Origin of the sequence: Kribbella steppae (genome assembly GCF_004342025.1) — a bacterium.
Lineage (GTDB): Bacteria > Actinomycetota > Actinomycetes > Propionibacteriales > Kribbellaceae > Kribbella > Kribbella steppae.
In genome coordinates this window covers 164,849-219,716 of sequence record NZ_SLWN01000014.1, presented here as the reverse complement: position 1 = coordinate 219,716, position 54,868 = coordinate 164,849, and the positions used below count along the sequence as shown (strand labels likewise).

61 protein-coding genes and 1 tRNA gene (2 of these 62 cut by a window edge) are annotated in these 54,868 nt (G+C 68.2%); 24 read left to right on the top strand and 38 right to left on the bottom strand.

The window, feature by feature from the left end; translation table 11 throughout:
• Together EV652_RS34635 and EV652_RS34630 are read right to left on the bottom strand one after the other, a co-directional pair.
• On the bottom strand, positions 1 to 224 hold the beginning of the coding sequence (locus tag EV652_RS34635; RefSeq protein ID WP_132213509.1) for a GNAT family N-acetyltransferase. The gene continues 763 nt to the left of window position 1, outside the view; 224 of the gene's 987 nt are visible here — the first part of the coding sequence; its start codon is at positions 222 to 224; its stop codon lies beyond the left edge, outside the window.
• The gene (locus EV652_RS34630; protein ID WP_199238575.1) at positions 221 to 811 is read right to left on the bottom strand and encodes a CatB-related O-acetyltransferase; all 591 of its coding nucleotides are present in this window, start codon (positions 809 to 811) and stop codon (positions 221 to 223) included. Before EV652_RS34630 ends, EV652_RS34635 begins: the two co-directional genes overlap by 4 nt.
• 150 nt (positions 812 to 961) lie before the next feature.
• Here EV652_RS34630 and EV652_RS34625 point away from each other — a divergent pair.
• Positions 962 to 1,049: transfer RNA gene (locus EV652_RS34625), tRNA-Ser, on the top strand.
• Positions 1,050 to 1,074: 25 nt separating this feature from the next.
• Here the strand turns inward: EV652_RS34625 and EV652_RS34620 are convergent.
• The 3 genes from EV652_RS34620 to EV652_RS34610 form a co-directional block, all read right to left on the bottom strand.
• A complete protein-coding gene (locus EV652_RS34620; RefSeq protein ID WP_132213507.1) occupies positions 1,075 to 1,317 on the bottom strand; it encodes a hypothetical protein in 243 nt (80 codons plus the stop codon).
• Positions 1,314 to 2,465, bottom strand: coding sequence for a serine hydrolase domain-containing protein (locus EV652_RS34615; protein WP_132213506.1), 1,152 nt, complete (start codon positions 2,463 to 2,465; stop codon positions 1,314 to 1,316). The genes EV652_RS34620 and EV652_RS34615 overlap by 4 nt, the downstream gene beginning before the upstream one ends.
• 232 nt (positions 2,466 to 2,697) lie before the next feature.
• Positions 2,698 to 3,657: an ArsR/SmtB family transcription factor gene (locus tag EV652_RS34610; RefSeq protein WP_132213505.1), complete on the bottom strand. Its 960-nt coding sequence runs from the start codon at positions 3,655 to 3,657 to the stop codon at positions 2,698 to 2,700.
• A gap of 56 nt (positions 3,658 to 3,713) precedes the next feature.
• On the opposite strand from EV652_RS34610, the gene EV652_RS34605 reads away from it, so the two are divergent.
• The 4 genes from EV652_RS34605 to EV652_RS34590 all read left to right on the top strand — a co-directional run bounded on the left by EV652_RS34605 (position 3,714) and on the right by EV652_RS34590 (position 6,506).
• Positions 3,714 to 4,970, top strand: coding sequence for an MFS transporter (locus tag EV652_RS34605; protein ID WP_132213504.1), 1,257 nt, complete (start codon positions 3,714 to 3,716; stop codon positions 4,968 to 4,970).
• Positions 4,971 to 5,060: 90 nt separating this feature from the next.
• On the top strand, positions 5,061 to 5,435 hold the full coding sequence (locus EV652_RS34600) for a VOC family protein (RefSeq protein ID WP_132213503.1): 375 nt from the start codon (positions 5,061 to 5,063) through the stop codon (positions 5,433 to 5,435).
• 124 nt (positions 5,436 to 5,559) lie between these two features.
• On the top strand, positions 5,560 to 6,189 hold the full coding sequence (locus EV652_RS34595; protein ID WP_132213502.1) for a 4a-hydroxytetrahydrobiopterin dehydratase family protein: 630 nt from the start codon (positions 5,560 to 5,562) through the stop codon (positions 6,187 to 6,189).
• Between the two features lie 11 nt (positions 6,190 to 6,200).
• On the top strand, positions 6,201 to 6,506 hold the full coding sequence (locus EV652_RS34590; protein WP_132213501.1) for a hypothetical protein: 306 nt from the start codon (positions 6,201 to 6,203) through the stop codon (positions 6,504 to 6,506).
• Here the strand turns inward: EV652_RS34590 and helR are convergent.
• From helR to EV652_RS34555, 7 genes are all read right to left on the bottom strand, one after another.
• The gene (gene helR, locus EV652_RS34585; RefSeq protein ID WP_132213500.1) at positions 6,493 to 8,658 is read right to left on the bottom strand and encodes an RNA polymerase recycling motor ATPase HelR; all 2,166 of its coding nucleotides are present in this window, start codon (positions 8,656 to 8,658) and stop codon (positions 6,493 to 6,495) included. The two genes, EV652_RS34590 and helR, sit on opposite strands and share 14 nt — an antisense overlap.
• Before the next feature lie 2 nt (positions 8,659 to 8,660).
• Positions 8,661 to 9,878, bottom strand: coding sequence for a glycosyltransferase (locus EV652_RS34580; protein ID WP_132213499.1), 1,218 nt, complete (start codon positions 9,876 to 9,878; stop codon positions 8,661 to 8,663).
• Between the two features lie 242 nt (positions 9,879 to 10,120).
• Positions 10,121 to 10,561 carry a hypothetical protein gene (locus tag EV652_RS34575; protein ID WP_132213498.1) on the bottom strand — a complete coding sequence of 147 codons (441 nt, stop codon included), beginning with the start codon at positions 10,559 to 10,561 and terminating at the stop codon, positions 10,121 to 10,123.
• 140 nt (positions 10,562 to 10,701) lie between these two features.
• Positions 10,702 to 12,093 (bottom strand): hypothetical protein, encoded by a 1,392-nt coding sequence (locus EV652_RS34570; protein WP_132213497.1) that lies wholly within the window; start codon positions 12,091 to 12,093, stop codon positions 10,702 to 10,704.
• Positions 12,094 to 12,119: 26 nt separating this feature from the next.
• Positions 12,120 to 12,992, bottom strand: a complete 873-nt coding sequence (locus EV652_RS34565; RefSeq protein WP_158441392.1) for a class I SAM-dependent methyltransferase — start codon at positions 12,990 to 12,992, stop codon at positions 12,120 to 12,122.
• A 71-nt stretch (positions 12,993 to 13,063) separates the two neighbouring features.
• Positions 13,064 to 13,744 (bottom strand): response regulator, encoded by a 681-nt coding sequence (locus tag EV652_RS34560; protein ID WP_132213495.1) that lies wholly within the window; start codon positions 13,742 to 13,744, stop codon positions 13,064 to 13,066.
• Positions 13,741 to 14,529 carry a sensor histidine kinase gene (locus EV652_RS34555; protein ID WP_242002172.1) on the bottom strand — a complete coding sequence of 263 codons (789 nt, stop codon included), beginning with the start codon at positions 14,527 to 14,529 and terminating at the stop codon, positions 13,741 to 13,743. Before EV652_RS34555 ends, EV652_RS34560 begins: the two co-directional genes overlap by 4 nt.
• A gap of 137 nt (positions 14,530 to 14,666) precedes the next feature.
• Here EV652_RS34555 and EV652_RS34550 point away from each other — a divergent pair, with 137 nt between their 5' ends.
• The 5 genes from EV652_RS34550 (at position 14,667) to EV652_RS34530 (ending at position 19,863) form a co-directional block, all read left to right on the top strand.
• The gene (locus EV652_RS34550; RefSeq protein ID WP_132213494.1) at positions 14,667 to 15,374 is read left to right on the top strand and encodes an ABC transporter ATP-binding protein; all 708 of its coding nucleotides are present in this window, start codon (positions 14,667 to 14,669) and stop codon (positions 15,372 to 15,374) included.
• Complete coding sequence (locus tag EV652_RS34545; protein ID WP_132213493.1) at positions 15,371 to 17,710, top strand: ABC transporter permease; 2,340 nt, start codon at positions 15,371 to 15,373, stop codon at positions 17,708 to 17,710. Before EV652_RS34550 ends, EV652_RS34545 begins: the two co-directional genes overlap by 4 nt.
• A 49-nt stretch (positions 17,711 to 17,759) precedes the next feature.
• Complete coding sequence (locus tag EV652_RS34540; RefSeq protein ID WP_242002171.1) at positions 17,760 to 18,488, top strand: RibD family protein; 729 nt, start codon at positions 17,760 to 17,762, stop codon at positions 18,486 to 18,488.
• A gap of 76 nt (positions 18,489 to 18,564) precedes the next feature.
• Entirely contained in the window at positions 18,565 to 19,056 is a 492-nt protein-coding gene (locus EV652_RS34535; protein WP_158441390.1) for a nucleotidyltransferase domain-containing protein, read from the top strand.
• A 54-nt stretch (positions 19,057 to 19,110) separates the two neighbouring features.
• Complete coding sequence (locus EV652_RS34530; protein WP_132213490.1) at positions 19,111 to 19,863, top strand: class I SAM-dependent methyltransferase; 753 nt, start codon at positions 19,111 to 19,113, stop codon at positions 19,861 to 19,863.
• Here the strand turns inward: EV652_RS34530 and EV652_RS34525 are convergent.
• The 4 genes from EV652_RS34525 to EV652_RS34510 all read right to left on the bottom strand — a co-directional run bounded on the left by EV652_RS34525 (position 19,836) and on the right by EV652_RS34510 (position 23,938).
• Entirely contained in the window at positions 19,836 to 20,630 is a 795-nt protein-coding gene (locus EV652_RS34525) for a class I SAM-dependent methyltransferase (protein ID WP_158441388.1), read from the bottom strand. The two genes, EV652_RS34530 and EV652_RS34525, sit on opposite strands and share 28 nt — an antisense overlap.
• A gap of 70 nt (positions 20,631 to 20,700) precedes the next feature.
• A complete protein-coding gene (locus tag EV652_RS34520) occupies positions 20,701 to 22,200 on the bottom strand; it encodes a LuxR C-terminal-related transcriptional regulator (RefSeq protein WP_132213488.1) in 1,500 nt (499 codons plus the stop codon).
• Positions 22,201 to 22,243: 43 nt separating this feature from the next.
• Positions 22,244 to 23,014, bottom strand: a complete 771-nt coding sequence (locus EV652_RS34515; protein ID WP_242002178.1) for a nitroreductase/quinone reductase family protein — start codon at positions 23,012 to 23,014, stop codon at positions 22,244 to 22,246.
• Between the two features lie 258 nt (positions 23,015 to 23,272).
• A complete protein-coding gene (locus EV652_RS34510; RefSeq protein ID WP_132213486.1) occupies positions 23,273 to 23,938 on the bottom strand; it encodes a lysophospholipid acyltransferase family protein in 666 nt (221 codons plus the stop codon).
• Between the two features lie 53 nt (positions 23,939 to 23,991).
• Between EV652_RS34510 and EV652_RS34505 the strand changes: the two genes are divergently transcribed.
• Positions 23,992 to 24,561 carry a TetR/AcrR family transcriptional regulator gene (locus EV652_RS34505; RefSeq protein ID WP_132213485.1) on the top strand — a complete coding sequence of 190 codons (570 nt, stop codon included), beginning with the start codon at positions 23,992 to 23,994 and terminating at the stop codon, positions 24,559 to 24,561.
• An 18-nt stretch (positions 24,562 to 24,579) separates the two neighbouring features.
• Here the strand turns inward: EV652_RS34505 and EV652_RS34500 are convergent, their stop codons facing one another.
• The 5 genes from EV652_RS34500 to EV652_RS34480 form a co-directional block, all read right to left on the bottom strand.
• The gene (locus EV652_RS34500; protein WP_132213484.1) at positions 24,580 to 25,401 is read right to left on the bottom strand and encodes an endonuclease/exonuclease/phosphatase family protein; all 822 of its coding nucleotides are present in this window, start codon (positions 25,399 to 25,401) and stop codon (positions 24,580 to 24,582) included.
• Positions 25,402 to 25,696: 295 nt separating this feature from the next.
• A complete protein-coding gene (locus tag EV652_RS34495; protein WP_132213483.1) occupies positions 25,697 to 26,602 on the bottom strand; it encodes a carbohydrate ABC transporter permease in 906 nt (301 codons plus the stop codon).
• Positions 26,595 to 27,533 carry a carbohydrate ABC transporter permease gene (locus tag EV652_RS34490; protein WP_132213482.1) on the bottom strand — a complete coding sequence of 313 codons (939 nt, stop codon included), beginning with the start codon at positions 27,531 to 27,533 and terminating at the stop codon, positions 26,595 to 26,597. Before EV652_RS34490 ends, EV652_RS34495 begins: the two co-directional genes overlap by 8 nt.
• Positions 27,530 to 28,804, bottom strand: a complete 1,275-nt coding sequence (locus tag EV652_RS34485; RefSeq protein WP_132213481.1) for an extracellular solute-binding protein — start codon at positions 28,802 to 28,804, stop codon at positions 27,530 to 27,532. Before EV652_RS34485 ends, EV652_RS34490 begins: the two co-directional genes overlap by 4 nt.
• A gap of 123 nt (positions 28,805 to 28,927) precedes the next feature.
• On the bottom strand, positions 28,928 to 30,016 hold the full coding sequence (locus EV652_RS34480; protein WP_132213480.1) for a LacI family DNA-binding transcriptional regulator: 1,089 nt from the start codon (positions 30,014 to 30,016) through the stop codon (positions 28,928 to 28,930).
• Positions 30,017 to 30,107: 91 nt separating this feature from the next.
• Here EV652_RS34480 and EV652_RS34475 point away from each other — a divergent pair, with 91 nt between their 5' ends.
• Together EV652_RS34475 and EV652_RS34470 are read left to right on the top strand one after the other, a co-directional pair.
• A complete protein-coding gene (locus EV652_RS34475) occupies positions 30,108 to 30,722 on the top strand; it encodes a DUF624 domain-containing protein (RefSeq protein WP_242002170.1) in 615 nt (204 codons plus the stop codon).
• 59 nt (positions 30,723 to 30,781) lie between these two features.
• On the top strand, positions 30,782 to 32,266 hold the full coding sequence (locus tag EV652_RS34470) for a DHA2 family efflux MFS transporter permease subunit (RefSeq protein ID WP_132213479.1): 1,485 nt from the start codon (positions 30,782 to 30,784) through the stop codon (positions 32,264 to 32,266).
• Positions 32,267 to 32,308: 42 nt separating this feature from the next.
• Here EV652_RS34470 and EV652_RS34465 read toward each other — a convergent pair whose 3' ends face one another.
• Complete coding sequence (locus tag EV652_RS34465) at positions 32,309 to 32,872, bottom strand: hypothetical protein (RefSeq protein ID WP_132213478.1); 564 nt, start codon at positions 32,870 to 32,872, stop codon at positions 32,309 to 32,311.
• Between the two features lie 265 nt (positions 32,873 to 33,137).
• On the opposite strand from EV652_RS34465, the gene EV652_RS34460 reads away from it, so the two are divergent.
• Entirely contained in the window at positions 33,138 to 35,663 is a 2,526-nt protein-coding gene (locus EV652_RS34460; protein WP_199238567.1) for a Tex family protein, read from the top strand.
• Between the two features lie 63 nt (positions 35,664 to 35,726).
• Positions 35,727 to 36,266 carry a dihydrofolate reductase family protein gene (locus tag EV652_RS34455; RefSeq protein WP_132213477.1) on the top strand — a complete coding sequence of 180 codons (540 nt, stop codon included), beginning with the start codon at positions 35,727 to 35,729 and terminating at the stop codon, positions 36,264 to 36,266.
• Here the strand turns inward: EV652_RS34455 and EV652_RS34450 are convergent.
• Positions 36,263 to 36,475, bottom strand: coding sequence for a heavy-metal-associated domain-containing protein (locus EV652_RS34450; protein WP_132213476.1), 213 nt, complete (start codon positions 36,473 to 36,475; stop codon positions 36,263 to 36,265). The genes EV652_RS34455 and EV652_RS34450 overlap by 4 nt on opposite strands.
• A complete protein-coding gene (locus EV652_RS34445) occupies positions 36,472 to 36,840 on the bottom strand; it encodes a nuclear transport factor 2 family protein (protein ID WP_132213475.1) in 369 nt (122 codons plus the stop codon). Before EV652_RS34445 ends, EV652_RS34450 begins: the two co-directional genes overlap by 4 nt.
• A 37-nt stretch (positions 36,841 to 36,877) precedes the next feature.
• On the opposite strand from EV652_RS34445, the gene EV652_RS34440 reads away from it, so the two are divergent.
• On the top strand, positions 36,878 to 37,465 hold the full coding sequence (locus tag EV652_RS34440; RefSeq protein ID WP_199238566.1) for a TetR/AcrR family transcriptional regulator: 588 nt from the start codon (positions 36,878 to 36,880) through the stop codon (positions 37,463 to 37,465).
• A gap of 23 nt (positions 37,466 to 37,488) precedes the next feature.
• On the opposite strand, the gene EV652_RS34435 is transcribed toward EV652_RS34440, so the two are convergent.
• Entirely contained in the window at positions 37,489 to 38,265 is a 777-nt protein-coding gene (locus EV652_RS34435; protein ID WP_132213473.1) for a GNAT family N-acetyltransferase, read from the bottom strand.
• Between the two features lie 9 nt (positions 38,266 to 38,274).
• Positions 38,275 to 38,718 carry a helix-turn-helix domain-containing protein gene (locus EV652_RS34430; protein WP_158441386.1) on the bottom strand — a complete coding sequence of 148 codons (444 nt, stop codon included), beginning with the start codon at positions 38,716 to 38,718 and terminating at the stop codon, positions 38,275 to 38,277.
• A gap of 67 nt (positions 38,719 to 38,785) precedes the next feature.
• Here EV652_RS34430 and EV652_RS34425 point away from each other — a divergent pair, with 67 nt between their 5' ends.
• On the top strand, positions 38,786 to 39,856 hold the full coding sequence (locus EV652_RS34425) for an MFS transporter (protein ID WP_158441384.1): 1,071 nt from the start codon (positions 38,786 to 38,788) through the stop codon (positions 39,854 to 39,856).
• Positions 39,857 to 39,958: 102 nt separating this feature from the next.
• Here the strand turns inward: EV652_RS34425 and EV652_RS34415 are convergent, their stop codons facing one another.
• Entirely contained in the window at positions 39,959 to 40,384 is a 426-nt protein-coding gene (locus EV652_RS34415) for a winged helix-turn-helix transcriptional regulator (RefSeq protein ID WP_132213469.1), read from the bottom strand.
• A 68-nt stretch (positions 40,385 to 40,452) separates the two neighbouring features.
• Here EV652_RS34415 and EV652_RS34410 point away from each other — a divergent pair, with 68 nt between their 5' ends.
• The 3 genes from EV652_RS34410 (at position 40,453) to EV652_RS34400 (ending at position 42,630) form a co-directional block, all read left to right on the top strand.
• Positions 40,453 to 41,844 (top strand): MFS transporter, encoded by a 1,392-nt coding sequence (locus EV652_RS34410; protein WP_132213468.1) that lies wholly within the window; start codon positions 40,453 to 40,455, stop codon positions 41,842 to 41,844.
• A gap of 280 nt (positions 41,845 to 42,124) precedes the next feature.
• A complete protein-coding gene (locus EV652_RS34405) occupies positions 42,125 to 42,319 on the top strand; it encodes a hypothetical protein (RefSeq protein ID WP_132213467.1) in 195 nt (64 codons plus the stop codon).
• Positions 42,316 to 42,630, top strand: a complete 315-nt coding sequence (locus EV652_RS34400; RefSeq protein WP_132213466.1) for a hypothetical protein — start codon at positions 42,316 to 42,318, stop codon at positions 42,628 to 42,630. Before EV652_RS34405 ends, EV652_RS34400 begins: the two co-directional genes overlap by 4 nt.
• 243 nt (positions 42,631 to 42,873) lie before the next feature.
• Here the strand turns inward: EV652_RS34400 and EV652_RS34395 are convergent, their stop codons facing one another.
• The 3 genes from EV652_RS34395 to EV652_RS34390 all read right to left on the bottom strand — a co-directional run bounded on the left by EV652_RS34395 (position 42,874) and on the right by EV652_RS34390 (position 45,028).
• Positions 42,874 to 43,626, bottom strand: coding sequence for a hypothetical protein (locus EV652_RS34395; protein ID WP_132213465.1), 753 nt, complete (start codon positions 43,624 to 43,626; stop codon positions 42,874 to 42,876).
• The gene (locus tag EV652_RS45900; protein ID WP_255512661.1) at positions 43,619 to 43,741 is read right to left on the bottom strand and encodes a hypothetical protein; all 123 of its coding nucleotides are present in this window, start codon (positions 43,739 to 43,741) and stop codon (positions 43,619 to 43,621) included. The genes EV652_RS34395 and EV652_RS45900 overlap by 8 nt, the downstream gene beginning before the upstream one ends.
• Before the next feature lie 498 nt (positions 43,742 to 44,239).
• Complete coding sequence (locus EV652_RS34390; protein ID WP_132213464.1) at positions 44,240 to 45,028, bottom strand: methyltransferase domain-containing protein; 789 nt, start codon at positions 45,026 to 45,028, stop codon at positions 44,240 to 44,242.
• Between the two features lie 83 nt (positions 45,029 to 45,111).
• Here EV652_RS34390 and EV652_RS34385 point away from each other — a divergent pair, with 83 nt between their 5' ends.
• Positions 45,112 to 45,960, top strand: a complete 849-nt coding sequence (locus tag EV652_RS34385; protein WP_132213463.1) for an aminoglycoside phosphotransferase family protein — start codon at positions 45,112 to 45,114, stop codon at positions 45,958 to 45,960.
• A gap of 27 nt (positions 45,961 to 45,987) precedes the next feature.
• On the opposite strand, the gene EV652_RS34380 is transcribed toward EV652_RS34385, so the two are convergent.
• Positions 45,988 to 46,350 carry a nuclear transport factor 2 family protein gene (locus EV652_RS34380; RefSeq protein ID WP_132213462.1) on the bottom strand — a complete coding sequence of 121 codons (363 nt, stop codon included), beginning with the start codon at positions 46,348 to 46,350 and terminating at the stop codon, positions 45,988 to 45,990.
• A 110-nt stretch (positions 46,351 to 46,460) separates the two neighbouring features.
• On the opposite strand from EV652_RS34380, the gene EV652_RS34375 reads away from it, so the two are divergent.
• Both EV652_RS34375 and EV652_RS34370 read left to right on the top strand, forming a co-directional pair.
• The gene (locus EV652_RS34375; RefSeq protein WP_132213461.1) at positions 46,461 to 47,255 is read left to right on the top strand and encodes a helix-turn-helix domain-containing protein; all 795 of its coding nucleotides are present in this window, start codon (positions 46,461 to 46,463) and stop codon (positions 47,253 to 47,255) included.
• A complete protein-coding gene (locus tag EV652_RS34370) occupies positions 47,252 to 47,758 on the top strand; it encodes a DinB family protein (RefSeq protein WP_132213460.1) in 507 nt (168 codons plus the stop codon). The genes EV652_RS34375 and EV652_RS34370 overlap by 4 nt, the downstream gene beginning before the upstream one ends.
• Positions 47,759 to 47,795: 37 nt before the next feature.
• Here EV652_RS34370 and EV652_RS34365 read toward each other — a convergent pair whose 3' ends face one another.
• Positions 47,796 to 48,794 (bottom strand): hypothetical protein, encoded by a 999-nt coding sequence (locus EV652_RS34365; protein WP_132213459.1) that lies wholly within the window; start codon positions 48,792 to 48,794, stop codon positions 47,796 to 47,798.
• Positions 48,794 to 49,309, bottom strand: coding sequence for a SigE family RNA polymerase sigma factor (locus EV652_RS34360; protein WP_132213458.1), 516 nt, complete (start codon positions 49,307 to 49,309; stop codon positions 48,794 to 48,796). Before EV652_RS34360 ends, EV652_RS34365 begins: the two co-directional genes overlap by 1 nt.
• A gap of 184 nt (positions 49,310 to 49,493) precedes the next feature.
• Between EV652_RS34360 and EV652_RS34355 the strand changes: the two genes are divergently transcribed.
• Entirely contained in the window at positions 49,494 to 50,693 is a 1,200-nt protein-coding gene (locus EV652_RS34355) for a DUF8814 domain-containing protein (RefSeq protein ID WP_132213457.1), read from the top strand.
• Positions 50,694 to 50,787: 94 nt separating this feature from the next.
• Here the strand turns inward: EV652_RS34355 and EV652_RS34350 are convergent, their stop codons facing one another.
• The 5 genes from EV652_RS34350 to EV652_RS34330 form a co-directional block, all read right to left on the bottom strand.
• Complete coding sequence (locus tag EV652_RS34350) at positions 50,788 to 51,702, bottom strand: hypothetical protein (RefSeq protein ID WP_132213456.1); 915 nt, start codon at positions 51,700 to 51,702, stop codon at positions 50,788 to 50,790.
• Between the two features lie 102 nt (positions 51,703 to 51,804).
• Entirely contained in the window at positions 51,805 to 52,686 is an 882-nt protein-coding gene (locus EV652_RS34345; protein WP_132213455.1) for a hypothetical protein, read from the bottom strand.
• A complete protein-coding gene (locus tag EV652_RS34340; RefSeq protein ID WP_132213454.1) occupies positions 52,683 to 53,216 on the bottom strand; it encodes a SigE family RNA polymerase sigma factor in 534 nt (177 codons plus the stop codon). Before EV652_RS34340 ends, EV652_RS34345 begins: the two co-directional genes overlap by 4 nt.
• A 71-nt stretch (positions 53,217 to 53,287) precedes the next feature.
• On the bottom strand, positions 53,288 to 54,679 hold the full coding sequence (locus tag EV652_RS34335; protein ID WP_132213453.1) for a GGDEF domain-containing protein: 1,392 nt from the start codon (positions 54,677 to 54,679) through the stop codon (positions 53,288 to 53,290).
• A gap of 177 nt (positions 54,680 to 54,856) precedes the next feature.
• A protein-coding gene (locus EV652_RS34330) for a helicase HerA-like domain-containing protein (RefSeq protein ID WP_132213452.1) crosses the window boundary here: on the bottom strand, positions 54,857 to 54,868 show its end. 1,530 nt of this gene lie beyond the right edge of the window; 12 of the gene's 1,542 nt are visible here — the last part of the coding sequence; the start codon falls outside the window, past its right edge; it ends in the stop codon at positions 54,857 to 54,859.

Below are 54,868 nucleotides of genomic sequence, written 5' to 3'. Positions count from 1 at the left end.
CGGAGGAGGTCGGCCACAGCGACCAGGCGGTCGTCCTGGAACGCGCCCAGCACGAGCTTCGCGTCCTCGGGTAGGTGCTCCGGTCGCATCATCAACAGGCTCTGCGCGTCCGACGATCCAGGCGGGTAGCCGGTGATCCGCTCGGTGTAGCCGGGGTCGGATTCGATCAGCTCCTGCAGCGCATCCACGTCGTCTGGTGCGATTGGCCGCAGTACCAAAGTCATCCTTCGAGCTCCTCGATGCGGCCGGCCATGATCGCGCGGACGTTCGCGGTGACCCGCTCGACCGGCCAGTCCCACCAGGCGATCTTCAACAGTCGCGCCACGTCCTCGGCCGGGAATCTGGTGCGGATCAGCTTCGCCGGGTTCCCACCGACGATCCCATACGGCGATACGTCGTCGACCACAACCGCACCGGACGCGATGATCGCGCCATCCCCGATCGTCACCCCGGGCATGATCAGGCTGCGGTACCCGAACCACACGTCGTTCCCGACCACGGTGTCGCCGCGGCCCGGCAGCCCGGTGATCAGGTCGAAGTGCTCCGCCCAGGCGCCGCCCATGATCGGGAACGGGAACGTCGACGGGCCGTCCATCCGGTGGTTGGCGCCGTTCATGATGAACGTGGTGCCCTCACCGAGAGCGCAGTACTTGCCGATGCGGAGCCGCTCGGGGCCGTAGTGGTACAGCACGTTCCTGGTCTCGAACGCGGTCGGGTCGTCCGGATCGTCGTAGTACGAGTAGTCCCCCACCTCGATCAGCGGCGACGACACCACCGCCTTCAACAACACCACCCGCTCAGCCGCAGGCATCGGATGCACAACGTTCGGATCCGGAGCTCCATCCACCCCACCGACCCTAAACGAGCACCCCACCCCCAGCAGCTCAATTGGCACCCTCCAGACTTCCAGGCCCAGCCCCGATTTCCGCTACCTCCGCCCCCTCGCGTATCCTCTCCGCTTGGAGGATTCGCCTAGAGGCCTAGGGCGCACGCTTGGAAAGCGTGTTGGGGGCAACCCCTCACGAGTTCGAATCTCGTATCCTCCGCCACTCCCCGGAGTCAAGAAACCGCAGGTCAGAGCGCGGTTTCGAGGTCCGGGAGGATGACACACAGCCGGGGCGGCTCCCTAGTCAGGGAGCCGCCCCGGAGTCGTTCCGTCCCCGGCCGCCGCCGGGGACATCGCATCTCGATCCGAAGAGCAGACACACGTCGGTCGTACGCCGAGATCGGCTTGTGCAGGTCGACCTTGCTGGCGTTGACGAGCAGCATCACCCCGGCCGCGACGAACCAGTGCCCGGGACGCCGCTGCCGGGTCACTTGAGCAAGGGCTCGAGGGCGATCGTCAGGTTGATCATGGCCTTGCCGATATCTCTGCCGCCATCGGCAAAGATCACCGCGGCCGCGAGCTTCTTCGCCGGGACCACGGCCAGCAGGCTGGTGTGGTCGGGATTGTCACCGAAATGACCGTACGCCGCACCGATCGCGAGCTCATCCGGGTACAACTCCGTGCCCAGCCCGTAGGGCGCGTCACCCTTGGTCGTCATCTCGCTGACCAGGTCAGGCGGTAGCACGCGGCCGCCGTACAGTTGGTACCCCCAGCGCGCGATCGTTGGCGCGTCGGCTGCGAGCCCACCCGCCGCCGCCCACGCGCTCGCGAACGCGCGGCACGGTAGGTAGCCGTCCGGCGCACCACAGGAGTCGTTGTCGTCCACAGCCACCGGGGGCTGCGGCTTCTCCCCGTCCTGGAACGCGGCGTGCTTCAGCCCAGCCGGTGTGGCCAGATCGCGACGGAGTACGCCGGCGAGCGGCTGACTGGTCACCTTCTCGATCAGCAGGCCCAGCAGCTCATAGCTGGCGTTGCTGTAACCGGAGTCTTTGCTCGGCGCTCCGATCTTCGCGGTGTGGTACGACAGCGCCTGTTCGCGCGTCCAATGCTTGCCCGGCGCCGCTGCGACCGCCTTTTCCAGCTCGCGGTAGTCGTCGTTCCCGAAGTCGGGAACACCGGACGTCATCGACAGATGCTGACGGACGGTCGCGTTGTTCGCGGTCAGCTTGTGCTGCACGTAGGTCGAGATCGGCTTGTCCAGGTCGACCTTGCCGGCCTTGACGAGCAGCATCACCTCGGCCGCGACGAACGTTTTCATGATGTTCGCGGCGGCCATACTCGTGTCCGGACGCAACGCCGTACCCTTGACGTCCGTTCCGGCCGCTCCTGACCACGTCCAGCGATCGGTGACCACCGCAGCGGTCGCACCCCGCGAACCTGTTGGGACGTCGGGGGACGCGGCCGCCAAGTCGACAACTGCCTGCAAAACCTTGGCCTTTTCCGGGTCGAGTGCCGCCGTCCCCGGCTCCGGGAATGCCTGCATCGTGGCAGGCGTGGTCGGCGCGGCTGCCGGTTTCTCTCCCCCGCCAGAACATCCCACCAGCGCAATCACCAGGAGGGCGGCTGCGCTCCACCTCATCCTTCGATGATGCCACCAAACCGCCCCAGGAGCGCAGCCACGACGGCACAGGTTCCGTCTCCTTCGCCATCGTTCGCGGCCGTTCAGGACCAGCGCAGTCGTCTGGCACGGTTTCAGGTTTCAGAGGGACGAACAGAACGAAGGATCGGTCGCTCGTGCGACCGGCCCTTCGTCTGTCAGGGTCTCGACAAGGGTTGACGTCGGAGAACCCCAGGTGTGCCGAAAACATGATTTACGCTCCGCGGAGGACGCGGTCGCCGAGGTCCGAGCGGCGGTAGAGGATTGAGCGGCCGTGCCGAGCCGAGATGAGCAGGCCGGCCGCGCGCAGTGCGCGCAGGTGCTGGTTGACCGCGGTCGGCGTGACGCCGAGGCGCACGGCGAGCTCGGTCGACGACGTCGGCGTCTCGAGCAGCCTCAGCAGCTGGGCACGGACACGGCCGATCAGGCCCACCAGGGCGGTCGGCGACGTAGTCGTCTCGGTCTCCCACAGCGTTCCGAGACCGCGTGCCGGGTACATGATGTGCGGCGGCTCCTCGGGAGAGATCGGCACCGATCCGCGCCGGCTGAAGAGCGAGGGAGTGAGCGTCAGGCCGCGACCGGCGGTCGAGGTGCGGTAGGAGTAGTCGCTGCGCAGACGTATCCGGAGGACGGTGTCGTCGAGGCGTACATGTGGGTCGATGCCTGCGAACATCGCCGCGAGACCGGCTTGCGCCATGACCCGGCCGCGGTAGACGACGTCGGCCTCGAGCACTGTCCGCATACGCGCCCAGTATGGCTCGAAACAGGCCTCCCAGTAGTCCCGCAGCGTTGCCAGCACGCGGTCGAGCACCTTGTCCGGCCGACCCAGAAGTACCGGCGGGAGCATGGCTGGATGGATCTCCGCCAGATCCGCGCGTACGACGCCGGCCGGTGTGCCCGTGAGCGCCGCCAACTCGTCGTCGATCCTGCCGAGTGGTGTGTAAGGCCGCGGAGTGAGGAAGTCCGGCGTCCACAGCGACTCGTTCGTCAACGCGCCGAGCAGTTCCAGGTCGAGCCCGGCACGCGCCGGCCCGGTGGCCCGCAGCCAGGGCAGTTGAAGCGGGAATCGGCCGGGATCGCGCAGGGTCCGCAGGGAGAGGACCAACTCGTTCAGCGGCGAGATCGCGAAACGCACTTCGCCGAGGTCGTTGCCGGCGAGCTCGTACTCGATCATGAAGCAATACCCTACATCTCTGGTACCGGAGGACCTCCGGATGTCACAACTGTCGGGTGCCTGAACTCATCCGCGATCCCCTCGAGCGCGCACTCGCCTCCGCCGTGGCCGCAATGTCGCTGTCCCGTGGAATGTTCTTCGCCGTCAGCGCCCTGTACTTCACCCGCGGAGTCGGCCTGTCTCCCGCCGCCGTTGGGATCGGTCTCACGCTCGCCGGAGGGGTCGGCGTCCTGGCGTCGTACGCCGGTGGGCGACTGAGCGACCGATGCGGTGCCGATCGGGTCCAGCAGTGGGCGCTGGCCGCGAACGGAGCCTCGCTGCTGGCGTACGCCTTCGCCGGCAACGTCGTCAGCTTCGTCCTGGTCGCGGCCTGCGTCTCCGCCACCCGCGGCCTGCTGAGCACCGCCCAGATGACGATGCTCGCCCGTTGGTACGTCGGCCCGGAGCGGGTCGCTGTCCGCGCCCGGCTGCGGGTGGTGATGAACGTCCTCATCGGCATCGGCACCCTGCTCGCGGGACTGGCTCTGGTGGCCGACACCACAACGGCATACCGCCTGACGGTGGTACTCGTCGGCGCGATCACGATCCTCGGCACGGTCCCACTGATTGGCCTGCGCCGCAGGGTCGCCGGGCTGGCTGCACGGATGGACGCCTCCGGTAGCGCCGAGGCGTCACGCGGACGCTCTCCCCTACGGGATCGCACGTACGTCGCCTCGACAGTCCTCAACGCCGTACTCGCGGTCCACTTCGCGCTGACAACGGTCGGGGTCCCGCTGTGGGTCGTCTACCACACCGACGCCCCGACGATCGTCGTATCCGTGCTCCTGCTCGTCAACACCGCCTACGTAGCGCTCTTCCAGGTCCGTGCCTCGCGCGGCACACAGAACCTGCGCACCGCTGGGCGGTCAGTACGCCGAGCGGGCCTGCTCCTACTCACCGCCTGCCTGCTCTTCGCCTTAGCAGGCCATCTCGGCGCCGCGGCCGCAACCGCCGTCCTGGTCCTCGCCGCCCTCGCCTCCTCCGCGGCCGAGACGCAGGGCGAAGCAGGAGGCTGGGGCATGGCCTTCGAACTCGCCGACCCCATTCGCGCCGGCGCCTACCAAGGCCTCAGCCAAACCGGAAACGCACTCGCCCTGATGCTCGGCCCCGCCGTCGTCACCACAACCGCGATCGACCACGGCACGCCAGGTTGGATCGCGCTCGGCACACTCTTCGCAGCCACCGGCACCGCAACCGCGGTCGTCGCGAACCACGCCGCCACACGCAGGGATCAGCACAACACACCCGTCGGCACCACTCCCGCCCGCATTTAATGCCAGTTGTTCCTAGGTTCTGTCTGACGGTCGAGCCCACAGCCGCGTCTCCGTCTACCGCTTGCCCTCCTGAGCGCGAGACTGTTCACCATGGCCACTGACCAACTGTTCACCCGCCTGGCACCTGTCCTGAACGTCTCCGATCTTTCCGCCGAGCGCGCCTTCTACGAGAAGCTCGGTTTGCCGGTGATCTACGAGGGTGAGGAGTATCCCGACTTCATAGCCTTCGGGACGGACACCATCCACTTCGGCATCCAGCAGGCGACCGCCGAGAACGACCCACCGAGCGTCCTCACCTGGCAAATCGCCGTCTCCGACGTCGACGCGGCGGCTGAAAGGTGCCAGGCGGTAGGCCTGGAGTTCGAACTCGAACACAACAACCCGGCCCCCGGCTGGACCTACCGCCGTCTCCTCCTCCGTACCCCCAGCGGCTACCGCCTGGCCCTGGAAGGCGAATCCGAGTAGGTGTGCGGGACCAGAGCGCCTGCCACACCGTCGTCTGGTGACCCATCACCCGGTGCCCAGAGCAGCCATCGCCGTGGGCGAGCAGCCCATCTGAGCCCGCGCCGCCGATGCTAGGTTCGCCGGCATGACCGAGCAGATCACGGCCGGGCAGTTCCACGCGGCCGACGATGTCGAGGACTGGCGCTCCCTCTACCACCTGGTCTCGGCCCACTTCCGGACCAGTTCGCTGGCCGAGGGCATCGCGTTCGTCGATGAGATCGGTCGGCTCACCGGCGCAGCCGAGCAGCAGTACCTCAACGTCGATCTGCGGTCTGCCGGCGTCACGGTGTCCCTGGGACTGCGCGACATCGCGCTGGCCCGGCGGATCTCGGCCGCCGCCAAGGAACTGGAGATCCCCGCCGACCCGACCGCCGTGCAGGTCGTCAACGTCACCCTCGACGCACTCGTCGGCGCGGACGTGCTGCCGTTCTGGCGGGCGCTGCTTGGTTACCGCCAGATCGGCGACGACTACCTGTTCGACCCGGTGCGCCGCGGCCCGGGCTTCGGGTTGCAGCAAATGGATGCGGCGCGCCCACAGCGCAACCGCATGCACCTCGATGTCGCCGTACCCCATGATCAGGCCGAGGCCCGCATCTCCGCCGCTCTGGCCGCAGGTGGTCACCTGGTCTCCGACGCGCACGCGCCGATGTGGTGGGTGCTGGCCGATGCCGAAGGCAACGAAGCATGCGTCGCCACCTGGGTCGGCCGCGAATAGGGTTCTTCCGGATGCTTCGCGCGGAGCTCGCGTTCTCCGTGGGATGCCTGAACCTGCACGACCGGGAGGGCTCGCGGCTCGCCCGGGACATCCTGCGCGCCCTGGTCGAGCACGGTGTCCGGATCGTCTTCGTGACGCACCTGTTCGACCTGGCCCACAGCCTGTACGACGAGGCCGCCGAAAGCACCCTCTTCCTGCGCGCCGAACGGCTCGCCGACGGGAGTCGCACGTTCCGACTCACCACCGGCGAGCCCCAACTGTCCAGCCACGGCGAGGACATCTACCACCGAGTCTTCGGCGGTGTCAGGAGCTTGTGAGGATGACCAACTGCTGGGTCGCCCTCGTCATGGCGACGTAGCGGTCGACAGCTCCTTCGATGTCCTTGCCGAACGACTCCGGGTCGATCAGGACGACCAGGTCGAACTCGAGGCCCTTCGACAACTCCGGCGTGATCGAGCGGACGCGGGACGTCCCCTGATACGCCGGATCGCCGATCACGCAAGCGATTCCGTCGGAGTGCTCCGCGAGCCAGCTGTCGACGATCGAGTCCAGCTCGGCGACCGATCCGTGCACGACCGGGATGCCGCTGCTGCGGATGGACGTCGGCACGTTCGCGTCCGGGAGCGCGGCGCGGATGACCGGCTCGGCTTCCGTCATGACCTCTTCCGGCGTCCGGTAGTTGATGCTCAGCGAGGTCAGGTTGATCCGGTCGAGGCCGACCCGCTCGAGCCGTTCCTGCCACGACTCCGTGAACCCGTGCCTCGCCTGGGCGCGGTCGCCGACGATCGTGAAGCTGCGGGACGGGCAGCGGAGCAGCAGCATCTGCCACTCTGCGTCGGTCAGCTCCTGCGCCTCGTCGACGACGATGTGCGCGAACGGGCCGGAGAGCTGGTCCGGATCGGCGGTGGGCACCGCGGTCTCGTCGACCAGGCTGTGCTCGAAGTCCTCGCCGCGCAGCATCGTCACCAGCCCATCGCCGTACTCGTCGCCGCCGGCCTGGATCAGGTTGTCGACGACCTGGTCCATCTGCTCGCGTTCGGCAGCGAGCGCGAGCTTGCGCCGGCGCTCACGCCGGGACGCCTCCGGGTCGCCGAGCCGCTGCCGGGCCGCGTCCAGGAGCGGCAGGTCGGACACCGTCCAGTCATAGCCGTCCGCGCGCTGCAGCAGCCGAACCTCGTCAGGGGTGAGCCAGGGAGCGCATCGGCGCAGGTAGGCGGGGACCGACCACAGATCCGCGACGAGGTCGGTCGGCTCGATCAGCGGCCACGCTCTGTTGAAGGTGTCGAGCAGCTGCTCGTTCTGCAGCAGTGACCTGCGCAACTGGTCGACCGAGACCTCCTCGTCGTCCTCGTCGAACTTGTCGATCAGGATCGTGAGCAGCTCCTCCCAGACCAGGTCGCGCCTCTCGTTGTGCGGCGTACCGGAGTCTGGTGTTTCGAACGCCTCGGCCCAATCGGCCACGCTGAGGTAGAGGTCGGTCCAGTCGGTCTCGACGATCATCGCCTTGGTGGGCGGTTCCTCGTAGAGCGCGACGGCAGGCTCGATCGCCTTCACCATGTCCGCGGTCGACTTCAGCCGGGCCACGTCCGGGTCTTTCTCGATCCCGGCCGTGGTTCCCTCGGGGAGGAGGTCGCGCAGGGTGCAGGTCTGCACGCCTTCCTCGCCGAGGCTGGGCAGGACGTCGGAGACGTAGGCCAGATACGGCTGGTGCGGACCGATGAACAGCACGCCACCCCGGCGGTGACCGAGCCGAGGGTCGGAGTAGAGGAGGTACGCCGACCGGTGCAGAGCGACAACGGTCTTCCCAGTACCCGGACCGCCGTCGACGACGAGCGCGCCGCGAGAACCCGCGCGGATGATGGCGTCCTGGTCGGCTTGGATGGTGCCGAGTACGTCGCGCATCCGGCTCGACCGGTTACTGCCCAGGCTGGCGATGAAGGCGGACTGGTCGTCGAGCGCGGCTGCGTGCCCCTCGAATCCGTCCGAGGTGAACACCTCGTCCCAGTAGTCGCTGATCCGACCGCGGGTCCAGCGGTACCTGCGGCGGCTTGCCAGCCCCATCGGGTTGGCGTGGGTCGCACCGAAGAACGGCTCGGCCGCGGGTGAGCGCCAGTCGATGAGCAGCCGGCGCCCGTCGCTGTCGGTGAGACCGAGGCGTCCGACGTACACGGGCTCGGAGTCGTCCGCGCCGACCATGTGCCCGAGGCACAGGTCCAGCCCGAAGCGCCGCAGGGTGCGCAGGCGGGCGGTCAGCCGGTGGACCTCCAGGTCCCGCTCCAGCGCCTCCTGGCCGATGCCGCCCGGCGCCTTGCGGGCGGCGTCGAGGCGGTCGGACAGGTCGGCGATCGACTGCTCGAGGCTCTGCGCGATGGCCGCGAAGTGCTCCTCGTCGGCAGTGATCAGCCTCGGGTCGGCCTTGGGCGCGAGGTGCTCGGGAAGCGCGAATGCGCTGGTAGTCCGGAGATTCATGTTCAGCGGCTCCGATCTGAGGCGGTCTCGAGAAGGAGTTTCGCGGCCACTTCCGCCCCGTCGGTTCGGATCGTGCCGGCTACGGCAGTCGCTCGTACGGCGACCTCGGGGGCCAGGACCGTCTTGAGCGCGACTGACAGCGACTCGGTCGTCGGAATCGCGCCGTCGTGTGCCACGCCGATGCCCAGGTCGGCCACGCGACCGGCCCAATACGGCTGGTCCGCCAACTGAGGCACCACCACCTGAGGCGCACCGGCCCGCGCTGCGGTGGTCGTCGTACCCGCGCCGCCGTGGTGTACGACAGCGGCCACCTTGCGGAACAGCGCCTGCTGGTTCACCTCATCGACGACGAAGTAGTCCGCCCCGTCGTCGATCAAGGACAGGTCGGCCCAGCCCCGCTTCACGATTGCGCGACGGCCCTGAGCGCGGACGGCCTCGATGGCCACCTGGGCGACGTCCTTCGCCGCATGCATGGGCATGCTGCCGAAGCCGACGTACACCGGTGGTTCGCCCGCGTCCAGGAACTCCACCAGCTCGGCCGCGAGCGGGCGAGTATCGGGCGAGATCCACGCGCCGGTCTGTACGACGTCAAGGTCCGAAGCGCCAAGCCACGGATCCAGGATCGGGTCCGTCGCCAGCCACGGCCGGTCGCTGAGGTAGTAGCGGCGTACGTCGTCCACCGGGGGCAGACCGATCGACGCTCGATTGATGTTGAGCGCCTGACCGAACAGCGCCTCGATGTTCTCGGCGTCAAGTTCCCACAGCACCTTGTTGTCGGTGACATCCGGTGGGAACGCCCGGCCCGCGTACGCCAGCGGCCGGCGGTCCGGCGACGGCAGGACGATCTGCTGGAACGTCACGTGCACGTAGCGGATACCCAGTTTCTCGGCCACCGACCGCGCGCCGACCACGGCCGGCAGCATGCCGGTCCCCACCACGACGTCACGTCCCTCGGCCGCCGCGGTGACCGCGTCGACCTGACTGGCCATCAACTCGGCCGCCCGCTGCGGCAGACCCGACGGCGGAGGCGCCGACTGCGTCAGCGCCCGCGCGGACGGTCCGACCGGCACCATCGGTACGCCGACACTCTCGACCAACTCCGCGAAGTCCGGCGGCGCGCAGACCACCACGTCCGCCCCGAGCCCCCGCAACTGCGCCGCCAATCCGATCAGCGGTTCGACGTCTCCGCGCGATCCATATGTCGACAACAACACACGCACTACACGACTCCCATTCCCCGAAAATCTGGCCACGGCCGATGATTCTCCGCTCGAACAGGGGCCTTGCGGCAAGTCCCCCCATGCGCTATACCTTGGGTATGGCAAGGAGTTACCACTCTCCTTGCTCTTTTTGTTGCCCGGGCAACACCTCGAGCGCAGGTACGGCGGCGTCGAGCAGTACCTGCGTCAAGGCGGCCTGGCTGACGATCAGATCACCAGGCTGAGGACGCGGCTGGTGGGTGTCAGCGGGTGAGGTCCTCCATGATGACGAAGGCGTCGGTGTCGCCGAAGGTGCAGGGGTGTTGCTGGGAGAGCGGGATGAGGCCGCCGCCGGCTGACAGGTCCGCGCCTTCGCGGGCGACCACGGCGCCGTTGGGTGCGAGGACCTCGATCGTCTTGTCGTTGGCGTAGCGAGCGGTGTAGCCCGCGGGCCAGACGAGGGGTGTTCGGGAGCCGGCCGACCTCGGGTCTCGTTGGCCGAGGTACGGGCAACCCTCTGGGGTGGCTCGGAGTACGCCCGAGGTCAGGGCCGTCAGGGACATGCCGCCTGGCTTCCAGCCTGAGGTCGGGATATCGATCGTCCGGGCGGCCGGCGGGGTCGCTGCCACGCCGTCACCGCGTCCGTCAGGCGCCGCGACCGTTCGGTCGGGCTTGGCTACGACGGCGATGACGACGACGATCATCGCAACGGCCAGCGCGGCCAGGCCCCGGATGCCAGCCAGGTACGCCGGTGACGAACCGTCAGGTCGAACTTCATCACGGCCTCCCGGGTAGTCACAGCGTCACCCCTAAGACGCCGCGGGCACCCCAGGTTGTTGCAGGGTCAGCGGGCCGCGCGGTTCCAGGCGGTGGTCACGCGGGTGATCAGCGCGGGGTCGATCCTGGGTGGCATCGGGTTCCTGGCGACGTACTTGCGGTTGGCCACGCGGCCGATGGAGGTGATGCCGACCTCGTCCGGTCCGTCGCTCACCGACAGGTTGAGCGTGTTCGCCGCCGGGCGCTCGGCCATCGCGGTCAAGGCCGTCGCGAGTTCGGGGTCGGTGATGTCCTCGGCGATGGTCAGGTTGGCGGCGTACGGCCCGATATCGACCTCGGTCACACCGGTCAGATCGGCGACGGCGGCGTGGATCCGGTACTCGCTCCCACGGTGGAACGACGAGGTACGGAAGACCGTCCGCCCCTCCTGCCCGACGAACTTGGAACGCCTCCTGATCAGCTGGATCCGCAGGTAGGAAGGCCAGACCTTGCGTAGCGTGCTGACGGTGGCGAGGAAGCCGGCGCGGTCCTTGACCGTGACCGCGTCGACCTCGGGTGTCCCGTAGTCGTCGCGGATCTCGATCCCGGTGACGCCGGGGATCTTCATCAGGTGTCCGACCAGCATCCGGACCGTTGGAGTGAACGCCGTGGCGAAGAGCTCGGACGGCGCCCGGACCGGCCCCCAGCCGAGCTGCAGTTTGCTGAACCGGCTCGCGTCCACCACCGTGGGCAGCGCGGCGAGGAGGGCATCGAGCTCGATGTCCGTGGCGGCGAAGTAGACGCCGGCCCGGCGCTCCGGTCCCTCGATCCATCCGGTCAGGTTGGGGTACTTCGACTGCAGGTCCACGAACTGCCGGGTCGCGGCGCGATCGAGTTGGAAGCCCGCGCTTGGGCTGTCGGTCCATTCGACAACCACTGCTCGGTCGGCGGACTCGACGCGGTGGGTACGCCGGCCGTCGTCGCTCTCCACGGCCTGATCGAAGCCGAGCGCCACCACGGCCACCGCCGCCGGCGGAGCGCTGACGATCATGCCGGACGTGCCGTACGTCGACGACGTCGCCCGACCGTCCCGGCGCAGCCACAGCGCGCGCTCCAGGTCGGGGTCGCTCCGCGTGGAGACCGCCGGATAGAACCGGCCGTGGAAGCCGTCGACGGCGACTTCGATACTCCGGTGGTAATCGTCGCTGTACGGCCGGAACTCCTTCTTGATCTTGCCGACCAGCGCGTTGACGTCGTGGTCGGACAGCTGCTTGACCAACGTGAGCCGGATCAGCTGGTCATCGGGGTCGTCGCCGTCCGCCACCAACTCCGCCTTCTCGACGCCGTCGAGACCGCGCAACCACTCGAGCCGATTCGCGGACGCCCGCGCGGGAGACCTCTTGTTGGAGGTGCACCCCGTGACCAGTCCTAGTACGGCGCCACCGGCGAGAGTCCCGAGCGCACGCCGACTGATGAGCATGCGGTGATTGTCTCCGCAGGCAGGGGTCACTTCCGAGAAGCCGCGATGACTCTCATCGAGCCGCTGGTCACCCGGATGCGCCGCTCGCGCAGGAGCTTCAGCCGTTCGAACGGGGGGATCAGGCGGGAGGCGGGGTGGAGGAGTTCGCGGACGCGGGAGGTGACGAACGGGAGGGTGTAGTACTGGTAGGCGGAGTCGACGGCTTCGACCGTGAAGTCGGCGCGGCTCAGCAACGTGGTGATGGTGGTGGGGTCGTAGTAGCTCACGTGCTCGGGGATCTTGAACGAGACCCAGCGGGAGCCGGAGACGCGGGACAGCAGGCTCTTGATGTTGGGCGTGACGAGGACGATGAGCCCGCCCGGACGGAGCAGGCGCGAAGCCGTCTCCAGGAAGGCGCCCGGCTCGGTGAGGTGTTCGATCAGGTGCGAGCCGAAGATGACGTCGTACTGCTGCTCCTGGATCTCCGGGACCTCTTCGAGCAGACCGCAGAACACGCGCCCGGGATGACGCTCGGCAGCCCACTTGACCGCGGCGGGCGAGAGGTCGATGCCGTAGGCGTCGTACCCGGCGTCGAGCGCGCACTGCAGGAAGTAGCCGTATCCACAGCCCACCTCGAGCACCCGTCCCGAGGGGATGAACTCGCCGATCCGTCGGACGTCCTCGCGGAACGTCGCCAGGTACTCGAGCTCCTGACTCTCGTACTGCGAATATCCCGTGTCACCGTCCCCGCCGAAGTACGACTCGCCCTCATACAAAGCGTGCAAGGTCTCGGGAGTCGGCGTGGGCACGAGCTGCACGAGCCCGCACGCCGGGCATTCCTCGATGCCGTACCCGTCCTTCGCGCCGCGCGGGCGGAACGGTCCGCTCTGCGCGCACAGGATGCACGATCCAGTCGCCATGACCACAAGTCCCCCTCCGGGCGAGTCTGGGGGACTGTAGCTTTCCATCGTTGTCAATGGCAATGGCACATTCACGCACCGGGCGTTCGGTCACCCGGTGACACCAGGCCGGTTTCATACGCGAGGACGACGGCCTGGGCGCGGTCGCGGAGCGACAGCTTGGCGAAGATCCGGGCAACGTGGGTCTTCACGGTCGCCTCGCTGAGCGTCAGCTCAGTCGCGAGCTCCGCGTTGGACAAACCGTGCCCCATCAGGGTCAGCACCTCGAGCTCCCGCGGCGTCAGCACCGCGAGATCCCGATGTACGGCGGGTTGGACCGGACCGTGATCGCCGAGCGCGAACCGTTCGACCAGCCGCCGCGTGATCGACGGAGCCAGTAGCGCATCACCGGTGTTGACCAAGCGGACGGCTGCCGCGAGGTGCTCCGGCGTGACATCCTTCAGCAGGAACCCGCTCGCACCGGCGGCCAAAGCGGCGTACACATAGCGATCCAGGTCGAACGTCGTCAGCATCAGCACGCGGCAGTCCGGAGACTCGGCCAGGATGCGGCGGGTGGCTTCCAGGCCGTCCATGGTCGGCATCCGGATGTCCATGAGTACGACGTCCGGCCGCAACCGCCGCACCGCCTCGATCGCCTCACCACCGTCGCCGGCCTCACCGACAACCTCGATACCGCGCGCGGTCAGGATCATCCGGAACCCGATCCGCACCAGCGCCTGGTCGTCCGCGATCACCACCCGGGGCTCGCTCACGGCCGCTCCAACGGGATCTTCGCCCGCACCCGGAACCCGCCGCCGAGTCTCCGGCGCGCGTCGAGGTCACCGCCGTACACGGCAACCCGCTGGCGCAGCCCGAGCAACCCTCGGCCCTCCCCATCCGGCCCCGGTGACCGTCCACCGGCCAGCACGCTCGGCCCGCTGTTCAGGACCTCGACCCGCAACGCGTTGTCGGCGTACCGGACCGTCACCTCGGCCTTCACCCCGTCGCCGTGCTTGAGCGCGTTGGTCAGTGCCTCCTGGATGATGCGGTACGCCGTGACGTCCACACCGGCCGGCAACGGCCGGGGCTCGCCTGAGATGCGTACGTCGACTGGCAGGCCGGCGAACGCGATCCGGTCGATCAGCGGGCTCAACCGGCTCAGACTGGGCTGCGGCGCCAACTCCTCGGCCGAGCCGTCGGACGAAGGCGCGAGCAGGCCGAGCAGGTGCCGGAGTTCGGCCATCGTGTCTCGACCGGCCGCCTCGACCGCGAGCAGGGCCGCCTCCGCGTCCGCCGGTTCCGTCGCGAGGACGTGCCGGGCGGCACCGGCCTGAATCACCATCACGCTCACGTTGTGACTGACAATGTCGTGCAGATCGTGGGCGATCCTGGCTCGCTCGGCGTCGACCGCGTTCTGCGCGGCGCTCTCCCGCTCGCGTTCCAGCAACCAGCCGCGCTCCTCGAGCGCCCGGGCGTGCGCGCGCCGGGCCCGGACGAGCGCGGCCGCCAGTGTCACGGCCGCCAGGCAGGCCAGGACGAGCAGCCAGATCGTAATCACAAGGACCACTGTCCCAAGGGGCCGCGGATTCTGCATCATCCGCAGGTGGCACGCCGTACATCTGCAGGATGACAGGGCGCGAACGTTACGTCCGCAGGCTGACGTTCGGCGAGCGCCGCCGGCCCTAGCGTGAACGCATGACGGATGCAGAAGGCAACGAACAGGCGGTCGTGCGGCTCAGCGGAGTCCGCAAGGAGTACGGCGAATCGGTCGCGCTGGACGGGGTCTCGCTGGAGATCCACGCCGGTGAGGCCGTGGCGGTGATGGGACCGTCCGGCAGCGGCAAGTCGACGCTTCTCAGCATGGTCGCGGGGCTGGATCGGCCGACCTCAGGGTCGATCGTGGTCCACGGTGAGGACCTGGGCTCGCTCGACGAGAAGGGCCTGGCGCTGTACCGGCGCCGCCGGATCGGCATGATCTTCCAGTTCTTCAACCTGCTCGACGACCTGTCGGCCCTCGACAACGTCGCCCTGGCCGCCCAACTGACCGGGACCTCCGCGTCGAACGCCCGGAAGCGCGCACTGGAGCTCTTCGAGGAGCTCGGCATCGCCGGCCGACGCAACACCTACCCAGCCCAGCTCAGCGGCGGCGAGCGGCAACGAGTCGCCGTCGCCAGGGCCCTGATGAACCGCCCGGCCATCCTGCTCGCCGACGAACCCACCGGTGCTCTGGACACCCGCGCGGGCGAACAGGTGATGGACCTCCTGCTCGACCTCAACCAGATCGGCCAGACACTGCTGCTCGTCACCCACGACCAGCAACTCGCCACCCGGTGCGCCAGCCGGCTGGTCGAGGTAGTCGACGGACAGATCGCCCGCGAGCGCAGTCTGGAGCGCACGCCGTGAGCGCCGTGTGGCCGGTCTCTCGAGCAGCGGTACGTCGGCGCAGGCTCCAGACGGTCGTGATCGGTGTCGTCGTCGCACTGTCGACCACGATGATCGTGGTGGCGCTAGGACTCCTGGCAGCGTCGTCAGGACCTTTCGACCAGGCGTACGCGCGTCAGAGCGGTGCACACCTCGTGGCGTCTTACGACCAGAGCAAGGTCTCGGACAGCCAGCTCACCGACGCCGCCAAGCAGTCTCAGGTCGAGGCCGTGGCCGGACCGTTCGGCCTGGCCACTCTGGACCTCAACATGGGCGGACCCCCGCTACCCCTTGTCGTGGTGGGTCGTGCGGACGCAGGCGGAGCTGTCGACCGCCTCAACGTGTGGGACGGCCGCTGGCCGGACAAGCCCGGTGAGATCGTGCTCAACCGGAACCCGGTCACCTCCAGCAACCAACGCGGCGCCGCTACGTTGGGGACACAGCTGACGACCGGTGGGACCACGCTGACCGTTGTCGGGTTCGCCTACAGCGTGAGCGAGTCGGCCGATGCCTGGGTCACGCCTGACCAGATGACGTCATTGAAGCCGATTGCCAGTCAGATGCTCTACCGGTTCAGTGAGGCCGCGACCAACGCGCAGGTCTCGGCAGGGCAGTCCGCCGTCACGACCAGTCTGCCGTCTGGCGCGCTGCTCGGCACGCAGTCGTACCTCGCGTTGCGAGCCACAGCGACCGGCGAGCCGAACACGTTCGTGCCGTTCCTGATGGTGTTCGGCTGGCTCGGTCTGGCCGTCGCCGTACTGATCGTGGCCAACGTCGTCAGTGGTGCGGTGGTGGCTGGGTTCAAGCACATCGGCGTACTGAAGGCGCTCGGGTTCACGCCGACGCAGGTGATGGCGGTCTATCTCGCGATGATCTCCATACCAGCGGTCGTGGGCTGTGCACTGGGCACGGTCCTCGGCAATGTGCTCGCAGAGTCCTTGCTGACAAGGGCTCTCGAGAACTACGGCGCCGAGGGTGTGGGGGTGCCGATCTGGGTGGACGTGGCCACACTGCTCGGCGTACCGCTGCTGGTGGCACTGTCCGCTCTCGTGCCCTCGTTGCGTGCTCGCAGCTTGTCCGCTGCTGAGGCGATCAGTGCTGGAAGCGCGCCGCGGGCCGGCCGGGGGCTGCGGGCCCAGCGCTGGCTGAGCGGTACTCGGTTGCCGCGGTCGATCAGTCTTGGGCTTGGCCTGCCGTTCGCTCGTCCTGCGCGTACGGCGCTGACACTGGCAGCCGTCGTACTCGGGGTGACGAGTGTGACGTTGGCTGTTGGCCTTGGGAAGTCGTTGACGACCTACCAGACCGCTGCGAGTCGTGCGGGCGCTGTCGACGTGACGATCTTCGCTGGTATGACGGAAACCGGTCCGCAGCTCGCCCCGGGCGGCGCAGAGCCGGACCGGCCGGTCGCCAAGCTGAGCGATCCGGCGGACGAGGAACTACTGCGGTCGACGGCCGGAGCTGTCTATGTGACGGCGAGTACGGACCAGCTGATGCGGCTCGCCGGGACGAAGCAGGATCTCCGGGTCAGCTTCCTCCGGGGTGACTCGGAGCAGATCGGCTACCGCGTGCTGGAAGGGCATTGGTTCGACGGACCAGGTCAGGTGGCCGTGTCCGAACGGTTCCTGCGGCAGCGCGGTCTCTCGGTCGGCGACACGATCACGCTGGAGTCGAAGGGCAAGAGCACGCAGGTGAAGATCGTTGCCAAGGCGCTCTACAACTCGGGCGAGGAAGTGCTCTCGAACTGGGAGACGCTGGCGCTGATCGCACCCGACCAGCGGGCGAGCACATACGAGATCCAGCTCAAGCCGGGCACGGACATCGATGCTTATGTGAAGGCTGTGCAGGCCGGCGATCCAGGGTTGCAGGAGGTTCCCGGTCAGGATGCGGGCACGTTCATCGCGGTGGTGCTGGCGACCGTCATACTGCTGACGCTGATGCTCGGGACCGTGGCGGCGCTCGGTGTCTTCAATACCGTCGTACTGAACACCCGAGAACGACGCCGCGACCTCGGGATGCTCAAGTCGATCGGCATGACTCCCGGGCAGGTCACCGTGATGGTGGTGACGTCAATGGCCGCCCTCGGCGCTCTTGGCGGCGTCCTCGGCATCCCCTTCGGCATCATCGCCCACCGCCTGGTCGTCCCCGCGATGGCCAACGGTGCCCAGGTAGCCCTCCCCGACTTCATGCTCGACGTCTACCCCTTGCCGTTGCTCGCCGTCTTCGTCCTGGCCGGTGTTGCGATCGCCGCCCTGGGTGCCTTCATCCCGGCCCGCTCCGCCGCCCGAACCACCATCGCCGAAGTCCTCCACAACGAATAATGTCGGTGGGCCTTGGTACGAAGGCTCCATGAACCGGCCGAGAGTGATTGTGTCCGTAACCGCGTCGGTCGACGGACGCGTCACCCTCGGCCGCGACCGTCTCCTCCTCGACGAGGAGAACGCGCAGGTTTGGCACTCACTGCAGTCAGCCAGTGCGGGCTCGGCGCGCGCCGAGCTCATCGAGCATCTGCACTCCCCGACCGCCATCCTCGAGGGCAGTGGCACCTTCGTCACCGACTCCACCGGCCCACTCGACCTTGCCCAGGTTCCGGCCGACGACGAACTGTTCGAGGATTACTTGCCTCCTGAGGTGGTCGACCATCCCGACCACAAGAAGTGGTTCACGGTTGTCGACAGCCGAGGCCGAGTCCGCTGGACGATGAAGGGCGGCGACGGCACCGACCTCCTACTCGTGGTTGCCCGCGCAACCCCTCCGGCGTACCTGGCCTACCTACGCCAGGAAACCATCCCTTACCTCGTCGCCGGCGAGGATCGCGTCGACCTCCCGGCCGCGCTGTCGAAGCTGCAGGATCGCCTTGGCGTCAGCTGCGTCGTCTCAGAAGCCGGCGGCACCCTCAACGCCGCCCTTCTCCGCGCCGACCTCATCGACGAACTCCACCTCTCCCTGCTCCCGGCAGCCATCGCCGGCAAGTCCGTCCCCACCATCTTCGACGGCCCCGAACTCTTACCCGACGAATCACCCACCCAGCTCCGTCTCATCTCCGCCACCCCCACCCCCGGCGGCACCGTCAACCTCCGCTACAAAGTCATCCGCTGACAAGACGCTCTCTGAGCCCTCAACTGCATCGAAACCTCCGGGACAAGTTGCCATCGACCGACCTATGCTCGTGCGAATGACCGTGATGACGGCGGAGCGAGTGCTCAGTCTGCTTGATCTGCTGAGTGCTGCCGACCTCGACATCTGGGTTGACGGCGGCTGGGGTGTGGATGCGTTGGTCGGCAGGCAGACGCGGGAGCACAGTGATCTCGACCTCGGCGTCGCCCGGCCCCACCTCGACGAGGTGATCGCCGTACTGGCCACTGCTGGCTACGCCGTCACCGACGCCCGCTACATCGAGGTCACCGTGCAACTGACCCACACCAAGGAAGGGCATCGGGTCGATCTCCACCCGAGTACGCCACTCCCCTACGGCGGCACCGAACAACTCGACTTCGACGGGAACGCCCACTACCTCCCACCACCAGCCGTCGGGCACATCGCTGGCCGCCAAGTCCGCTGCATGCCGCTGATCACCCAGTTCCACACCCACCAGGGTTACGACCTGAGACCCAAAGACCACCACGACCTCGAACTGCTTCACAGCCTTGCCGATCAGCTGACGTAGGTCTGGGCGTGAAATCCGGCTGACCGGGTGGGCGTCGTACGGGAGACTGTGTCGATGGACGCGGTGGTGCAGAGCAATCGGGTGGCCTGGGAGCAGGCGTCGACCAAGCATGTGCGGGAGTACGACGAACTGCTAGAGGAGGCGCGGAGTGGGCCGCGACTGTTCGAGCGGGAAGCGGAACTTCTCCGGCCGTTGCTCGACAACCAGCCGACCGTTGTCCACTTTCAGAGCGGGCACGGGCTCGACGATGTCGCCATGGTGAAGGCCGGCGCCCGCCAGGTCGTAGGTGTGGACTACAGCTCAGTGGCCGCCGGTGCGGCGCAGCGGAGAGCGGTCGACCTTGGTCTGAATTGCCGGTACGTCGTCGCCGAGGTCCCCGGCGTACCCGTGAAGGACGGGGCCGCCGATCTCGTCTACACCGGCAAGGGTGCGCTGATCTGGATGCGCGATATCGCCGCCTGGGCAACAGATGTGGCCCGGGTACTGCGACCAGGCGGTCACCTGTTCGTCTATGAGGCCCACCCGGCCGTGCCGCTGTGGACCTGGGACGAGGACGAGCCGCGGATCCGGCCGGATCGCAGCTACTTCGCCGAGTCGCACATCAACGACACGTTCCCGGCCAACGGCGCCCAGGAATGGCAGTGGAACCTGGGCCAGATCGTCACCGCGGTCGTCGCCGCCGGCCTCCGGATCGAGACCCTCGAGGAGTACGCCGAGCCGTTCTGGCGCCCCGCCGACGACACCAGCGCCGCCGCCTGGTCCGGGCGACTCCCCAACTCCTACGCCCTCCTGGCCCGCCGCCCCTGAACGACCAGATACTCAGCCGGCAGGACGGCGTCGTACGCGGCGAAGAGCTCGAGCAGATCAGAACGCAGTGCCGGCCACCGATCGTCCAGCGCCTCGCGCGCCAGCACGACCGGCCCGAACTTCGTCGCGTAGCAGTCGACGGCTGCCGACGGCGACGCGTGGCGGATGACGGACACCTCGCGACTGAACGAGAGCTCGATCCCGGTCCCCTCGAACAGCTCGCGTACCCGGTCCTCCTCGCCCCAGCCCAACGGCGGATCGACGTACGACGGATCAGGCGGGAAGTACCCGCCGACGACCCGGAAGAACTCACCGATCACGCCGGCGGGCGTCCAGGTGCACAACCCGAGCCGCCCGCCCGGCCGTAGTACCCGGGCGATCTCGTCGGCGACGACCTCGTGCCGGGGCGCGAACATGCAGCCGAACGTCGAGAGCACCACATCGAAACGCTCGGCGGAGAACGGCAGCTCCTCGGCATCACCCTCGACCCACTCGACCTCGAGCCCGGCCGCCCGCTCCTGCGCCTTCAGAAGCATCGCCGGAGTGAGATCCAGCCCGGTCACCCGCGCTCCCGCCTGGGCGGCCGGGATCGCGGCGTTCCCCGTCCCACAGGCGACGTCGAGCACGTCTTCGTCAGGCCGCACGTCCACGGTCTTCACCAACCGCGACCCCACCTCGTACAAGCCCTCTTGACGCATCATCGCGTCGTAGTCCCCGGTCGCCCAGGTCGTCCGCACCGATTCCTTGTACTGCGCCAGTTGCTGCATACCTCTCAGCATCGAGAGAAGCAGGCCCAGACCGCTTCGCCTGAACGGGCCACTCGCCGAGATGGCCTGCTCAGGCCATCAGGCCCAGCTGAGTCGCGCGGGACACCGCCGCAGCACGCGTGGAACAGCCCAACCGCGTGTAGATGTTCGCCACGTGCCGGTGCACGGTGTGCTCGCTGATCACCAGCCGCTCGGCGATGTCCCTATCACCGAGACCAGCAGCCACCAGCCGAAGTACGGCGACCTGCCGCGCAGTGAGCATCGTCTGTCTCGGCACCCGAGCCAGTTCCGCCCGAGCCTGATCAGCCTCGAACGGCGCCAAACCGTCGTACAACTCAACGGCGTCCTCGAAAGACAGATGGGCCTTCTCCCGCTCACCCCGGGCTGCCGAGAGCACACCCTCCAGGAACCGCGACGCAGCAACCAGCGGCCGGGTCCCCACCGCTGCAGCGATCGAGCAGAACTCCTCCAGATGACCCGCAGCCGCATCCAGCTCCCCCAACGCCGTCTCAGCCCGCACGAGCAACTCGAGCGGCCAAGCACGACCGACCGACCCGACAGTCACCCGCCGCAGCACCCGGTCCAGCACTGCCCGCGCGGTCGCCGGATCGCCCTTGTCCAGACTGAGCTCGGCCAACCCCCGCTTGGCCAGCGGATGCCACGGCACCTCGTTGAAGAGTCCCTCCGCCTCAACGGGCCGTCCCTGTCGCCTGCGTAGCTCACCAAGTCGTACGACGGCCTCAGCCCGCCAGTACGGTCGCTTCGCAGTCAGGTCCTCATGAGCTCCGGTCAGCTCCAGCTCCGCCTCGGCCAACTTCCCATGCCAGCCAAGGATCGCCGCGTAGTGCGCCCGGCAGACCCCGATGACGAACCGGGCCTCCATCCGCCGGCTGAACTCCTCGACCTGCCGGCACCACTGCGCACCGCGCTCGTAGTCGCGGACGTCCTCACAGGCCGACAACAACCGGCAACACGTCCACGCCGCCGGCGCCAGGTTCTCGTACTCGCCGCCGAGCGCGGCCGCCGACGCCTCGTCAAGGCACCGCATCCCCTGCTCGACGGCACCCTCCGCCACCAGCGCCAGCCCTTCGGTGGCCAGGCTGAACATCTCCAGATCCACCGCCCGATGCCGCCGACCGACATCCCGAGCCTGTACGGCGAGGTGCCGAGCGCGACCGGTGTCGTTGCGACCGAGCGCGGTATTGGCGTCGAACACCGTCAGCCAGCCGCGCTCCGGACAGTCCAAGTCCTCGAGCAGCCGACCAGCTCGGTTGAACCAGCCCTCCGCCACCGCACCGGCACCGTGGAACTCGTTGTGATCGTCACCGAGCCACAACGCCATCCGGGCCGCACCCCGTACGTCGTCGGCCTGCCGATACAACCGATACGCCCGCTCACGCGCATCCAAGCAAGCAGCCACGTCCTCGAGCCACCAGGCGGCCCAACTCAACCCCTCGTACGCCTCAGGGGTTGCCGCAACCTCGAGAGCCTTCTCGAACTGCAGCCGAGCAGCCGGCCAGGCGCCCCGCGACAGGGCATCCCGGCCGGCGTCCACAGCCTCGTCGTACACAGGCCCACGGTGGAGCTAGTCGGTCATCGAGCGCAAGAGCGGACTACAAGTGCGGCAGGAGCTCGGCCTCCTCGTAATCCAGGTGGGCGATGAGCGCACTGATCAGGCGATCCACCTGTGCGAGCAGATCGGGTGACGGATTGGCGACGTGCTTCTCCAGCTCTTCGAGCAGTACGGCGATCTGCTCGTGCTCGACCTGGAGAGTGGCGATCGTGTCGGTCAACTCCGGATGCTGAGCCGCGAGGGCCGGGAAGAGACCGACCGACTCGCCGGTGTGGTGGTTGTGCAGTCCTTGGCAGAGCGTGAGGCAGTTGATGCGGAGCTGGGCGCCGAGGCCTGCAGTCCCGGAGGTGGCGACTTCTTTGCGGATCAAGGCCAACTCACGCCGGAACGTGGTGTGGATGAGCTTCAGCGTCTCGGCGAACGAGCCGCCGGTCGGTGGACCGGGCTGCGGGACGAGGGCGACGACCGGGATCGTGCGGGTGGTCCTCGACTGGTACTCGCCCCACCCGCGGTCCGCCTCGATCAGCCGGGCGAACACCTCGTCGCGTTCGGCATCCCGCAGCATGACGGCGGTGGCCGGGTAGGTGAACAGGCCTGTCTCGACGGTGACCTCGGGGTTGGCCACCAGGTTGTGGTACCAGTCCGGATGCTTGGGACCGCCGCCGGCCGAGCCGACGACGAGGACGCGATCGCCGTCCGGGTAGTAGCCGAGGATCGCGGTGTGCGGCCGACCGGTGCGGGCGCCAGTGGTTGTCAACAGCAAGTACCTGCTGTCGTCGAGTTGGCCGGCGTTCGCCCGGAACTGCTTGATGAGATCGTTCAGGATTCGCTTCTTTCGTAACGGTTTCAGGGCATGACGAAGTTGTCCGCCGTCAGGGCAGACGAAACAGTGCGTACGAGTGAAAGGGCGTACGCAGTGAAAGGGCTCACGGAGAAGGAGAAATCGAAGGTGGGCCGCGACTGGCCCTCCCGCCGCTCAGAACGCGGCCGGGAACCCGATTCGTGAATGGCCCAAGGCCGACCCGGCAGTCACGGTCAGAATCCTAAACGCAGAACGGCTCCGAGACAATCAGCATGCTCGGCGGGCATAGTCGTCCACGTACTCCTGCTGCGAGTGGGATTGCAGCACGCGCATCAGGTGGTCGGTCGCCTGGCGGACGATCGGCTGGTTGACCGGGCGGCCGACGTACGGCGAGAGGTCGAGCGGTGGGCAGATCTTCAGGTGGACGTGGCCGAAGTGCCAGCGCCTTGTGTCCGGTGGGTTGACCCGATCGGTGCCAGTGACAACGATCGGTACGACGGGGGCACCGGTGGCCAGTGCGACGCGCATGACGCCGGTCTTGCCGCGATACAGGCGACCGTCGCGGGATCGGGAACCCTCGGGGTAGATACCCCAGATCCCGCCCGCCTCGAGGATCGCGGTCGCGGCGGCGAGCGCGTTCTGGGCGGCGCGTCCGCCGGACCGGTCGATCGGCACCTGGCCGACGGCTGTGAAGAACCAGCGGACCAGACGGCCCTTGAGCCCACCGCCGGCGAAGTACTCCTGCTTCGCGACGAACGTGATCCGGCGCCGGACCAGCAGACAAAGGTAGAGCGAGTCCGCCAGCGCGAGGTGATTGCCGGCCACGATCACCGGACCATATCGCGGGATGTGCTCCAGCCCTTCGACCGTCGGACGGCCGACGAACCGGAGCAACGGACCGGCGAACACGTACTTGAACAGCCAGTACCACACGGCGACCTCCTGAGTAGACACTGTCTACGCGACAAAAGTAGACAATGTCTACCGTGACCAGCAGCCCGTTGCGCGACCGTCTCGTCCAGACCGGTGTCGAACTGCTCGAGGAAGAGGGCCTCGGCAACCTCACCCTGCGCGCCATCACCCGCCGCGCGGGCGTCTCGCACGGCGCCCCGCGCCGCTACTTCCCCACCCACAACTCCCTGCTCGCCGCGATCGCCTCCACCGGCCTGGAAGATCTCGCAAGCCGGCTGCAGCAAGGTGAGGCGGACCGGCGGCGGGGCGCCACACAGCCGGAGGAGCTACTGACGGAGGCGGCGTTGAGCTATCTGGAGTTCGCCGCCGAACACCCCGGGATGTTCGAGTTGCTGTTCAGGCACGACCTGCTCGAAGGCGCCGGCGGCAACCTCCGATCCCGATCACTCCCGCTCTTCCAGCACTTCGCCGACCTGATCGAGCAGGCCGACCCTGGCAGCACAGACGCCCGTGACCGCGCGATCGCTCTCTGGACCAACATCCACGGCCTGGCCACCCTCCGCGCCACCCGAGCCCTAGACCTCCTCGGCACAAACGACCTAACCCCACTCGTGAAGCACGTCGTCCAAGTCCACCTCAGCTAGCGACGAGTATTCCGGTGGTCAGGTCAGGGTGTAGTCCAGGTCGGCGAGTACGCCGAAGTGGTCGCTGAGCCAGACGCCGCCGACCGGCGCGTCGCCGATCAGCTCGGCGTGCAGAACCCTGGCACGTGCCGCCGGGTGGGAGTGCGCGGAGCCGACGAAGACGTAGTCGATCCGGCGCCGGTGCCGCGTCTGGCCGATCAGCCGCTCGATCTCGGCAGCCGCGAGCGGGTTGGCCACCGTCCAGGTGAACCCGGTGCCATCACCGCCCACCGCCCACGCGTCGTGGTACTGCGTACTGCGGCCACCGAGGGCCTGCAGCCCGGTCAGGAAGCGAATCCCGGCCGACTTCGGCGTCGCGTTCAGATCCCCCGCGATGATCGAGGGCAGCCGGAATCGATGCTGTTCGTCCAGCTCGACCGCCGCCAGCAACTGCTCTTCCCGGGCCGCGGCCTGATCGAGCCGCCACGGCGTCGCCGGCTGGATGAACAGCAACTCACCCAGCTCCGGTACGTCGACCGCCGCGGCCAGCGTCCACCAGTGCACATCCGAGTCTGCCGAAGCACGATGCTCCTGGACGTCGACCACGCGATGCGGCCAGCGAGTCGCGAACGCCGTCCCGTCGGTCCAGTCGGATTTCAGTACGTCGGCCTGATGGGTGGTGTGCGTCAGCCCGGTGCCCTCGACGAGCTCGGCCAACTGGTCGCTCCGGCCCGGATAGCAGACCTCCTGCAACGCGACCAGGTCCGGCGTCAACCGCCGGAGTTCGGCGTTGATCAACTCGGTACGCCGTGGGTCGCCGGCGTCATGCTGGACGTTCATCGTGAGCACGCGGATCCGCATGCCAACCCAGGTTCCCCGGCAGCATTTCGCCTACCCACGGTCGCTCAGCGGGTGCGAAACGTAGTACAACCACGGAATTCGGTAAGGTCTCGCAGAAATCATCCGGGAACACGCAGAAAAATCCGGACGAATGCTGTAACGGCGGCCACACTGTGACGATAAAAGGGTGAGCGACCCGGCGGGGGGACCGAGTGGGAAGCTCCGGTGTTTCTTCGGGACCACCGCATGTTGTGGGGGGCCTCGCAGGTGCTCACCCGGGGCGGGGTGAGCACCTGTTCGAGGTTTACCGGGCTTTTCAGCCCTTGATGCCCACGTTCGCCATTCCTTCGACGAACCGCTTCTGGGCGAACACGAACAGCACGATCATCGGCAGCGTCGCCAGCGCCGTACCCGCCATCAGATAAGGCCACTCGATCTCGGCCGGGTTCTGGGAGAAGATCGCCAGCCCCAGCTGCAGCGGCCGCATCGAGTCCGACGTGGTGATCATCAGCGGCCAGAGGAACCCGTTCCAGGCCGCCTCGATCTGGAACACGGCGATGGTGATCAGGGCCGGTTTGATCAGCGGCGTCATGATCCGCCAGAAGATGCCGAACTCACCGAGCCCGTCGACCCGGGCCGCCTGGGCCAGCTCGTTCGGCACCGAGACGTAGAACTGCCGGGCCAGGAAGGTGAACAGCGGCGCCGCGCCGAGCGGGATGATCAGGCCCCACCACGAGTTCAGCCAGCCGATCCCGCCCTGGCCGAGGATGTTGTTGCCACCGAACAGCGGGATCGACTTCACGATCAGGAACAGCGGCACCAGGATGATCTGGAACGGCACCAGCAACAGCACGATGAAGTAGGTCAGCAGCGCCTTCGACCCACGCAGCGGCAGCTTGGCCAGCGCGTAGCCGGCCGTCGTACAGACCGCGAGGGTGAAGGCCGTTTCGCCGACCGCGATGAACAGGCTGTTGCGGAAGTACCGCAGGAACGGCGCGGTCTGCATCGCCTCGACGAAGTTGCGCCAGCGCAGTTCCCCGGGCAGCCAGCCGAACTTGGCGATCTCCGCGTTGCTCTTGAACGCGGTCAGCAGCATCCAGACGAACGGGGTGATCATCAGGATCGCGCCCACGATCAGGACGACGTACAGGACGATCTTGCCGACCGGGACCGAGGACGCCTTCGACGGCACCGTCGGTCCGGCCACACTCACGCTAGTCATTGGCATCCGCCTTCTGGAGCAGGCGTCCGACCGCGATGAAGAGCGCGATCACGACCATCATGATCACGGTCTCGGCGGACGCGTAGCCGAGTTTCAGGTCCTGGAACGCGTTCTGGTAAATGTCCATCACGAGCACCCGGGTCTCCGAACCCGGGCCGCCCTGGGTCATCACGTAGACCAGGTCGAACACCTGGAAGGTGCCGACGATCGAGGTGATCAGGACGAAGAACTGGACCGGGCCGATGGCCGGCCAGGTGACGTTGACGAACCGCTGCCAGCGGTTGGCCCCATCCAGCTCGGCCGACTCCAGCAGGTCGCGGGAGACGCCCTGCAGCGCAGCCAGGTAGATGATCACCTTGGTCCCGAGCCCCTGCCAGATGCCGACCACCATCAGCGACGGCAGCGCGGTCGCCGGATCGGCCAGCCAGCGGTTCGGCGCGAAGCCGAACAGACTGAGGAAGCCGTTCGCCAGCCCCGAGCCCGGGTTGTAGATCCACAGCCAGATGGTGGCGACCGCGACCGTCGCGGTGACCGTCGGGATGTAGAACGCGGTCCGGAAGAACCCGAGCCCCTTGATCTTCTGGTTCAGCCCGACCGCGACCGCGAGCGAGATCGCCATCGAGATCGGGATCACCACGATCGCGTAGAGCACCGTGTGCCACAGCGAGGCCTGGAAGTCGACGTCGCGGAACAGGTCGGTGTAGTTGCCGAACCCGACCCAGGCCCAGGTGTCGCCGAAGCTGTAGTCGGTCAGGCTGAGCACCAGCACCGCGATCACCGGGATCACGATGAAGACCGCGGAGTGCAGCAGCGCCGGCGCGAGCAGGGCCCAGCCGGCCCGGACCTGGCTCCGGATCAGCGTCCGGCCGTCCTTGGACGGCGCCACCTTGCGGGGAGTTTCGAGTGCCGGACGTTCAAGAGTTGTACTCATCGTGACTGTCCTGCCAGGTTGGCCAGCACCTTGGCGGGATCCTTCTGACCGAGGACCGCCTGGGTGAGCTGGATGTCGAAATTGCCGCGCATCTCGAGCCAGTTGGACGGCACCTCGTTCTCGTTCGCCGCGTAGATCAGGCCGTCGGCGACGAACTGGCTCAGCGGGTTCGATTTCGCCTGCGGCGAGTTGCTCGCGTCCTTGTAGGCCGGGATCTTCTTGTTCAGCTTGGCGACCGCGTCCAGCGTGGTCGGTTTGCTCAGCTCCTGGATGAAGGCCCAGGCCGCGTCCTTGTGCCGGCTGCGCGACCCGATCGAGGCCAGGTCGCCACCGACGTACTCGATCTCCTTGCCGCTGTTGAAGCGGAAGAACTTCAGGTCGTCACAGGTCTTCTGGCCGATGCCCTTGTCCGAGCAGTCCACCCCGCCGTTGACGATGCCCATCGCGGCCTCACCACTGAGCACGAGGGGTTGCTGGGCGGCGTTCTGCTGGCCGTACGGCTGGACGTTGTTGATCATCGACTTGATCCACAACAGCGTGTCCAGGCCTTCCTTGTTGTTGAAGTTCGGCTCGCCGCCGACGTACAGCGGCGTACCGGTCGAGGCCAGGAAGGTGGTGAACGACTGCCGGAATCCGGTCGCGGAGGCGAGGTCGAAACCGCTGCGGGTGATGTTGCCGTCCTTGTCCCGCTTGGTCAGCTTCTCGGCCGCGGTCTTGATCTCGGCCAGCGAGGTCGGCGGCTTGTCCGGGTCCAGACCGGCCTCGCGGAACGCGCTCTTGCGCAGAGCGACCGCGCGGGCGTCGGCGAGCAGCGGATAGGCGTACAGCTTGTTGTCGTACGTCGCCGCCGGGATCAACGCCCCGAGACTCTTCTCCTTGATCACGTCCGGTGTCACGCCGTACTTGCCCAGATCCTCGAAGATCCGCTTCGACGCGAACGGCTGGACCCAGCCGACGCCGGTGACCACCACGTCGTACGGGATACCGGCCGCGATCGAGGTGGACAGCTTCTCGTTCAGGTTCTTGTACGTCGCGAAGTCCGGCTCGACCTTCATCTTCGGATAGACCTTGGTGAAGTCGGCGACGACCTTGTCGAACGCCTCCCGGCCCGTCGTACTGGGCGGGAACGAGGGGATGAGCACCCGTAACGTCCCGGTCGCCTCAGCAGGCGGGACGCCGTCCGTACTCTTGTCGATCACCCCGTTGCCACAACTGCTGACCACGACGCTGAGCGCCGCGGCCAGCAAGGTCAGTCCCACACCACGTCTCACAGGGGAACTCCTTCGCTGCCTGTTTCGGCCGGGGTCCGTGACCAGACCACCACCCAAGTGCAGCGAAAGTATGGGAAAGGGCTTTCCTCGTCAATACCTCAGCGCTCGAATGATCACATTCGATCAGTTCCGGAACAAAACGACGCTGGGTTCCGCCGGAAGGGCCGCTCCACAGGAGGTGCGGATGTTCAGATCGGGCAGCAGGCTGAGGTGCTGCACCGGGGCCGGACCGGCCTGCAGTTTGCGCAGCAGCAGCTCGCAGGCCGTCTCGCCGAGGGCGAACTTCGGCGGGCAGACAGCGGTCAGCGGTACGACGGCCAGCGCGGCGGTCACGTCGTTGTACGCGATGACGGCCAGGTCCTCGGGGACCCGCAGCCCACGCTCCATCGCCCGCTCCACCAGCCGCGCACCGTGCTCGTCGGAGTGCACCAGCACCGCCCGGCTGCCGAACGACTCGCACTCGGCGAGGAACGCATCGAGTTGCGCCAGAGCGGCCGGATCCTCGCCGTGCGCCGGCAGATCCACCGGCGACAGGAACAGCTCGACGTCCAACGTGGACGCGGCCGCCTCGATCCCACGCCGCAACCAGTACGCCGTCACCGTCGCCTGCAGGTTGATCGCGATCCGCCGATGACCGAGCGAGACGAAGTGCCGCAGCGCCAGCATCGCGCCGTACGCGTGATCGGTGCGGACGTGGTCGTATTCACGCGCCACCTGCGGAAACCCGAAGGCCCGCTCCATCAGCACCACCGGTACGTCGATGTCGTCCAGCCACGACCCGAGCTGGTCCGCATCGCCGTCGCCGAGCGCGGTACTGATCAGCAGCCCGGCCACCCCGATGCCGAGCACCCGCTCGATCCGCTCCTGCTCTTTCGCCACGTCGTACCCGGACACGCCGAGCACGAGGCGGGCGCCGTACCGGTCGGCCATCGCCTCGGCGCCGCGGATCACGTCGGAGTAGTACGACGTCGCACTCGGTACGACGATCCCGATCGTGAGCCGACTGCCCTGCGCATTGTTGCGCCCCTCGGCACTGGCCCCGATCGCACCGCCATGCACCCGGCGGAGCAGGCCGGCGGAGTCCAGCTCGGCGAGATCCCGGCGTACTGTGATCGCGGAGACGCCGAGCTCGGCGACCAGCTCGGCCACCCGGAGCCGGCCGTGCCGCCGCAGGCTCCGCAGGATCAGCTCGTGGCGCTCCGGTGCAAGCATGCAGTCCCCTGTGCTGTGGCCCTGTGAGATGGCGCGTGATTGATCGTGATCATACGATCAACCCAGTCCGCGCGGAACGAGGAGGCAATCGGTGGAAGGTGCCGGCCGGACCAACGCCGTCGTGGCGAAGCTGTCGATGATCGGCGACCTGCTCATGCTGCAGCTGGTCTTCCTGGTCCTCAGCATCGGCATCGTCACCCTGTTCCCGGCGGCGTTCGCGATGCAGCGGGTACTGCCGGACGCCATCAGCCAGGACCGGCCGTCACTGCTGCGCTACTTCTTCCGGCAGTTCGGATGGGCCTTCAAGCGGTTCTGGCTGCTCGGGCTCGGACTGTACGTCGGCGGGATCGCGCTCGCGTTCGGCCTGGCGTTCTGGGCGTCCAGCGACGGTGTGGCGCGGATCTTCGCGCTGGCGGTGCTGATCCCGCTGACCGGGATGATCGTCGGCCTGTATCTGAGCGCGCTCGCCGTTGTCCCGGGAGCCGGTGACGAGACGACCACGAAGAGTCTGTTCCGCGCCGCGAACCTGTTCCTGCTCCGCCGGTCACTCCCGGTGGCGGGTGGGGTGATCGGACTGTTCACCTGGTTCTTGCTGCTCGCCCGGCTGCCGACCCTGTTCGTGGTCGGATCAGGGCTCGTCCCGGCGCTGCTCGGGTACTGGCTCTCGAAACCGGCCAGAAAAACTTCGGAAGACGTGTCAATTTGACCGGTGCTGGTCCGACGTATGGGTGTAAGGCCCACTTCGGACCAAGGAGAGAACCGGAAATGTACGCGACGACCGAAACCCTGGCGACGACGCCGGCCGCGCAGGGCGGCCGCTCGCGCTGGCTGGCGCTTTACACCCTGTGCGCGGGCATGTTGATGATCGTGCTCGACGTCACCGTGGTGAACGTGGCCCTCCCGGCCATCCAGGACGACCTCGGCTTCACCAGCTCCTCGCTGGCGTGGGTGGTGAACGCGTACCTGATCGCGTTCGGCGGCCTGCTCCTGCTGGCTGGACGACTCGGCGACCTGCTCGGCCGGCGAAGCGTCTTCGTCGGCGGCCTGATCGTCTTCACCATCGCCTCCGTGTGGTGCGGGCTCGCGCAGTCGCAGGAGACCCTCGTCATCGCCCGCTTCGTCCAGGGTGTCGGCGGCGCGCTGACCTCCGCGGTCATCCTGGGCATGATCGTGACGCTCTTCCCCGAACCGCGTGAGCAGGCCAAGGCGATCGGCGTCTACGCCTTCGTGGCCTCGGCCGGCGGATCGATCGGTCTGCTCGCCGGTGGTGTGCTCACCCAGGCGATCAACTGGCACTGGATCTTCTTCATCAACCTGCCGATCGGCGCGCTGACCGCCGTACTGGCCGTCAAGCTGATCGAGAAGGACAAGGGCCTCGGGCTGGGGCGTGGCACCGACGTACCGGGTGCGGTCCTGATCACCGCGGCGCTGATGGTCGGCGTGTTCACCATCGTCAAGCCGGCCGCCGAAGAGGGCTGGACCGCGCCGCGGACGCTCGTCCTCGGCCTGGTGACGCTGGTCCTGCTGGCCGGATTCATCGCTCGTGAGGCGACCGCGGCCAACCCGCTGGTGCCGCTGCGAATCTTCCGCTCCCGCAACCTGACCGGTGCGAACCTGATCCAGGCGCTGTCCACCTCGGGCATGTTCGGCATCTTCTTCCTCGGCTCCCTCTACCTGCAGCGCGTGCTCGGGTACGACGCCCTGGAGATCGGACTGGCGTTCCTGCCGACCACCGTGGTGATGGGCCTGCTGTCGGTGCGGTACTCCGAGAAGCTGGTTATGCGGTTCGGTCCGCGCCGCCCGCTGATCGCCGGACTGACGCTGATCGTGGTCGGCCTGGTCCTGTTCACCCAGGCTCCGGTCGGCGGCAACTACTTCGTCCACGTGCTGCCCGTACTGGCTCTGCTCGGCTTCGGCGCCGGTATCGCCTTCCCGGCTCTGATGGGTCTGTCGATGGCGGACGTCAAGCCCGAGGACGCTGGTCTGGCCTCCGGTCTGATCGGTACCACCGCCGAGGTCGGCGCCGCCCTGGGCCTGGCCGTCCTGGCCACGCTGTCGGCCACCCGCAGTGCCGGTCTGGAGGCCGCAGGCAAGGCTCCCCTGGAGGCCCTGACCTCCGGCTACCACCTGTCCTTCGGTATCGCCGCCGTCATCGTCGCCGCTGCCGTAGTCATCGCCTGCACCCTGATGCGCCCGGCCAAGCAGCCGGTCGAGGTCGCCGAAGAGGACCTGGCCCTCGACGCAGCCTGAGCAAGTACGACGAACTCCCCGCAGTGGTTGCGGGGAGTTCGTCTATTTGCGATGGCGTGCGGGGGTTTCGGTGTACCACTGCCACCAGGACAGGCCGCGGCGGCGAGCACCAACGGTCAGGAGCAGCATCGCGAGCAGGACGAGACCCAAGCCGCTCCCCACCAGTCCGAGGCCGAGCTTGGGAGTGTCCTTGTCTTCGGCCCACTTGCGTGCGTCGACCGCGGCCAGTGCTGTCGACGGCTCGGACGGGCGATAGACGAGGTGCAGAGGCATTGCGTAGCGGGTGCCTGCAGCGGGTGGCTGAACACCTTCCGACATTCCTTGCCGATCGTCCACGATGTCGTCGAGGGTGGTCCGAATCCGGTCCACACCTCCGGCGGTGAAGTCGACCCGCACCTCGCTGATGGCCGGACGGCCCGCGCCACCGGTGACCTCGACCTGGACCTGGTCGGCCACCGTCTCGATCCCACTGTCGAGCAACTCGCGGCTCAGCTGCTGCCGGGTCGTGACGTCGACCAGCACCAGTACGCCGAGCAGCACCAGAACCACCGCTGGCACACCGATCCACGTCGGCCCACGCCCCGGCGACTCGACCCGCTCGCTCATCGGCTCGCCACCACGATTGCGGGGCCCCCGACGCTGAACACCACCTGGAAGATTCGCAGCAGGACGCGCGGCTGCGTCTGCGTGCGCGCCACGTCGTCGTCGTACTGCCGCATGTGTTCCTCCCAGGCCGTGGCGTGATCATTGCATGGAAGATGTCCACAGGGTGGGGGGATCGGGTTTCGGAGTGGGGGGTGGGATGGGGAAGGATATGGGCCACGCGGGTGCGGGTCGCCCGGGCAGGTTGTCGGTAGAGGGGAATCGGACAGTGGTGGTGCAGTCGGTCGAGCAGCGGATCGCCAGCGAGCTGGAGGTCGCCGAGTTCCAAGTGCGGGCAGCGGTGGCGCTGCTCGACGAGGGGTCGACGGTTCCGTTCATCGCGCGGTACCGCAAAGAGGTCACCGGGATGCTCGACGACGCGCAGCTGCGCACGCTCGAGGAACGGCTGCGATACCTTCGCGAGCTGGAGGAGCGCCGGCAGACGGTGCTGGAGTCGATCGAGAGCCAGGGCAAGCTCGACGACGCGCTGAAGGCCTCGATCCTCGCGGCGGACACCAAGTCGCGGCTCGAGGACATCTACCTTCCGTTCAAGCCCAAACGGCGTACCAAGGCGATGATCGCCCGCGAGGCCGGCCTGGAGCCGCTCGCCGACGGCCTGCTCGCCGACAGGTCCGTCGAGCCGCTCGCCGCGGCCGCGGTGTTCGTGAATCCCGAGGCAGGCGTGGCCGACCCGCAGGCGGCGCTGGACGGCGCGCGGGCGATCCTGGTCGAGCGGTTCGCCGAGGATGCCGACCTGATCGGTGAGCTGCGCGAGCGGCTGTGGACGCAGGGCCGGCTCGCCTCGGCCGTCCGGGAGGGCAAGGAGACCGAGGGCGCGAAGTTCTCGGACTACTTCGACTTCGACGAGCCGTTCACCAAGATGCCGTCGCACCGGATCCTGGCCATGTTCCGCGGCGAGAAGGAGGACGTGCTCACGCTGACCGTCGAGCCGCTCCCGGCCGGTGTCGAGCCCGACGGCCCGACCGAGTACGAGACCACCATCGCCCGTCAGAACGGGATCGAGAACCAAGGCCGCCCGGCCGACAAGTGGCTGGTCGAGACGGTCCGCTGGGCCTGGCGGACGAAGATCCTGGTCCATCTCGGCATCGACCTGCGGATGCGGCTGCGGCAGGTCGCCGAGGACGAGGCGATCCGGGTGTTCGCGGCCAACCTGCGCGACCTGCTGCTCGCCGCTCCGGCCGGCACCCGCGCGACGATGGGCCTGGACCCGGGCTTCCGGACCGGCGTGAAGGTCGCCGTGGTGGACGCGACCGGCAAGGTGGTCAACACCGGCGTCATCTACCCGCACGTCCCGCAGAACCAGTGGGACAAGTCGATCGCCACCCTGGCCGCGCTGGCCGCCGCGCACAACGTCGAGCTGATTGCCATCGGCAACGGCACGGCGTCGCGCGAGACGGACAAGCTGGCCGCGGAGCTGATCGCCAAGCACCCCGAGCTCAAGCTGACCAAGGCGGTCGTCTCCGAGGCCGGCGCGTCGGTGTACTCGGCGTCCGCGTTCGCCTCGCAGGAACTGCCCGGGATGGACGTGTCGCTGCGCGGCGCGGTCTCGATCGCCCGCCGGCTGCAGGACCCGCTGGCCGAGCTGGTGAAGATCGACCCGAAGTCGATCGGCGTCGGGCAGTATCAGCACGACCTGCCGGAGAACTCGCTGTCCCGCTCGCTCGACGCGGTCGTCGAGGACTGTGTGAACGCGGTCGGCGTCGACCTGAACACGGCCTCCGCGCCGCTGCTCACCCGCGTCTCCGGCATCACCCCAGGCCTTGCGGACAACATCGTCCTGCACCGCGACCAGAACGGTCCGTTCGCGTCCCGTTCGGCGCTGAAGGAGGTGGCGCGACTCGGCCCGAAGGCGTTCGAGCAGGCGGCCGGGTTCCTCCGGATCCCCGGCGGTGACGACCCCCTGGACACGTCCAGCGTCCACCCGGAGGCCTACCCCGTCGTCCGGCGGATCCTCGACGCGACCGGTGAGGACGTGAAGTCGCTGATCGGGTCGGCGGCACTGAAGAAGCTGAACGCGGCGGACTTCGTCGACGACATGTTCGGTCTGCCGACGGTGACCGACATCCTGGCCGAGCTGGAGAAGCCGGGCCGGGACCCGCGGCCGGCGTTCAAGACCGCGGTATTCGCCGAGGGTGTGGACAAGATCGCCGACCTGAAGCCGGGGATGCGGCTGGAGGGTCAGGTCACCAACGTGGCCGCGTTCGGGGCGTTCATCGACATCGGCGTCCACCAGGACGGGCTGGCACACGTCTCGGCGCTGTCGAAGAACTTCGTCAAGGACCCACGCGAGGTGGTCAAGCCCGGCGACATCGTCAAGGTGAAGGTGCTCGAGGTCGACATCCCACGCAAACGCATCTCCCTCACCCTCCGCCTCGACGACGAGCTCGGCAGCTCGGGTGGTCGCCCCGGTGACCGCGGCGCCCGTACGGCGGGCAACCAGGGCGGCCGTGGATCAGGCGGCCAGGGCCGTGGACCAGGCGGCGGTCAGGGCGGTTCCGGCGGTCAGGGTGGTTCCGGCGGTCAAGGCCGTGGACCTGGCGGCGCTCAAGGCGGCCAAGGCGGTCGGTCGGGCGGCGGTCAGGGTGGTGGACGCGGCGGACGCGGTCCGGGCGGCCAAGGCGGACGCGGTGATGGGCGTGGCGGGCAGAACCGTGGCGGTTCCCAGCCCGAGACCCCGATGGACGAGACCTCCCTCGCCGACGCCTTCCGCAAGGCAGGCTTCACCGTCCGCTGACACACGACGCCGACGGGTGGCGGTCCGACGTACCAGCTGAAACCCTACTCAGGAGGAGAGCTGATGCGGGATCTGATCGTCACCCAGAACATCACCGTGGACGGCGTCGTCGAGGCGGGCGACTGGTTCGCCCCGGCTGACGATGGATCGGACGTGCTCGACGTACTGAACGAGCAGGCGTCGCGCGCGGACGGCTTCCTCGTCGGCCGGGTGACCTTCGAGGAGATGCGCGGTTACTGGCCCGCGCAGACCGACGACACGACCGGCGTCACCGCGTACCTGAACCAAGTGCAGAAGTACGTCGTGTCGACCACGCTGCAGGAGCCGGGGTGGGAGCCGACAACGATCCTGCGCAGCCCGGGCGACGTACGCGAGATCAAAGACCAACCGGGCAAGGACATCGTCTGCACCGGCAGCATCAGCCTCGCGCACGCACTGATCGCGGCCGACCTCGTCGACGAGTACCGCTTGTTCGTCTACCCAACCGTGGTCGCTTCGGGCCGCCGACTGTTCCCCGACGGCACTCCACACTCACTCCGCCTGACGAACACCATGCCGTTCGCCTCCGGCATCGTCCTGCTCACCTACCGCCGCACGGCCTAGGGTTGATCGGCGAGCTCGTAGCCGGCCGCTTCGACTGCAGTGCGGACTGCGGCCGGCTCCAGAGTCGGCGAGCTCACCACCGTCACGAGCTCCGCGGGCAGGTCGACCGTCACCGACTCGACGCCGGGCAGCACCTCGAGCTCCTCGGTCACGAACTGCACGCAATGACCACAACTCATCCCCAGCACGCGGAACTCCTGGCGACTCATCGCGCACTCACATCCCGCGTCACCTGCGTCGTACGGCGAATGCGCCCGTCCGGCGCCACCTCGCCGAACAGGTAGACCTCGGTCGAGATCGTCCGTCCCCGCCGCATCTCCGCATGCACAGTGAATCGCGCCGCGAGCCGGTCACCCGACCGCATCTCCTCGTGGACGTCGTACTCCCAGGCCACCAGGTTCTTCCGCACCGGCCGCAAGTGGTCGATCAGCCGCTCCCGGTCCATCGTCACGCCGTCAACGACCTGCTCGATATCCGGTGTGTAGTACCGATCCACGATCTCCCCGGCGTCGCCACCCGCCACGACCTCCTGGGTGAACGCGTCGAAGAACTCCCGCACCTTTAACTCTGACATGCCGTCAAACTTAACTCGCTCAGCTAACCTTGACAAGGTGTCAAAGGATGAGCCGGTACGACGGAGAAGACGGCGAGCGGACGCAGACCGGAGCCGCACCGCGATCCTGGCCGCGGCGATCACGCTGCTGGACGAGCGGATCGACGCGAGTATGGAGAGCGTCGCCGAGGCGGCAGGCGTCACCCGGCAGACGGTGTACGCGCACTTCCCGTCGCGCGACGTACTGCTGAACGCGGTCCTCGACGAACTCACCCGCGAGACCATGCAGGCGATCGACGCCCTCGATCTCGACCACGGGTCCGCCATGGACACCCTGCTGACGTTGATCGACCTCGGGTGGCGAGGATTCGAGCAACACCCGCTGCTGCTGCACCTACCGCTTTCAGTCGAGCAGGACGAGCGCCACGGGCCTGTGGTCGAGCGGTTCGAACGGCTGATCCGCCGCGGTCAGCGCTCAGGCGAGATCACCCGCGAACTCCCGGTCGCCTGGCTGGTCTCCGCCCTGATCGCCCTCGGCCACGCGGCCGGCGAAGCAGCGGGCGCCAACCGTCTCTCGGCGAAGAAGGCGTCCACCGCGCTCCGGGCGAGCGTCATCCGCCTGCTGGCACCAGCACCAAGTTCTTGAAGAGGGTCCGCCGACGCCGAGGGTCAGCGCAGGTCGGCGAGGTGGCCGCCCGGATCACCCAGGTGTACGGCGGTTGCCTTCGGGGCGTAGCCGAGACGGCGATAGATGCGGTCGGCACCGTCATCGCCGGGCGTCAGCCAAGCCAGCGTGGCGCCCGCGAGCTCGAAGGCCTGCTGGGTCGCGTACGCCGTCGCGATCGCACCGAGCCCACGACGACGCTGGGTGTGGATCGTGCCGACGCCGGCCACCTCGGTGACACCATCCGCCACCGCAGTCCAGGACGCACTCGCTGCCGCTACCCCATCGACGCGGACGAGGACGCAGCCGCCGTTCACAGGATCGGAGTGCCGGGCGAAACCCGCGCCCTCCATCTCATAGGCCTCAGCGGACACCGCGTTCGCCTCGGCCTGCTCCTCGTCGGAACCGACCACGTGCGCGGTGACACCAGCGGGCAGCTCAGGGCTCAGCAGGTCGTCAGGCTCGACGACGAGCAGCGGCGGGTGGGAGACGATCGTCATGCCATTGGCCTCGAGGGCTTCGGCCAGTCCGGGGTTGGCCTCGTCGACCAGCTCGGCACTCAGCCACCGCCCCTCGGCGGCGAATGCCTGGCGGATGGTGGCAAGGGCCCACGGGACCTCGTCCGGATCGAACGGCTTTCCGGGCTCGGCCGCGAGCATGGCGGACAGGTACCAGGCATCGTCGTCATGCAGCATCCCTACCAAGGGGCCTGCTACCACCTGCCGCTTCGATCTCGCCGATCCGGCCAACTGAGCCGCGGCGATCCGCGCACCGATCTCCATACTCCGACCCTACGGGGCGCGAACCCCGCCACTCGACCCGCTATCGGCGAGGAGCAGCAGGTCCAGCAGACGGTCGAGGTCGGCGATCGCGGGTGGGCGACCGAGAACAGCGGCCAGGGAGTCGAGAGTCTCGGTCAGTTGGGCGCGGACCGCGGCGCGAGAGCGGGACTGAGCGGCGGCGAGAGTGGCGACAACCTGCTCGCCCCGAGGGGATGCGGCCAGCAGGTCTGCGCCGACTGACGGCGGAGGCGGCGGCGGTTCGTCGGAGATGCTCACCTCCAGCTGGGCACCGAGCGCAGTGGCGAGGCGGTCGAGCGCGGAGACCGTCGGGTTGCCGCGGCCGTTCTCCAGGTTGGCGATGTAGGGGACGGACAGGCCGGCATCCATGGCAACCGACGCGATCGTGCGACCGGCCGCTTTGCGGCGTTCCCGGAGGACTTCACCCAGTTCCACAGACGCCAGCATATTCTCACAGAACACTCTTGCCAAGATCTATCTCGTCAAGATAGCTTCCCGGTCCGTGAGAACACTTCGGAACCGCGACTTCCGCCAGCTGTGGATCAGTGGCGGGATCTCCGGGATCGGCTCCTGGCTGCTGGTCGTCGCGATCCCGTTCCACGTGTTCAACCTGACCGGATCCGCCGTGGCGACCGGCCTTGCCCTCGCCCTCGAGGCGCTGCCGGCTCTGCTCGTCGGGCCGTGGGCCGGCGTCCTCCTGGACCGCTGCGATCTCACCCGCGCGATGTGGATCGCCGATCTCGTCAGCGCGGCCGCGGTCGCGCTGATCCTGTTCGCCGACGCGGACCGGATCTGGCCGGTCTACCTGGCGATCCTGATCGAGAGTACGGCGACCACGGTGTTCCGGCCGGCCTCCCGCGCGCTCCTGCCAGCAGTCGTTGGCACCGGCAACGAACTCGCCGCAGCCAATGCCCTGAACTCCTTCACCGGCAGCGCGATCCGGCTCGCGGCACCACCACTCGGCGCACTCCTGCTCGCCGGGCCGGGCATCGAGTTCGTCCTCACCGTCGACATCGTCAGCTATTTGTTGTCAGCGGCAATCATCACCACCGTCCGCACCCACCGGCACGCGAGCGCCGAGAGAGTCGGCAACCCATTCGCCGGTTTCCGGTACGTCGCCGATCACCGAGCGCTGCGCGGGATCCTGCTCGGACAGGCAGTCTTCCTGACCGCGAACGCCGGCCTGACCGCCCTGCTCGTCCCGTTCACCGTCGACCGCCTGCACGCACCCGGCTACGTGCTCGGTTACCTGATCTCCGGCCTCGGCGCCGGCTACCTGATCGGTGCCGCACTGAGCACGAAGCCCAGACCTGGTTGGGAATCCGCGACCTGCTCGCCCTCACCCAACTCGTCACTGCGGTCGGCTACTTCGCTCTGTTCAACGCGCCTGGCATCCCCTGGGCGATCGCCGCCGCGGCCCTCATCGGCCTCCCCGGCAGCATCCTCCTCATCACCGCCGAGACCGCCATCCAGCGCACCGCGCCGGCCGGCATGCTCGGCCGCATCGGCGCCCTGTTCTTCGCCGCCGACTCCCTCGCCCTGCTCATCGGTGCGCTGGCCGCTCCCGCGCTGACACTGCTCCTCGATCTACCGCTGACCCTCAACGCGCTCGCGGCTTTCGCCGTACTCGCGGCCGCTCTGACGTTGGTCGCCGTACCGGGTCATCCGGCGAACTTCACAAGGACGCCGGCGCGGCAGTAGAGGCGTCGTACCGCGCCCGTGCGGTGGCGATCTCGGACTGGTGGGTCTCGGTCCAGGTGACGAGCGACTGGATCGTGGCGTGCAGGGTGACGCCGAGCGGGGTGAGCTCGTAGTCGACCCGCGGGGGTACGACGGGATACACGGTCCGGCTCACCAGGCCGTCGCGCTCGAGCTGGCGCAACGTGACCGTGAGCATCCGCTGACTGATCCCGTCGATCGTCTTCTTCAGCTCGGTGAACCGCATCGACTGGTTGTCCAGCAGCGCGATCACCAGCAGCGACCACTTGTCACCGATCCGGTCCAGGATCTGCCGGACGTCACAGTCCTCCCGGGTGTCCCACTGGAACGCTTCCTCGGTGCAGCAGGAGTGACTCAGTTCCTTTGAAGTGCCTTCTTCCACAACTCCTCATGGTTCCTGATGATGGGGTCAGTTACAAGAGGTAACCATGAATCGCGAGGGAGTCTTTCGTGTCATCAACCGTCACCCAGGAGCGGCTGACCGGCCGCGCCTGGGCCGTTCTGTTCGTGCTCTGCGGCGCGATCTTCCTGGAAGGCATCGACGTCTCGATGATGGGCGTCGCGCTGCCGTCCATTCGGGCCGAGCTCGGCCTGGCCACCGGTGAACTGCAGTGGATCGTCAGCGCCTACGCGCTCAGCTACGGCGGGTTCGTGCTCCTCGGCGGCCGGGCCGCGGACCTGCTCGGCCGGCGCCGGATGTTTGTCGGCTGGCTGGTGGTGTTCCTGCTGTTCAGCGGCCTCGGCGGCTTCGCCACCGAGGGCTGGGTGCTGATCCTGGCCCGCTTCGTCACCGGCATCGCCGCGGCCTTCATGACCCCGGCCGGCCTGTCCATCATCACCACGACCTACCCCGAAGGACCCCAGCGCACGAAGGCACTACTCGTGTACGCCGGTACAGCGGCCGGCGGATTCTCGTTGGGCATGGTCACCGGTGGACTGCTCACCGCGATCGACTGGCGGTGGGTCTTCTTCGCGCCGGTGATCGTCTCGGCAGCGATCCTGGTCGCAGCGATCGCGTTGCTCCCACGGGACACCCCGAGCGCCCAGCCACGGCAGGGATTCGACATCACCGGGGCACTCACCCTGACCGCTTCGATGCTGCTGCTGGTGGCCACCGTCGTACGGGCGCCGGACGTGTCGTCGGCCCAGTCACTGGCGACCGGTCTCGGCGGACTGGTTCTACTGGCGGCCTTCGTGCTAATCGAGAGGAGAGTGTCCTCGCCGTTGATCCGGTTGGGACTACTGCGCAACACAGCGCTGATTCGGGCCAACGTCGGCGCGATCCTGCTGATCGGATCGTTCGTCGGATTCCAGTTCGTCACGGTGCTGTACCTGCAGGAGTTGCGGCACTGGTCCGAGCTGGAGACTGGGCTGGCGTTGATGGTGATCGGCATCGACTCGGTGCTGGCACCGACGCTGACGCCATGGCTGGTGAATCGCTTCGGCAACGGGCGGGTCGTGTTCGGCGGGTTCGTGCTCGCCGTACTCGCCTACGCGGCGTTCCTGCCCCTGGGATCGACCTTCGCGGCCATGCTGCCGGCCTTCCTCCTGCTCGGACTCGCGTTCGCCTTGGCCTACGGTCCATTGACGATCGCCGCGACCGAGCGCGTCTCCGAGGACGAGCAGGGGCTGGCGAGCGGCGTACTGACGACGTCGTTCCAGTTCGGGTCGGCGCTCGGTCTGGCCGTCGTCGCCGCAGTCCTGACCGCCGCGGACGAGCTGACGATCGACGGCTTCCGAAACGGACTGGTGGTGCCGCTGGCGGCCGCCGTACTGGGTGTTCTGGTGGCTGTCGGCGGGCTCAGGATACCCGTGGGTAAGCAGGTGAGTGCAAACGGTTAGCAGGACGTCATACATTTCGGTCGCGGTCGAAAAAGCAGGGTCGCCGAATCGTTATTGGCAAATTCCTGCAAACATTCTTGACAGGACATTTCGGCTGGTCCAGTCCAGTCCGTCGCGACTGCTCTGACCAGCGGATTCGTAGGGTTTCCCTACTCTGCGTCAAGGCTCTGTAAAGGTCCCTTCGGAACTGTTCCGGAGGGACCTGTAGGTGTTGTGTTCTTTTCACAGCACCGGACAAAGCCGTCCGGGGCACCGACCGAGACTGCCGAAGGACCCGCTGATGACGGAGACGCTCGAAACCCCCGCCTCGCACCGCCGTGTGCGAGTCTGGTTCGGAGCTCACCCGATCGCAGACCACACCGCCACAGCGGAGCAGGCAGCGCAGTACGAGGAAGCCATGCGGCGGCGGTTCGCCTCCCTCCGGGTGACGAGCGAGCCGGTGCTGGTGGATAGCACCGCGGAGCCGGGACGATGACGACCCGGCCGACGCTGCTGGGGTACGTACGGGCCGACGCGCTGAGCTGCGCGGAGGAGCTGGCCGCGGCGACGGATTCCCTCGCCGCGTTCGCCAGCGCCGAAGGATTCACCCTCGGCACCGTCTACACCGAGCGCGACGCGGCCGAGTCCGCGGCCTTCCACGCACTGCTCGAGGAGGTGAAGCGGACCGATGTCCGGGCCGTCGTCGTACCGACGATGAACCACCTCGGCTCGGTCGGCACCCCGGCGGCGATGCAGCAACACCTCGAGTTCCACCAGGCACAGGTCTGGGCGGTCGACACGAGATAACTCCACACAGGCAAGCGGAGCTGACGTCTTGACCCCTGCATCGGCGTCGGTTCCGCTCTCCACCTCCACAGCTGCACCGGGAGTGCCCGGGCGGTAGTGGACCACCAGGGCCCCACCGGCTGCTACCGGTGGGGCCTTGTCGTTGTAGGCGCGGACCGCCAGGCCATCACAATCAGCACGATGCGCCGCCCCGCACGCTCACGCGCCGACGTGGGAGGCGACTGTGATGGCCTGGCGGTTCGGTCAGGCGACGATCGTGTAGCCGTAGCGCTTCATCACCGCGGCGACGGAGTTGTTGAACACGCCGGTGACCTCGAGCTTGAAGTGCAGCTGCACCTTGCGGATCACCCGCTGGAAGTGCAGGTGCCACGGCACCCCCTTCGGCGGCACCGTCTCCGCCTTGGTGATCGCGCCGACCTTCGGGTGCGCCGCCCAGGCGATCACCCGGGCCCGGTCCGCACCCCACGCCGCGGTCATCGCGTCGTGCGTGCGGGCGTGCGCCATCGCCCCGAGCGAGATCGTCGAGTCGGGCACCGGCTGGGCCGGCGGGTGGGCCTTGACGTACAGCTCCCAGGTCATCCCGTAGTACCCGGCCGGGCCGTCGTCCTTGCCCCGGTTGGCCAGTCCGTTGCGCTTGCGGCGGTACTCCGCGACCTGGTGCGCCGCGCCCCGGGACAGGTCCTTGTCGCCGACCGCGATCGCGTGCACGTGGTACGGCCAGTTTCCCTGCGCCGGCGTCCGCAGCCAGGCCGCGAATCCGACCTGCCGCATCGCCTTCACCACCGCCACGCGCTGGGCCGGGCTCTTCGACGCGACGTCGATGTCGACCGCCCCGCCGCCGTCATGGGTACCGGCGGACGCGGCCACGCCACCCTTGTTGTACGACCCCTGCAGGAGTGCGAACTTCGACTTGTACAGCTTCTCCGCGGCCTCGATCATCACCACGGTCCGCTTGTTCAGCTTCGTGTCCCGCCAGACGATCCTTGCCTCAGGCATCTGCGGCTTCCCCGAGCGCCGCGGTCACGATCAGGTCCGCGTCCTCCGCGGCTCCGAGCGCCTCCAGCTCGTCCAGGTCGTCGTCGGTCAACTCGTCGTCGAACAAATCCGACATCCTCGGTCCTTCCCCCTGTGCCGTCCCGCGGCCTCCCCCGGCGCGCGGAATCGCCGTCCAGCGTAAGTGCGCGCGGGGTCGCCGTACATATCCTTCCGTCACCGGTGTCCCGGGCCGGCTCTCGTTCGAGTGATTGCGGTGTCCAGGTGCGTGCATCGCGGTGCTTGAGGGGCGTCCTCGATGCGGTGTTCATCGTGGACGCTCCTCAAGTGCCGCGAGGTGCGTGCCTGGGCGCCGGAAGCGCCGAAGGAGAGCCGGCCCGGGGCACTTAGGTTCGGAGAATGTGAAGATCTTGTGCGGTTTCGCGTGCCGGTAGGTGTGATCGGCGGCCGGTGGGGTACCAGTAGGAGGTCCCGCGGTTCGGTCAGTGCCATTCGGGCATGGGTGGTGTTCACCGAGCCGCGAGTTCTCCCACTGAGGGGCGGGAGAACGACCGGTCCCGGCGGGCGTATCCCAGGGTGCGCCCGCCGAGTTCGGACCCCTCCCGGTCACTCACGCTCAGAGCGCCGAAGCGACGAACAGGTATCGGTTGAGGCTGAAGAAGTAGCTGCTGCCGAGCGCGCGCAGATCGCCCGCCCACGCCCGCGCCTCCTCCTCGGTGACACCCGCGCGACCGGGCACGAACGCGGCGATGATGTCGATCAGGCCGGCACTCAGCGTGTGCGTGTCGTACCCGGAGTTGAGCATCGGCACCACCTGCAGGTGGGTGAGCGTGAAACCGGCCTTGGCCAGAACGTCGCCCAGCCGCCGCGGCAGATGCGGATCGGCCAGATGCTGCTCGAACGCGGTCAGTACCCGGCCCATCCGCGCGTCGTCACTGGACCGCCACACCACCGAATCCCAGTCCGTGTCCAGCAGTACGACGCGACCCGCCGGCCGCAACACCCGTCGTACCTCGTCCAGCCCGCCGAGGACATCGTCGACGTACTCGAAGACCTGCGTCGAGACGACGACGTCGAAGCTCTCCGCCGGGTGCGGGATGCTCGTCGCGGACCCCACCTCGAGCTCGATCCGCGGCCCGTCCGGCACGTCGGCGCGGGTCCTCGCGATCGCCAGCATGCTGTCGCTGACGTCGATCCCGCAGATCCGGCCGCTCGGCCCGACCTCGGGCGCCATCTCCGCGGCCAGCAACCCGGGACCGACTCCGACGTCCAGCACCCGATCCCCCGGCCGCAACGCCAACGCCACCCGAACGATCCGCCGTTGCTCGACCACATCAGGCGCCGTGTAGACCGCCTCCACCTGCTGCGAAACCCCCGAATCAAACTGCAATCCATCTCCGCCCATCCCCACATCATGGTCTGCCACCTGCCGCCCGGACAGACCTAATTGAGAAGCGGCTGCGACCGGGCTCGGGCTAGCTTGTCCGGATGATCGAGGTGCCGCAGGAGTTCTTGGCCATGCCGCGCTGGTGGCGGGAGGGCGCGGAGTGGTTGGAGGGGCTGCCGCGGGCGGTGGATCGGCAGTGTGCCGCTTGGGGGCTCTCGATCAGTGGCGAGGTTGCCTATGGGTCCAACGCGATTGTGGTGCCGGTCGGAGAGGATCTCGTCCTGCGGATGAATCCGCCGGGACCTGAGGTCGAGGAGCAGGTACGGGCGCTGCGGTGGTGGGACGGGCGCGGGATGGTGTTGCTGTACGACGCCGACCTCGACGCCGGTGCGATGTTGCTGGAGCGGTTGTCGACGCCGTTGACGACCAGGCCGGTCGACGAGGCGGTCGCCGTACTCGGGCAACTGATGCGGCGGTTGGCGGTGCCGGCACCCGAGGATGCGCGGTCGACCGCGGTGATCGTGGCTGAACGGTCGGCGGCGTTGGAGCGCGAGTGGGAGCGGTTGGGGCGGCCGTTCGACGCCGGCATCCTGCGTGCGGCGCTCGACGTCGCGCCGGCGTTGACCGAGACCAGTTCAGAGTTCGCGGTCAACGGCGACCTGCACTCCGACCAGGTGCTCGCGGGTACGCGCGAGGACTGGCTGACGGTCGATCCGGTGTTGCTGCGCGGCGACATCGAGTACGACCTCGCCCGGGTGCTCTGGACCCGGCTGGACGAGATGACCGATATCGCCGCGCACTTCGACATCGCCGTACGCGAAGCCGGCCTGGATCGCGACCGGGCGCGCGACTGGGTCGTCTACCGCACCGTCGACTACTGGCTCTGGGGGCTCTCCGTCGGTCTGACCGAAGACCCCGTCCGCTGCGCCCGCCTGATGTCAGCACTGTGACTGCGGGAGCTTTCATCTGGTACTGCGTCAGTGGGCGGGCGCGAAGTCGTGGAAGCCGATGATCTGCTGGATGCGGCCGTCGGCGGTGAGCAGGACGATGTCGGTGCCGCCGGCCACCGGCTCCTGGCCTTCCGCGGTCAGGTGCCAGGTCCAGCGGAGGTAGGTGTGGTGCTCGTCGATGTCGCCGATGCGGACGAAGGCGAGGCCGGGGAACATCTGCTGGGCGGCGCCGACCAGCTTGTTCAGGTCGTCGTGGCCGGTGACCTCGGAGCTCGGGTCGACGAAGGTCGCGTCCGCGGCCCAGCTCGCCTCGATCAGCGCGGCCCGGCGGTCGGCGTCGGCCTCGTTCCACATCGCGAAGTACTGGTCGGCGAGAGTGTTGACGTTCATGGTTTCCTCCTCGGAAGTTCGGATGACCAGAACTTTGCCGCCGGTCGCCGCATCCGGTCGATGACGTCGCAGGTAATGGCGACGACCACCCCAACGGATACGGTCGGACCATGGCAGCGACGATCGAGGAGACGTTCCAGCGCCCGGTGGGCGAGCTCTTACGCGGCTGGCGGGAGCGCCGCCGGCTGAGCCAGCTCGAGCTGGCGAACCAGGTCGAGGTGTCGACCCGGCACGTGAGTTTCGTCGAGACCGGTCGCTCGAAGCCGAGCCGCGAGATGGTCCTCCGGTTGGCCGAGCATCTCGACGTACCGCTGCGGGATCGCAACCAGTTGCTCCTGGCCGGCGGCTACGCGCCGATCTACAGCGAGGCGTCGCTCCACTCGCCGTCGATGCTCGCGATCCGTACGACGCTCCGCCGCCTGCTGAAGGCGCATGAGCCGTACCCGGCGCTCGTGGTCGACCGCTGGTGGAACATCGTCGAGGCCAACGCCGGCATCCAGATCTTCACTGCCGACGTCGACGAACAGTTGCTCAAGGCACCGATCAACGCGCTTCGGCTGACCTTGCACCCGGACGGTCTGGCGCGTCGGCTCGGCAACCTGGCCGAGGTCCGCGCCGCCGCGCTGGCCGGCCTGCAACGCCAGGTCGCCAGCACGGCCGATCCCGAACTCGAGGACCTGTACGACGAACTCCGCGAGTACGCCGCCGGCGACAAGCCCGTCCACCCGGGCCCGACCGAGGTCGTCGTACCGATGAATCTCCGCCATGAGGGACACGACCTGTCCCTGCTCACCACGATCGCCACCTTCGGCACACCGCTCGACGTCACCGTGTCTGAGCTGATGATCGAGTCCTTCTATCCGGCGGACGAGCCGACCGCCGAGTTCCTTCGAGGACTCTCGTGAGCCAGCCTCCGCCGATCGAGGAAGGCGACACGATCGCACTGCACCTCGGCTTCCTGGACCACTACCGCGGCGTGATCGAGAGCAAGCTGACCGGGCTGACCGAGGCCGAGCTGAGGTCCAGCCGGTTGCCGTCAGGATGGTCGCCGCTGGAACTGCTGAAGCACCTGGTGTTCATGGAGAGGCGCTGGCTGCGCTGGGGGTTCGCCGGAGAGCAGCTGGACGAACCGTGGGGTGACTCCGGCGAAGACCCGGACGGCCGCTGGACCGTCGGGCCTGACGAGACCTTCGCCGACCTCATCGCCCGGTTGCACGAAGGTGGCGAGGCCACCCGGCGTCTGGTGACGGGGGTGGATCCCGCCACCCGTGCTGAGACCGGCGGCCGATTCGGCGAGGAACGGCCGACGGTGAACTGGATCCTGTTCCACGTGTTGCAGGAGTACGCGCGTCATGCGGGACATCTGGACGTCGTCCGCGAACTCACAGATGGGGTCACCGGCGAGTAGGGACTCGCATTCGCCTACTCGCCGGTGACCTGGCGCCCTACCGGCTTGAGGAGGGACCGGTGGGGAAGGTGGTCGGCAGGCTCGGGGTCTCCTTGGGGAGGCTCGGCTTCGTGGGCAGCGACGGCTTGGCCGTCGGAACGGCCGGCTGCTGGCCCGGGTCGATGGTGACCTTGGCACCACCCGAGACCGTCACTGTCGGAACGGCCGGCTTCGGCGCGGACGGCTTGGCGGTCGGCAGCGAGGGCTTGCCCGGCAGGGTCGGCTTGGGAGCCGGCACGGACGGCTTCTCAGACGGTACGCCGTGCACGCAGTCGGGCAGCGTCGGCGTCGCGGCGGGCTTGCCCGGCAGCGACGGCTTGGCCGACGGGAGCGAAGGCTTCTGCGTCGGGACCGGCACCGACGGCAGGGTCGGCTTGGCCGTCGGCACCGTCGGCTTGGCCGGCAGCGACGGCGTCGGCACGGACGGCTTGGTCGGCAGCGTGGGCTTCCCCGTCGGGAGGCTCGGCGTGGCCGTCGGGATCGTCGGCTTGCCGGTCGGGAAGGCGGGCTTCGGCGGCAGCGACGGCGTCGCCGGGATCGACGGCTTGGTCGTCGTACCAGGCAGCGACGGCTTCGACGGCAGCGAAGGCTTGCCGGTCGGAACCGACGGCACGGTCGGCTTGGCCGGCAGCGACGGCTGCACGCTCGGCGGGTTGTTCGGGTCGATCGTCTTGTCCACCGACACGGTTGCCTTCGGCAACGTTGGCTTGGCCGGCAGGCAGGCCGGGTCGACCGACGGCTTCGCCGTGTCTGCCGGCACCACGGCCGGTACCGGCGGCTTGCCGTCACCGGCCAGCAGGTTCCTCGCGGCGGAGGGTCCGCCGACCGCGGCGGACACCGTCGCAACGGTTCCGGCCAAGGCGGTGACGCCCGCCGCGGCCAGTCCACGGCGGAGCCAGGTCAGCCGCTTACCGCGACGCATCAGGTCGGTCGCGTTCGGCTGCCAGGGCTCCAGGTCGTACTCGAGTGCGCTGCGTACCCGCTGCTCGTCACTCATCAGTGTCCTCCAACTCCGGTATCGATCAGGTCGGGTGCCAGACGCAGCTTGGCCAGCGCGCGGGAGGCCGTGCTCTTCACGGTCCCGGGTGCCATGGCCAGCAGTTCGGCGGTCTCGGCCTCGGAGAGATCCTGCGAGTAGCGCAGCGCGACCACGGCTCTCTCCCGCACGGTCAGACCGGCGAGAGCCGAGAGCACGGCCTCCCTGGTCTGGACCTCGCCGGCGAAGTCCGCCACCGCTCGCTGGTCCCAGTCGTTGCTCACCGGGTCGCTGGGAACCTCGTTGTTCCAGCGCCGGCGGGTCTGGGAGAGGAACCGGTTGACCAGGACCCGGCGTACGTAGCGCATCGGGTCACCGTCCAGCCGGTGCCATTTCGGATAGGACCGCATCAACGCCTGCTGCACCAGGTCCTCGGCATTGTGCCGATCGCCGCACAACATCTCCGCGAAGCGGAGCAAGGGGGTCGACTGCGCCAACACGAAGCGCTCGAAATCGGCGTCCGCGGTCCGGGTCATCGATTCTCCTCTGCCTCTGTCACACCGGTCCAAACCCGCTGGGTGATCGATCCGGTTCTGTCCGTACACCAACTCCTTCGAAGAAATTTATTCACGGGCTATACAGAAGGCATGTTCATTTGTCACATTGGGTGAACCAGGCACAGCGCCCGGTGATGCCTCACCGCCCCGGAGGTAACCGCCCATGCGTATCACCCGACCTGTCCAGCTCACGGCCTGTCTGGCCGCGACGCTGGCGATCTTCACCACCACCTTGCAAAGCACCGCCGCACCGACCGACCCGGTCACCGTCGCGGCCCAACCAGTCGCCGGATCCAGCAACGTGAAAGTCGAGGGCAGCCGGATCATCCTCGGCGACGCCCCGGCCACGGTCGGCTCCACCGAGATCAAGCAGCGGTCCGGCCTGGCCGAGCTCGTCCCGGTCCGCTTCGACGCCGCCACCTCGGCCGTCGTCGTCGGCTACACCGTCGGTACGCCGGACGGTTCGTCGGCGGAGGTCGACGTACGGGCGTGGGTCAAGGACAAGTGGACGGAGTGGACTCCCGCTCGGTCCGGTACGCCGACCGCCCTGCCCGGAGCCAGTGACCAGGTCCAGCTCCGGATCATCGTCAGCGCTCCACCGACCGGTGGCAGTCCATGGGTCGGCGACCTGACGGTCCTGTCGACCGACAAGATCGACCCGAGCCGGATGAGCGTCCAGGCGGCGCCCCTGCAGTCCCGCGTCTTCGCCACCCGCGAAGGCCTGGTCGGAGGTACGACGGCCAACGGCCACGTGATCGTGAACCGCGACCACTTCGTCGCCCTGCCGTCGCGCCGGGGACTGTCCGGCAACGGTTCCGGCACCTACTCGGTCAAGGTGTGCACGGCCTCTCGGTGCGCCTTCGAGCCGGTGTGGGACGTCGGCCCGTGGAACACCAAGGACGACTACTGGAACCCGAGTGCCATCCGGGAGATGTGGAAGGACCTGCCGCAGGGTCGCCCGGAAGCCCAAGCGGCGTACCAGAACGGCTACAACGGCGGTAAGGACCAGTTCGGCCGGATCGTCGCCAACCCGGCTGGGATCGACCTGGCGGACGGGACGTTCTGGGACGCGCTCGCGCTGACGAACAACGCATGGGTCGACGTGACCTACCTGTGGACCGGTGACGGCGGCCGCGGCACGGTATCCATCTCGTCCGGCTACCTGAACGTGCGGAACTCACCGAATTCATCCGGAGCGGTCGTCGGCATGGCGGGTAAGTCGGCCCAGGTGACCGTCGAGTGCCAGACGACCGGTTCGAGCGTCACGGGTTCGCAGGGCACGAGCAACGTCTGGCTCCGCGTCCACACCGGCATGTACGTCGCCAAGGCGTACATCTCGGCCGGCACCTTCGGCGCCTGCTGAACGCCCAGGCCATCACAATCGCGCCCGCTGCGCGGTCCACCGCGGGTGGATCGCGGACGGCGGCGATTGTGATGGCCTGGCGGTTCGGGTCCGGTCAGCAGCCGTGGCTGACCTGGGCGCAGGTGTCCTCGCCCCAGACCAGGAGGAACGTCCGCAGCGACTGGCCGTTCGGGCCGAACAGCGTGACCTTGATCTGCGGGCCCGGTGCCGAGCCTTCCTTCCAGGGCGTTGCGGTCTGGTGCTGCATCAGCCAGTAGTTGCCTTTGATGACGGCGTTCGTCGTCCGGCCGTCGGGGAAGGTGTAGGAGATCTTCGAGACGCCGGACGGGAGTTGACCGACGGCCCAGTAGTACTCGTACTCCTTGCCCTTGATCGGGATCAGGTTGTTCGCGACCTCGAAGGCCTCGGCGTCGCCGGGTGCGGGCTTGGCGATCTTGGCCGGCTGCCGGATCGAGCCTTCACTGCCGTTCCGCGCGAACGCCGTGTCGCAGCCGGCCCAGTACTTGCTGTCGGCAAGGATCAGGACAGTGCCCGGTGCGCCGTCCAGTCGGGCCGCCACCTTCGCGTTCGAGCCCGGTGCGGGTTCGCCGCGCTCTTCCGCGACCTCCTTCAGCCAGGTCTTGCAGGCTGCGACGGCGTCCGCCGGAGGCGCCTTCTCGGCCGGCTTCCGCGGAATGGCGGGCTTTTGTCCGGTTCCTTCGGGGCCTGTTGTCGCGGTCGTCGCCGGCTCGGGCGTGGCCGGTGCCGTTGGCGGTTCCGGCGTCGCGGGGTTCGTCGTACTCGGCTCCGGCGTGGCGGGGTCCGTCGTACCGGCGGCCGGGGTCGCCAGGATCGCCGGGATCGGCGTCGCGGCCGGGGTATCCGGTCCGCCCGCGACCGCGGTGTCTCCCGCCGACTGCCTGCTGCGTGCCACCGCCGTACCGGCGATCGCGACGCCGGCCACCGCCGCGACGGCGAGTCCGGTCACCAGCAGCCTGACGATGCGCCGCTTCCGGTCCTGTTCGATCATCGTTGCCCTCCACAACTCTTTCGTCCGGTCGGTCGGGCTGAAGGACGCGCGGCACGGCCGGAAAGGTTCTGCCCGGAAAGGTTCTGCCCGTGAAGGTTCTGCTCAGCAGCCATGGCTGATCTGGGCGCAGGTCTGCGTCCCCCAGTTCAGCCGGACGTCGTTCAGTACGGCGCCGGACGGTGAGAGCAACTGAACCCGGACCCGGTCGCCCAGGTCGTGTGCACCGGGCGGCACGGTCGAGAGGTGTCGCATCATCCAGAAGCCGTTGCTGACCTCGGCATCCACGACAGCGCCGTCGACGAAGCTGTACCGCACGGTCGCGACTCCCTTGGGCAGCATTCCTGCCGCCCAGAAGAAGTCACGCTCGCCGGCAGCGGTGGTGATGGTGTTGCCCGCGACCGCGAAGGCGTTGTTGTCCTGTGTGCTCGGCCTCTCCAACTTGGCGGGCTTGCGCGCTGTCGGGGTCGGCCGGAACGTGTTGTCGCACGCCATCCAGTAGTTGCTGTCGGCCACGACGATCAGCCGGCGGTCCAGCGAGCCTCGCTGCCTGGCGGCCGAACCCGGAGCCGGCTCACCGGCTGCGGCCGCCTCCTGGAGACAGCTCGCCACGGTCGGCGGGGCCGCCGTGCTGCCGGTTCCCTCCGGACCGGCCGTCTCCGTCTCAGGCGGCGTGGACGCGTTCGGGGTCTCAGATGGTCGCGGCGTCGGTCGGTCCTGAGTCGCGAGCGTCGGTGCGGGGACGGTCAGTCCAGGGTCCGCGGGCTGGGGTGCGTTGCCGAGAGACCCTCCGCCGGCAAGGAATCCGCCCGCGGCGACTCCGATGACGGCCACCGCGGAGACTCCGGCAGCGGCAAGACCGCGCACCTTCCGGCGGCGGCGCGCACCGGCGATCACCCGGGCCGGGTCGAGCGGCGCGATGCTGTCGTCCGGTAGGAGGGCAACCCGGAGGTCGTCCTCGGGGGTGACTCGTCGCTCGTCGCTCATGCTCGTTCTCCTACGTACCGACCGCTCAGCTCGGGAGCCGCGCGCAGTTTGTCCATCGCTCGGGCGTTCGCGCTCTTCACCGTCCCGACCGCGACCCCGAGGACGGCCGCCGTCTGCTTCTCGGTGAGGTCCTCGACGTACCGCAGTACGACGACCGCACGCTCGCGCCGGGTCAGCGTCGCCAGGGCCGCACCGATCGCGACGCGGCGAGCCACCGCCCCGGCCGGGTCCGCGACCGACGTGCCGAAGTACCGATCCAGTTCGCCGGCGTCACCGCTCGGCCGCTCGCGCCACGGCCGACGCCGTACCCAGGACAGGTGCTGGTTCACCACGGCTTGCCGGACGTAGCCGAACGGGTCGGCCAACTCGATCCGGTCCCAGCGCAGATACGCCTTCTCCAGCGCCGTCTGGACCAGATCCTCCGCGAGTTCGGCGTCGCCGCAGAGCATCCGCGCGAAATGCACCAATCGCGCGGACCTGGCCAGCACAAATGCGGTGAAGTCGTCGTCACGACTCCCCGGACCCGCCATACCCTCTCCGTCCTGCAGTCCCCCTCACACACAGGACGCCGTACTCCCGCAAAAGGTTCTGCGGGGTGACGTCAGTTGCGGTCGGTCGGGGCGGCGGCGCCCGTGGTCACCGGGCGGTCGTGGGCGGCATCGCGGTCGACCGAGGCGGCGGGACGGCTGCGGTCGATGGGGACGGCCGGGCGAGCGATGGGGCGGTGCGGCGGGAGTACGTCGGCGGCCAGGCGGACCCGGTTACGGCCGGCGGCCTTGGCGGCGTACATCGCCCGGTCGGCGCGGAGCAGCAGGTCGTCGACGGTGATGCCGTCGGCGGGGTAGACGGCGACGCCGATGGAGACGGTCAGGTGGAAGGTGTCCGGATCGAGGTCCGGGTCGTCCAGGACGCCCGCGCACATCGCGGCCAGCGGGCTGGCGGCGACCGCGTTGCGGAGCCGGTCCGCGGTCACGGTCGCGTCGTCGAGGCCGGTGTCCGGCAGGGCGATGACGAACTCCTCGCCGCCGAACCGGCCGATCACGTCCTTCGCCCGGATCGCGCTGCGCAGGATGGTCGCGACCGCCCGCAGCGCCTCGTCACCGACCAGGTGCCCGTGCCGGTCGTTGACCTGCTTGAAGTGGTCGATGTCGATCAACAGCACGGCCATCGGCTCGCGCTGGGTCCGCGCGACGCGCAGCATCTCTTCGGTCCGGCGTCGCCACCAGTCGACCCGGGTCAGGCTCGTCTTCGGATCGATCTGCACCTCGGTCTCCAGCTGTGTGAGCAGGAGCGCCCGCTGCGCCGTGAGCGTGATCGGGATCGCCACGAACGCGAACCACGGGCTCACCAGGCAGGCCGCCGCCAGCAGGCAGCCGAGGGTCGCGGCCGTCGCGTCGGTGCACAGGTCGTCCATCGTGCCGAAGGCCTCGCGCCAACTGCTGCCGGGGATGATCAGCGAGATCGCCAGCCCGCACAGCACGGTGTCGGTCCCGACGAACGCCATCGCCGCGGCGACCATTGAGATGACCAGACCGAGCCCGTCGCTGCCGATCAGGTCACTCACGGCCATGAAGACGGTGTGCGCGGCGCCGACCGCGAGCACGTGCACCGCGGTCGAGAACGCCCAGCGATAGGGGATGCACTTACCGGCCCGGATCCGCCACCAGATCCGGAGCAGTACGACGACCAGGATCGCCAGCGCCGGTTGGAGCACCACGGCGGCCGCGATCATCCAGGCCGGCGCGAGGTCCTTGTGCAACGCGCCACCCCGGCGTCGCCGGTTCTCGACCCGACGGGCACCCTCGACCGCGATCAGCGCCGAGACGGTCAACGCGAAGACCACGTCGAGACCTCGCCAGCTCGGCAGCTCGGTGAAGGCCTGCACGCCGTACCCGATGGCCGCCAGGTCGACGAGCACGACAACAGCGAACGCCGGGACCGTCAGGGTCCACAGCGCCCAATACCGCACCGCTCGCCTACTCTGCGCAACCATCACCTCTCACGGTACGTCGAGTAAGCGTCTCGTCCCAATCCGCGACGGCGCGCTGTGGATGACGATGTGGAAACGATGGTCGACCGTTGAGAATTCAGTCGTTTGATCAACAATCAAACGCTGGAATCCCTTCCATCGCAGGTGAAACCGCGAACCCCGCCGTACCGAAAGGAGGTGTCAGCGCTTGCG

Excerpts from the sequence above, each read along its gene's own strand:
- EV652_RS34340 (WP_132213454.1), bottom strand. The coding sequence starts at position 53,216 with ATGGCGGGTCCGGGGAGTCGTGACGACGACTTCACCGCATTTGTGCTG.
- EV652_RS34450 (WP_132213476.1), bottom strand. The coding sequence starts at position 36,475 with ATGAGTCGCCAGGAGTTCCGCGTGCTGGGGATGAGTTGTGGTCATTGC.
- EV652_RS34360 (WP_132213458.1), bottom strand. The coding sequence starts at position 49,309 with ATGACCCGGACCGCGGACGCCGATTTCGAGCGCTTCGTGTTGGCGCAG.
- EV652_RS34445 (WP_132213475.1), bottom strand. The coding sequence starts at position 36,840 with ATGTCAGAGTTAAAGGTGCGGGAGTTCTTCGACGCGTTCACCCAGGAG.
- EV652_RS34615 (WP_132213506.1), bottom strand. The coding sequence starts at position 2,465 with ATGAGGTGGAGCGCAGCCGCCCTCCTGGTGATTGCGCTGGTGGGATGT.
- EV652_RS34470 (WP_132213479.1), top strand. The coding sequence starts at position 30,782 with ATGTACGCGACGACCGAAACCCTGGCGACGACGCCGGCCGCGCAGGGC.
- EV652_RS34395 (WP_132213465.1), bottom strand. The coding sequence starts at position 43,626 with ATGCCTGAGGCAAGGATCGTCTGGCGGGACACGAAGCTGAACAAGCGG.
- EV652_RS34535 (WP_158441390.1), top strand. The coding sequence starts at position 18,565 with ATGACCGTGATGACGGCGGAGCGAGTGCTCAGTCTGCTTGATCTGCTG.
- EV652_RS34435 (WP_132213473.1), bottom strand. The coding sequence starts at position 38,265 with ATGGAGATCGGTGCGCGGATCGCCGCGGCTCAGTTGGCCGGATCGGCG.
- EV652_RS34530 (WP_132213490.1), top strand. The coding sequence starts at position 19,111 with ATGGACGCGGTGGTGCAGAGCAATCGGGTGGCCTGGGAGCAGGCGTCG.
- EV652_RS34385 (WP_132213463.1), top strand. The coding sequence starts at position 45,112 with ATGATCGAGGTGCCGCAGGAGTTCTTGGCCATGCCGCGCTGGTGGCGG.
- EV652_RS34400 (WP_132213466.1), top strand. The coding sequence starts at position 42,316 with ATGACGACCCGGCCGACGCTGCTGGGGTACGTACGGGCCGACGCGCTG.
- EV652_RS34565 (WP_158441392.1), bottom strand. The coding sequence starts at position 12,992 with ATGGCGACTGGATCGTGCATCCTGTGCGCGCAGAGCGGACCGTTCCGC.
- EV652_RS34570 (WP_132213497.1), bottom strand. The coding sequence starts at position 12,093 with ATGCTCATCAGTCGGCGTGCGCTCGGGACTCTCGCCGGTGGCGCCGTA.
- EV652_RS34455 (WP_132213477.1), top strand. The coding sequence starts at position 35,727 with ATGCGGGATCTGATCGTCACCCAGAACATCACCGTGGACGGCGTCGTC.
- EV652_RS34495 (WP_132213483.1), bottom strand. The coding sequence starts at position 26,602 with ATGACTAGCGTGAGTGTGGCCGGACCGACGGTGCCGTCGAAGGCGTCC.
- EV652_RS34575 (WP_132213498.1), bottom strand. The coding sequence starts at position 10,561 with ATGATCGTCGTCGTCATCGCCGTCGTAGCCAAGCCCGACCGAACGGTC.
- EV652_RS34465 (WP_132213478.1), bottom strand. The coding sequence starts at position 32,872 with ATGAGCGAGCGGGTCGAGTCGCCGGGGCGTGGGCCGACGTGGATCGGT.
- EV652_RS34610 (WP_132213505.1), bottom strand. The coding sequence starts at position 3,657 with ATGATCGAGTACGAGCTCGCCGGCAACGACCTCGGCGAAGTGCGTTTC.
- EV652_RS34595 (WP_132213502.1), top strand. The coding sequence starts at position 5,560 with ATGACCGAGCAGATCACGGCCGGGCAGTTCCACGCGGCCGACGATGTC.
- EV652_RS34355 (WP_132213457.1), top strand. The coding sequence starts at position 49,494 with ATGCGTATCACCCGACCTGTCCAGCTCACGGCCTGTCTGGCCGCGACG.
- EV652_RS34365 (WP_132213459.1), bottom strand. The coding sequence starts at position 48,794 with ATGAGTGACGAGCAGCGGGTACGCAGCGCACTCGAGTACGACCTGGAG.
- EV652_RS34600 (WP_132213503.1), top strand. The coding sequence starts at position 5,061 with ATGGCCACTGACCAACTGTTCACCCGCCTGGCACCTGTCCTGAACGTC.
- EV652_RS34590 (WP_132213501.1), top strand. The coding sequence starts at position 6,201 with ATGCTTCGCGCGGAGCTCGCGTTCTCCGTGGGATGCCTGAACCTGCAC.
- EV652_RS34480 (WP_132213480.1), bottom strand. The coding sequence starts at position 30,016 with ATGCTTGCACCGGAGCGCCACGAGCTGATCCTGCGGAGCCTGCGGCGG.
- EV652_RS34380 (WP_132213462.1), bottom strand. The coding sequence starts at position 46,350 with ATGAACGTCAACACTCTCGCCGACCAGTACTTCGCGATGTGGAACGAG.
- EV652_RS34405 (WP_132213467.1), top strand. The coding sequence starts at position 42,125 with ATGACGGAGACGCTCGAAACCCCCGCCTCGCACCGCCGTGTGCGAGTC.
- EV652_RS34550 (WP_132213494.1), top strand. The coding sequence starts at position 14,667 with ATGACGGATGCAGAAGGCAACGAACAGGCGGTCGTGCGGCTCAGCGGA.
- EV652_RS34390 (WP_132213464.1), bottom strand. The coding sequence starts at position 45,028 with ATGGGCGGAGATGGATTGCAGTTTGATTCGGGGGTTTCGCAGCAGGTG.
- EV652_RS34345 (WP_132213455.1), bottom strand. The coding sequence starts at position 52,686 with ATGAGCGACGAGCGACGAGTCACCCCCGAGGACGACCTCCGGGTTGCC.
- EV652_RS34375 (WP_132213461.1), top strand. The coding sequence starts at position 46,461 with ATGGCAGCGACGATCGAGGAGACGTTCCAGCGCCCGGTGGGCGAGCTC.
- EV652_RS34350 (WP_132213456.1), bottom strand. The coding sequence starts at position 51,702 with ATGATCGAACAGGACCGGAAGCGGCGCATCGTCAGGCTGCTGGTGACC.
- EV652_RS34630 (WP_199238575.1), bottom strand. The coding sequence starts at position 811 with ATGCCTGCGGCTGAGCGGGTGGTGTTGTTGAAGGCGGTGGTGTCGTCG.
- EV652_RS34490 (WP_132213482.1), bottom strand. The coding sequence starts at position 27,533 with ATGAGTACAACTCTTGAACGTCCGGCACTCGAAACTCCCCGCAAGGTG.
- helR (WP_132213500.1), bottom strand. The coding sequence starts at position 8,658 with ATGAATCTCCGGACTACCAGCGCATTCGCGCTTCCCGAGCACCTCGCG.
- EV652_RS34525 (WP_158441388.1), bottom strand. The coding sequence starts at position 20,630 with ATGCAGCAACTGGCGCAGTACAAGGAATCGGTGCGGACGACCTGGGCG.
- EV652_RS34500 (WP_132213484.1), bottom strand. The coding sequence starts at position 25,401 with ATGCGGATCCGCGTGCTCACGATGAACGTCCAGCATGACGCCGGCGAC.
- EV652_RS34335 (WP_132213453.1), bottom strand. The coding sequence starts at position 54,679 with ATGGTTGCGCAGAGTAGGCGAGCGGTGCGGTATTGGGCGCTGTGGACC.
- EV652_RS45900 (WP_255512661.1), bottom strand. The coding sequence starts at position 43,741 with ATGTCGGATTTGTTCGACGACGAGTTGACCGACGACGACCTGGACGAG.